Source organism: Streptosporangium sp. G12 (genome assembly GCF_052983175.1).
In genome coordinates this window covers 171,086-227,173 of the sequence record NZ_JBRIQO010000007.1, presented here as the reverse complement: position 1 = coordinate 227,173, position 56,088 = coordinate 171,086, and the positions used below count along the sequence as shown (strand labels likewise).

Below are 56,088 nucleotides of genomic sequence, written 5' to 3'. Positions count from 1 at the left end.
CGAAGAGCAGGAGCGCGGTGAACATCCCGGACACCGCGAAGCTCACGGCTCCGACGAGGGCGAGGCCGGTGGGGCCGAGCACCAGGAGCGCGTGCATGTTGTCGGCGTCGTAGTCGTCACCGCCGCGCCAGCGGAGGACCGCCAGCAGCAGCCCGCCCAGCAGCACGACCGCGACGATCACATGGACGGCCCCGAGCAGGTAGGCCGGGGGCAGGTTCCAGTGGCGACCGCCCAGCGGGAGGGCCTTGGTGAAGTCCTTCTCCTGCAGGACCGGGTCGACCGCCAGAATCACCGTGGCGATGACGGTGAAGGCGATCCCCAGGAGCCAGGAGGAGAACCTGGCCGTGCCCTTGCGAGCCATCAACTGAATGACCCCGACAGCCAGCCACAGGGGCGCCAGCATGGATCCGGTCAGTTGATAAATACGAAACGTGCCTGTCCCAAATCCGATCAGATAACCGGTGGCGATTACTCCGAGTGAGACGGAGAGAGACGCCGTCGTGATGCTCCAGGCGATCAGCCAGCCCTTGGGCTCACTGCGGAGGCGACTGACGAGAGCACCGGTGGCGATGGCTGCGAGCAATGCACCGGCGAAGGCGATGACAGCGACGAGGACTTCCATGGTGTCTCCAATGCTGCCGGACATTACCCCCCAACCGGTAGCCGAACCCTCGGCCGGCTCCCGGCGCCGGTCTGAAACAACCGACCCCACACCGTATCCGGCGATTACCCCCAGTCACGACGCTTCAAAGTGGATTGTGGAATTTCCACTTCATTTCTAGAGTGATCGAGCACGCCGTACCCCCTCCCCTCAGGGATACCGGATGCCTGAAACGTGGCCGCTCGCCGGGCACCTCCCCACGACAGCCGGGGTAGCCCAGCCCGTCCGCAGTAGTGACCTCACCGTGCGTGAGGATGCCTCCGAAGAACTCCGGAGGCTCGTTTTGCGCGCCAAAACCGGAGATTCGGATGCTTTTGGCACGCTCTACGATCGTTACCTCACCCTGGTGTACCGCTACGTCTACTTCCGGGTCGGCTCACACCCACTGGCCGAGGATCTCACGAGCGAGACCTTTCTCCGCGCGCTCCGCCGGATCACGGACTTCACGTGGCAAGGGCGTGATTTCGGGGCCTGGCTCGTGACCATCGCGAGGAACCTGATCACCGATCACTTCAAGTCCGGCAGGTACCGCCTTGAGGTCACGACCGCCGAGGTGATCGACACCCCGCTCGACGGCCCGCACATCCCGGAGAACGCCGTCGTCACCGCGATGATCAGCGATCGGGTGCTCACCGCCGTCCGCGGCCTCGGCCCCGAGCAGCAGGAGTGCGTGGTGCTGCGCTTCCTGCACGGCATGTCACTGGCGGAGACCGCGCTCATCATGGGCAAGAAGAGCGGCGCCATCAAGGCACTCCAGTTCCGCGCGATCCGCGCCCTGGCCCGCGCGCTGCCCTCGGACCTCAGCTGAGACCGGCCGGCGTCGGCTGTCCTCGGTCCTTCGCCTCCCGGCCGCGGCCGCCACGCCCGAAACAATGTTCCCATGCCGATGTGGCGCAGCGCGTAACCTGCCGTGCCAGGTCGTCGTTAGGCAAGTGACACCGATGGATCATGAGCTGGGGGCGGCAGGGAGCGTTCATGGGGAAGTGGCTGCCCGGATTCTCGCGGAGGTCGCAGGCGCGCATTCAGGACCGCGTGTCACGACTCGGCGCCCGCATGGCGGCCACCCCCGGACCCGAGTTCAACGCCAGGCTCCGCGAGCGGCTCACCCAGTCCCCTCCCGGAGAGGACGTCCCCGAGCAGCGGCCGGTGAGCCCCCGCCACTCCCGGCGAAGGTCCCGTACGGGGCTGTTCCCGCGGTTGCTGAGCATCGCCCTGGTGGCCTCGATGGCGGTATCCGGTATGTGGACCTACCGCTCGATGCCCGGTGACACCCTCTACCCGCTCAAGCGCGCCGCCGAGCGGACGCTGTTCCACCTGAGCAGCGACGACGCCGAGCGGGCCGACCGCTCCTTCGGCTACGCCGAGACCCGTGCCCGCGAGGTCAAGGAGCTCCTGGGCTCGGACGAGGGCGAGGGCGAGGGCGAACGCGAGGAGGTGATCGGGGAGACCCTCCAGGCCATGGAGGACACCACGCGCTCCGCGGTGACCTCCCTGCGGCAGATGCGGCGCCGCGACTCCGCGAGCGCCAAGGAGCTCAAGCGCTTCGTCCAGAAACAGCGCACCCAGATCGCCGGGATGATCCCCAAGATGGGCGCGGAGAACCAGCGCAAGGCCCACGTCTACCTCAACTACATCGAGGGCCTGGCCCCGCCCGAGTAGCCGTTCCGGTACGGGACCGGTCCCACCGTCGTGGACCGCCGCGCACGGGAACCGGGCCGCTCTCCCGTCCCGGACCACGACATCGGAACCCGGCCCCGCCGGACCCGCGCGACGTCGTACGTCGCCAAGACGTCATATCCGGCTCATACCGACGCTACCGATCTCACCCTCTGCCCCGGTTAAGCTGAGGTGCTATGAGGCGGCTACTACGACGGCGGGACGAAGCGGACGCGGCCAGACGGGCGACGGTCGGGGAGGTAGCGGCGGGCGAGGTCGCCGCCGCGGCCGCCGTGGCGATGCCGATGGCCGAGCCCGACCCGGTGGCCGCCGCCTTCTTCGACGTCGACAACACCATGATGCGCGGCGCCTCCATCTACCACTTCGCCCGTGGCCTCGCCTCCCGGGGCCTGTTCACCAGCAAGGATCTGTTCAGGTTCGCGATCGGCCAGGTGGTCTTCCGGATCCGCGGCGACGAGAACCCCGCGCACATCGACGAGGCCAGGGAGACCGCGCTGGCGTTCGTCGCGGGGAGCAAGGTCGAGGAGATCGTCCGGCTCGGTGAGGAGATCTACGACGAGGTGATGGCGGACCGCATCTGGGCGGGCACTCGCGCCATCGCGCAGGCACACCTCGACGCGGGCCAGAGGGTCTGGCTGGTCACCGCGACCCCGGTGGAACTGGCCCGGGTGATCGCCCAGCGCCTCGGCCTGACCGGCGCGCTCGGCACCGTCGCCGAGACCGAGAACGGCGTCTACACCGGCCGCCTGGTCGGCGACCTGCTCCACGGCCCCGCCAAGGCGGAGGCCGTCAAGGCCCTGGCCCGCAGGGAGGGGCTCGACCTGTCGCGCTGCTCCGCCTACAGCGACTCGGCCAACGACCTGCCCCTGCTCTCCCTCGTCGGCCACGCCACCGCGATCAACCCGGACGCCGAGCTGCGCGAGTTCGCCCGGCAGAACAGCTGGGACATCAAGGACTTCCGTACGGGGCGCAAGGCGACCATGATCGGCCTGCCCATCGCGGCGGGTGCCGGAGCCGTCGCGGGCGGCATCGCCGCCGCCGTCGCCCTGCGCCGCCACTACCGCTCCGGCCGCTGACCCTCCGCTCGCGTGCCGGCTCTTCTCTCGGTAGGGCCTCGAAGCTCAGGGAGAGGTGTCTCAGAAAAGGCGTCGGAGAAAGGGCGGGAAGGCGTGGCCGCGCCTGAGCCGGAGCTCGTCGAGCTGCTGCTGGACGACCTCCCTGACCTGGTCGGTGAGGTTGAAGACCAGCATGGGGTCGTCGGCGTCGGCGGGGTCGAGCTCGTCGGTGCGGATCGGCTCGCCGAAGCCGATCATCCATTTGGACGGGAGCGGGACCAGGCCGAGGGGCCCGAGCCAGGGGAACAGCGGCGTGACCGGCAGGTAGGGAAGGCCGAGCACCCTGGCCAGGATCCGCAGGTCACCGATCTTGGGGTAGATCTCCTCCGCGCCCACGATGGCGCAGGGAACGATCGGCACGCCCGCGCGGATGGCGGAGGCGACGAAGCCGCCCCGGCCGAAGCGCTGCAGCCGGTAGCGATCGGAGAACGGCTTGCCGACTCCCTTGAAACCCTCGGGAAAGACGCCGACGACCTCGCCCTTGCGGAGCAGCCGGTCGGCGTCCTCGCGGCAGGCGAGGGTGTGGCCGGTCTTGCGGGACAGGTGGCCGAGCACCGGGAGCCGGTAGACCAGGTCGGCCCCCAGAAGGCGGAGCGCGCGACGTCCGGGATGGTCGTCGTACAGGGCCACCTGCAGCATGAGCCCGTCGAGCGGGAGGGTGCCGGAGTGGTTGGCCACGATCAGGGCTCCGGAGTCGCCGGGCACGTTGTGCATGCCCACGGTCTCGGTGCGGAACCAGTGGCGGTACAGCGGGCGGATCAGCTCCAGCAGCACCCTGTCGGTGAGCTCCGCGTCGAACCCGAACTCGTCGACCTCGTAGTCGCCGGCCACCCGGCGGCGCAGGAAGGCGAGCAGCTCGGCCAGCCGGTGATCGTCGTCTTCCTCGCCGGCCGGCGGCCCGGAGAGAGGCCACCCGGCTTCGGGGACGGGCTCGCCGGACGCTTCCGAGAAGGGCTCATCGGACGGGGCTTCCGGGAAGGGGTCGCCGGGCGCTTCGGAGGAGGGTCCGGCGGACGGGCCGGGGAGGTGCTCGCGGGAGGCGCGGGCCCTGGTGATGGGAATCACCTCGGCGTCCTCGCTCCCGGCCACCGCGTCGCTCATCCCGTCACCGGCCGGGACACCATGTCCATCAGGGCGGCGGGCAGGCCTCCGGCCAGGTCACGCGCACGCAGGAAATCCTCGAAGGCGGCCGCCGTGGAGAACTTCGGTCTCCAGTCGAGCGCCGTGGACAGCGCGGTGGTGTCGACCACGCGTCCGTGACACATCAGGCGGAGTTGCTCGGGGGAGAACCCGACCAGTCCCGCGCTCCGGGCGAGGTCGCCCATGAAGCGGAAGACGGGAGAGGGGACGGGCATCGGGAGCAGGCCCGCCCTGCGCGCGCACTGCGACAGGAGCAGCACGCCGTCTCCGGCCACGTTGAACGTGCCGGGGTGGTCCTCCATCGCCATCCGCCGCAGCACCTCGACCGCGTCGTCCTCGTGGACGAACTGCAGCCGCGGGTCGAACCCGAGCACGGTCGGCAGGACGGGCTGGGTGAAGTAACGCGTCAGCGGCGAGTCGACGCCGGGTCCCATGAAGTTGGCGAACCTGAGCGTCGACACGGCCACGTCGCGGCGCCGCCTGGCGAAGCCCCGGACGTAGCCCTCCACCTCGGAGGCGTCCTTGGCGTAGCCACGGCTCGGCGGCTCTCCCGGCTCGGCGTCCTCGGTGAAGACCGCGGGGTCGTGCGGGGAGGAACCGTAGACGGCGGTGGTCGAGCGCACGACGACGCGGCGGACCGTCGCGGACCGCTGACAGGCACCGAGCAACTGCATGGTGCCGATGACGTTGTGCTCCTTCATGAGCGCGCGGCCGCCGCTCCTGGGAGGAGCGCTCACCAGACTCATGTGAACGACGGTGTCGATGTCGGCGGCCGCGATCACCTGGGCGATGTCGGGGCTGCGCAGGTCGACGCGGACGAACTCCGTCCGGCCGAGAGGTACGCCGCCATCACGTGAGAGCGAGGGCGGCGACACCGTATCCACTCCGATGACCCGGTCGATGTCCGGGTCATCCGCGAGAACGCTCGCCACTCGGGCGCCGATGTGGCGCGAGACCCCGGTGACAAGCACGGTGTGGGTCATCGGCGCCTCGCAGATCCGCGCTACTTCTTGTTACGCCGCTGGATGCGGGTCTTCTTGAGAAGCTTGCGGTGCTTCTTCTTCGCCATGCGCTTACGGCGCTTCTTGATCACAGAGCCCACGGGACCCCCAGGTAGCTGGTAGCCGAGATTGTCGAACCGGTGCGCGAGAGCACACCGGCACAACAGACTACCGGCGATCCACGGTAGATCGCCCCTAGGGGGACCCCGGGCGCATGAACTCACGACGTGGCGACCACGTCGCTACCCCGACGAGACAGGGACCGGCTCTCCAACGGTCATACCGGAAATCACACCCCGGCCAGACCGGAAGGAGCAGGACCGTGAGCGCCCGGCGCGTCTGGCTCACCTCACGACCGGATCGTTCCCCCCGGTCGCTCGGCTCGACGCGTCGAGCCCACCCTGCCTCAACCTGCCTCGATGTAGGCATCCCTCAGATAATCGTGAACCGCCTGCTCCGGCACCCGGAAGGATCGACCGACCCGGATGGCCGGCAGCTCGCCCGAATGCACGAGTCGGTACACAGTCATCTTGGACACCCTCATGACAGTGGCCACTTCTGCCACCGTCAGGAACTTCACCTCGCTGAGAGGTCTTTCGCCTGCACCCATCGGACGCCTCTTCCGCACGTGTATCCGGGTTATCCCCACTGGTGCCATTGCTCACGCACGTGTACTGCTGTCAGCGTAAGTCGGGACCCCTGTCACGCAAACCCCCTATTTTCTCAGCCCTCGGAGTCTCGCGTCAGCGAAACAGCTGAAATCGCTGGCCAGCAGCCGGACCGTGCCCCTCGCATTGATCTTGGAACGGACCAACTGTCTCCCATTAGAGTCGCCCACAATCACCAAAAAGTTGGCAAACGGTCGGCGAGGTGCGTGGAATGCAGGCGCGAAATGCCTGTATAGGGATGACCTAATTTGCGCATCCCCCGTCTCAGAGGGCCCGTACGACCCTTTCGACCAGGTGGTTCGTCAGCGGTTCGTAATACCTCGGTAGCACGTTGTCATCGAGCGGAACGGTGACCGCGATCTTGCCCTCGGCCTCTCCGACGAAGAGGGCGGGGTCGTTGCTGTCGGCGAATCCGACCGTGAGGATGCCCGCCTCGCCCGCCGCCCCGGCCCAGCCGTGGTCGGCGATCACCAGATCGGGACGGTCCGCGCCCAGTTCGGCGATCATGGCGCGCATCGGGGCGGGGTCGTGGGTGTGCACGAAGGCGCCCTTGTCGTCGAGCATCGCGACGTCGTCCAGATAGCGGATCTTGCGCCTGCGGCCGAACCCGCTGCCCCAGTACGACCAGCCCTCGGCCGGGGCCATCAGGGTCACGCCGCGCGCCCTGAGCATCCGGCCCAGGGCCATGTGGATGGTGAGCAGGCCGGTGGGGTGCCCGGTGGCGATCAGGATCCGAGGGTTCTCCCCCCGGAGCACCCCGGCGATCGTGTCGCCCATCTTCTCGACCGCCTCGATCGTGCGGTCGGGGTCGATGGTGTCCTGCCCCTCCCGATGACGGGGGTCGGCCACGACCCCGGCGGACTTGGCCATCAGCTCCAGCACGTCCCGGTAGGACCAGGCGCCCTCCATCGTCAACCCGAACATGTAGTGCGGGTCACGGTTGGACAGCGACCGGTAGTGGTCCAGGTTGTTCTCCCGGCTGGTCGCCACGTCACCGGCGATCCGGGTACGGACCAGGTGCTCACGAAGCTCAGCGCGCGTCATCGGTTCCTCAGTCCAGTTTGCCGACCGACCATGTGTGCGGACCGTGTGTCACGGGAGGGGATCGAGCCCGTGGAAGGGGAAGACGGCATTCCTTGTCGCCATGATGGCCCGGTCGATCGGGTCTGCTGGGTCATAACCAGCGGAGAAATCGCGAAATTCCGGGTCTCGGCCATCGGTCAGCGTGAGCGGCGCCGTCTGGTTGGTCCGTTCCTTGACGAACGTACGCCATGCCTCCGGAGTGGCGGTCGCGGGATCGAGCGGGTGGCCCGCCACCTCCGCGATCAGGTGGGTCCACGCCCGGGGCACCACCTGCACCAGCTCGTAGCCCCCGCCGCCGGTCACGACCCACCGCCCGCCCGCGGTCTCGTGGGCCAGCTCGTGCAGCGCCGCGTACGCGGCCCGCTGGCCGTCCAGGCTGAGCATGAGGTTGGCCAGCGGATCGAGGGCGTGACTGTCGCAGCCGTGCTGGGTGACCAGGACGTCGGGGGCGAACTCCCGCAGCAGCGGCGGGACCACCGCGTGGAAGGCCCTGAGCCAGCCGCTGTCGCCACATCCGGCGGGCAGGGCCACATTGACCGCGGTGCCCTCCGTGCCGCGCTCCTCGGGGAACCCCGTGCCGGGGAAGAGGGTGCGGGGGCTCTCGTGCAGGCTGACGGTGAGAACCCTGGGGTCGTTGTAGAAGAGCGCCTGTACGCCGTCGCCGTGGTGCACGTCCACGTCCACGTAGGCGACCCTGGACGCCCCCTGGGCCAGCAGCCACGCGATCGCCGCGCCCGGGTCGTTGTAGACGCAGAACCCGCTCGCCCCGGCGGCCATCGCGTGGTGCAGACCTCCGGCGACGTTGACCGCGTGCTCGGCCTCGCCGCTCCACACCGCGCGGGCGGCGGCCAGGCTGGCGCCGGTGATCAGCGCGGACGCCTCGTGCACCCCGGGGAAGGCGGGGTTGTCCGTGGTGCCGAGCCCGTAGGCGAGGTCGGGCCGCCCGGTGGCGGAGACCCGTTTGACGGCCTCGATGTAGTCGCGCTCGTGGACGAGCGCCAGCTCGTCGTCGGTGGCGGGCGCGCAGCCGCTCATCTCCACCTGGTCCAGCACGCCGAGCTCCCTGGCCAGCGCCATGGTCAGCTCGACCCGCACGGGCGCGAGCGGGTGCCCGGGGCCGAAGTCGTACGAGGTGAGCGCATCGTCCCAGACAACCCGCACGGACCGGCTCATGCGCACTCCCTGTCTGGTCGCGACGCCGCGCGTCACGGCCGATCTTCCTGCTCCCGGCTCGACGTTACCGCACGTGTACGGAACGGCGTTTACGCGGCCGTCTCGGAGAACGCACCCGTTTTCATTTGAGTGAAATATCCAGATTTATTGCTATCAACGAGCATGTTTGATGGGCTGCGCAGGAGATCCGGACACCCGCTGGAGGCCGGACATCCCGGCGACGGTCCTACCCCGCAGGGAGACCAGACGGATCAGACGATTCAGACGGAGGAGACCCGGCGCAGTCCCCTGACGGCGGGGACCAGCAGGAGGGCGGCGCACCCGGCGACCGCCACGATCGAGGACCCGGCCAGCAACTGCGGCGCCCCCACCACCCCGGCCACCGGACCGGCGAGCACCTGGCCGACCGGGACGAACAGGGTCGAGCCGGCGACCTCGTACGCGGTGACCCGGTTGAGCGCCTCCGCCGGGACCTGGGTCTGGATGCTCGTGGCCCACATGACCGACCAGAACGCCCACCCGGCGCCGCCGATCACGTGCGCGGCCATGAGGACCGCGGCCGGCGACGCCACGGCGATGGAGAGCGGCTCCAGGGCGAAGCCGAACAGGCCGATCGCGCCGGCCATCAGCGGCCGTCCCGGGCGGACCCGCATGGCGACCAGGCCGCCGACGATGGTGCCCGCGCCGGAGGCGGACATGACCAGGCCGTAGGCGGTCTCGCCGAGCCGCTCGCTGATCAGCACCGAGCCCAGCGGGATCATCGGGCCGAACAGGGTGACCCCGAAGACCGCCCAGACCAGGATCACCGACCACATCCAGGTCCTGGACCGGAACTCCTGCCACCCCTCGCGCAGGTTGCGCCACATCGAGCGCTCGGCGACCGGCCCCGCGACCACCGGCAGGCGCAGGAGGAGCAGGCACACCGCGCTGACGGTGAACCCCGCGGCGTCGATCGCGAAGACGACGCCGACCCCGGAGAGGCCGACGATGGCGCCGGCGACGCCGGGACCGGCCAGCAGCATGATCGACTCGGAGACGCGCAGGGTGGCGTTGGCCTTCTGCACGTCCCGCGCCACGCGCGGGACCGTGCTGGAGACGCCGGGCTGGTACATCGCGGCGGCGACGCCGTTGATCGCGGAGATGACGAGGATCTGCCAGAGGTCCGGCCTGCCGAGGACGAACAGCGCCGCGGCGGCCCCCTGGCTCACCACCCTGACCGTGTCGGCGCCGATCATCATGCGGCGCGGCGTGAACCTGTCGGCGAAGACCCCGCCGAACAGGATGAGCACCGCGAAGGGCGCCATCCACGCGGCCAGCGCCAGCCCCACCCCGGTGGAGCCGTAGCCGAGCCCGCCCACGCCCACCGCCGTCGCGAACGGGACCATCGCGGCCCCGAGCATGGAGACGGACCTGGCGGTGAAGAAGAGCAGGAAGCTCCGCGTCCAGACAGCGGGTTCGTCCTGTTCCCGCCTCCGCCCGTCAGCCGATATCGCCTGCTTCACGATCGCCTCATTCCCCGAAGTTCCGGGAAAATGATGCCGTATGTAGGAAAGTTTCCTAATAGAGGGGTGGCTCGGCCTCCGGCTCAGTTCCTGGCTCAGCTTCCGGCTCGACCCTCGCCCAGCTTCCGGCTCGACCCTCGCCCAGCTTCCGGCTCGGCCCTCGCTCAGCCTGCGGCTCAGCCCTCGGCGAGCTGGCGGCCCCGGTCCCTGGCGGCCTCGATGGCGGCCAGGAAGGCGGCGCGGACGCTGTGCCGCTCCAACTCGGCGATGGCCGCGATGGTGGTGCCGCCCGGCGAGGTGACCGCCTCGCGGAGGATCACCGGGTGCTCCCCCGAGTCACGGAGCATGATCGCCGCCCCGACGATCGACTGGGTGACCATGTCGAGGGCGGCGGCGCGGGGCATGCCGAGCAGGATGCCGGCGTCGACCATCGCCTCGACCAAATAGAAGAAGTAGGCGGGACCGCTGCCCGACAGGGCCGTGGCCGCGTCCTGCTGCGACTCGGGGATGCGCAGCACCTTGCCGACCGGGCTGAACAGGTCCTCGGCCCGCCTGAGATGCTCCTCGGAGGCGTGCGCGCCCGCGGAGATCACGCTCATCGCCTCGTCGACCAGCACCGGCGTGTTGGACATGACCCGGACCACGGGGATGTCGGCGCCGAGCCGCGACTCGACGAACGAGGTCGTGATGCCCGCCGCCGCCGAGACGACCAGGCGGTCGGCCGGGATGTGCCCCGCGATCTCTGCGAGCAGGAACCCCATGTCCTGCGGCTTGACCGCGAGGATGATCGTGTCGGCGTCCTTGGCCGCCTCGGCGTTGGAGGCCACCCGCACGCCGTACCGCTCCGCGAGGGCCTGGCGCCGCTCGGCGCGCCGCGCCGTCGCGATCACGTCGCCCGGCTTGAATCCGGCCCTGAGCAGCCCGGACAGCAGGGCCTCGCCCATCTTGCCGGTGCCAAGAATCGCGATCATGTGAGCACCTCGAAATCGTGGATCGGACCTTCCCGCAGCCTATCGGCCCCGCCATCGTGGGAATCATCCCTTGTGACGGTCGCCGGCGACGCACGACCGTGGACGTCCACCGCCGAGAAGGGAAGGGAGGTCCGGCAGCGCGATGTCGGAGTGTTCTGAACCTCTCCGGACCCCGATCCGTCTTAGGGGTATGCGTATGATCGCGACCTCTATCCTGGCCGGAAGCCTCCTGCTGGCGCCGGGCTGCGGCACCGACCCCAGCGCCACGGTCACCGCCGTCTCCCCCACGCGCCCGGTGAGTCAGGCCACCTCCATTCCCGGCGGCCCCTCCGCGCCGGCGAGCCACGGCGTGGCCCCCCGGGAGGAGCCCACGAGCGGTGCCCCCAAACCGACGAGGCCCGAGGGCCACACCGACAACCCCCGCAAGGTCAGGTGGCTGAAGGCCAAGCCGTCGAAGGACGGCCGGAGCCTGCGGATCACCTGGTGGTCCGGGGTGGAGCCGTGCAACGTGCTCGACCGGGTCACCGTGCGCGAGACCTCCAAGCGGGTGACCGTCACCCTCTGGGAGGGCCCGAGCAGCAAGGTCCAGAACGTCGCCTGCATCGAGATCGCCATCCAGAAGGTGACGACCGTCAAGCTCAAGAAGCCCCTCGGCGCCCGCAAGGTGGTGGACGGCGCCCGCTGACGCGGCGATCCGGCGCGGGAGGGACCGTGCCGGAGCACGCCCCCTCGTGAGCGGTGACCGGGACCGCCCGGTCACCGCCCGGGAACGATCACGCGTGTTCCCTCGTCAGATGGGGTGACGAACACCACCCTGTTTCCCCGGAAAACGGGAATGCCTCCGCGCGGCCGAAGGTTGAGCCCAATAGACTCAAGTCGTTTGACAAACGTCACACGAGGTTCCACTATGAGTCTCATCGACTCAACTTTGACTACAAGGACGTACTCATGGCACGTGCGGTAGGTATCGACCTGGGGACGACCAACTCCGTCGTCTCGATTCTTGAGGGCGGTGAGCCCACCGTCATCGCCAACGCTCAGGGTTCGCGGACCACGCCGTCCGTGGTCGCGTTCGCGAAGAACGGCGAGGTTCTCGTCGGAGAGGTCGCCAAGCGGCAGGCCGTCACCAACGTCGACCGGACGATTCGCTCGGTCAAGCGCGAGATGGGCACCAACTGGTCCGTCGAGATCGACGGCAAGAAGTCCAACCCGCAGCAGATCAGCGCCTTCGTGCTGCAGAAGCTGAAGCAGGACGCCGAAGCCTACCTGGGCGAGAAGATCACCGACGCGGTGATCACCGTTCCCGCCTACTTCAACGACGCCCAGCGCCAGGCCACCCAGGAAGCCGGCACCATCGCCGGCCTGAACGTGCTGCGCATCATCAACGAGCCCACCGCCGCCGCGCTGGCGTACGGCCTCGACAAGGAGAAGGACGAGACCATCCTCGTCTTCGACCTCGGCGGCGGCACCTTCGACGTGTCCCTGCTCGACGTCGGCCAGGAGGACGGCCACGGCTTCGTCGAGGTCAAGGCCACCAGCGGCGACAACCACCTCGGTGGCGACGACTGGGACCAGCGCGTCGTGGACGAGCTGGCCAACCGGTTCAAGAACGCGCACGGCGTCGACCTGACCAAGGACAAGATGGCGCTGCAGCGCCTGCGCGAGGCCGCGGAGAAGGCCAAGATCGAGCTCTCCAGCCAGTCGGAGACCTCCATCAACCTCCCCTACATCACCGCCTCGGCCGAGGGTCCCCTCCACCTGGAGGAGAAGCTCACCCGCGCCGAGTTCCAGCGGATCACCGCCGACCTCCTCGAGCGGTGCAAGGGCCCGTTCAACCAGGTCGTCAAGGACGCCGGGATCAAGGTCTCCGACATCGCCCACGTGGTGCTCGTCGGCGGCTCGACCCGCATGCCCGCCGTGGCCGAGCTCGTCAAGGAGCTGACCGGCGGCCAGGAGCCCAACAAGGGCGTCAACCCGGACGAGGTCGTGGCCATCGGCGCCGCCCTGCAGGCCGGCGTGCTCAAGGGCGAGGTCAAGGACGTCCTGCTGCTCGACGTGACCCCGCTGAGCCTGGGCATCGAGACCAAGGGCGGGATCTTCACCAAGATCATCGAGCGCAACACCACGATCCCGACCAAGCGCTCCGAGGTCTTCACCACGGCCGAGGACAACCAGCCGTCGGTGCAGATCCAGGTCTACCAGGGCGAGCGCGAGATCGCCGCGTACAACAAGAAGCTGGCCACCTTCGAGCTGACCGGCATCGCCCCGGCGCCGCGCGGCATCCCGCAGATCGAGGTCACCTTCGACATCGACGCCAACGGCATCGTCAACGTCTCCGCCAAGGACCTCGGCACCGGCAAGGAGCAGACGATGACGATCACCGGCGGCTCCGCGCTGCCGAAGGACGACATCGAGCGCATGATGCGCGAGGCCGAGTCCTACGCCGAGGAGGACAAGAAGCGCCGCGAAGAGGCCGAGACGCGCAACAACGCCGACTCGCTCGTCTACCAGACCGAGAAGTTCCTCGGCGAGAACGCCGAGAAGGTCCCGGACGACATCAAGAACGAGGTCAACGAGGCCGTCTCCGAGCTCAAGAAGGCTCTGGAGGGCACCGACTCGTCCGTGATCCGCGCCTCCGCGGAGAAGCTCGCCACGGTCAGCCAGAAGATGGGTTCCGCCATCTACGCCCAGGCGCAGGGGTCGGAGACCCCGGCCGGCGCTCCCGACGCGGACGCCGCCGACGGCGGGCAGAAGGCCGACGACGACGTGGTCGAGGCCGAGATCGTGGACGACGAGCCGAAGCGCGACAACGGCGCCAAGTGACGGTCGGAAAGCCGAGGGGAGCACCAGCGTGAGCACGCGCGAGAACGGTTCCGAGGAGGAGCCGGTGATCCGCGACAACCGGAAGATAGACCCGGAGACGGGGCAGGTACGCGAGGCGAGCCCGGCCGAGACCACGGGCCAGAACGACAGGGAGCAGGCGGCCGACCAGCCGTCCTCCCTGGCGTCCGACCTGGCCTCGATCGAGCTGGCCACCCAGCTCGCCGAGCGCACCGCGGACCTGCAGCGCCTTCAGGCCGAGTATTCCAACTATCGCAAGCGGATCGAGCGGGACCGCGTGGCGGTCAAGGAGCAGGCGGTGGCCGGCGTGCTGGCCGAGCTGCTGCCGGTCCTCGACGACATCGGCCGGGCCCGTGACCACGGGGAGCTGACCGGCGGCTTCGCCAAGGTGAGCGAATCGCTGGAGGCGGCCACCGGGAAGCTGGGGCTGAGCACCTTCGGCACCAAGGGCGAGCCGTTCGACCCGATGGTGCACGAGGCCCTGATGCACAGCTACTCCCCCGACGTCACCGAGCCGACCTGCGTGGAGATCCTGCAGCCCGGTTACCGGATCGGCGAGCGAGTGCTCCGCCCCGCGCGCGTCGCGGTCGCGGAGCCAGAAGATCCAGCCGCGGACGACAACTGACACCCCCACATCTGATCTCTGAGAAGGAACGTAGATGAGCACCAAGGACTACCTGGAGAAGGACTACTACGCCGTCCTTGGTGTGCCCAAGACCGCTACGGCCGATGAGATCAAGAAGGCGTACCGGAAGCTGGCCAGGCAGTATCACCCGGACGCCAACCCCGGAAGCTCGACGACCTCCGAGAGCACCGCCAAGTTCAAGGAGGTCTCGGAGGCGTACGACATCCTTTCCGACACCAAGCGCCGCAGGGAGTACGACGAGGCGCGGACGCTGTTCGGATCGGGCGTCGGCGGCTTCCCGGGGGCGGGGGGCGCTCCGCGCGGGGGCGGTTTCCCGTTCGACCTGGGAGACCTGTTCGGGGGGACCGGCCAGCAACAGCAGCAGGGCGGCGCCGGAGAGCGCATCGGCGACATCTTCGGCGGGCTCTTCAACCGGGGCGGCGCGAGCCGCCCCGGGGGGACGGCGAGCAGGGCGCGGCGCGGCCAGGACATCGAGTCCGAGGTCACGCTCTCCTTCTCCGAGGCGGTGGAGGGCACCACGGTGTCGCTCCGCCTGACCAGTTCCTCCGCGTGCACCGGATGCGGAGGCACCGGCGCCAAGGCCGGGACCACCCCGCGGGTCTGCCCGACCTGCGAGGGCACCGGGGCGGCCAGCCGCAACCTCGGCAACTTCGCCTTCTCCGAGCCGTGCCGCGACTGCAAGGGCCGCGGCCTGCTGGTCGACGACCCGTGCCCGGTGTGCGACGGGAGCGGGCGGGGCAAGAGCACCCGTACGATCCAGGCCCGCATCCCCGCGGGGGTCGGCGACAACCAGCGCATCAAGATCAAGGCCAAGGGCGCGCCCGGCGAGAACGGCGGTCCCGCCGGTGACCTCTACGTCCAGATCCACGTCAAGCCGCACCCCGTGTTCGGCAGGACGGGCGAGAACCTGACGGTCACCGTCCCGGTGACCTTCACCGAGGCCGCGCTGGGCGCCGAGATCAAGGTGCCGATCCTGAAGGGGCTGCCGGTCACGCTGCGCATCCCCGAGGGCACCCCGAACGGCCGCACCTTCCGGGTGCGCGGCAGGGGCGTGGCCCGCAAGGACGGCACCAAGGGCGACCTGCTCGCCACGATCGAGGTCCTGGTGCCACAGCAACTGGAGGACAAGGCAAGGGGCGCCCTCGAGGAGTTCCGCGACGCCACCTCGGGTGGTGACCCGCGGGCGGACCTGATCGAACAGGCCAGAAGCGAGTAGCCATGGAAGCCAACTACTTCGATCTGTCGGACGACACACCCGTCTATGTGATCTCGGTGGCCGCCCAGCTGTCAGGTCTGCACCCGCAGACCCTGCGCCAGTACGACCGTCTCGGCCTGGTCAGTCCGGGCCGTACGGCGGGACGCGGACGCCTGTACTCCACCCGCGACATCGTGATGCTCCGCGAGGTGCAGCGGCTCTCCCAGGAGGAGGGCATCAACCTCGCGGGCATCAAGCGAATCCTGACCCTCGAGACGGAGGCCCTGCGCCTGCGCGACGAGAACCACCGCCTGCGCGCGGAGATGAACATGATCCGCGCGCTCATCCAGTACCAGCTGCCCCCCGCCTGAGACTCCGTCCCACGCCTTCAAGGACGCGTCCGTGACCGGGCCCGTGAGAACGCGCCGCGTCACGGTCGCCCCGTGAGGACCCGCCGGGCCGGCGTCGCCATCGGACACAGCACTTTCGAGTGAGGCCTGACAAGCATGGACTACAAGCTCACCCAGAAGAGCCAGGCGGCGGTCTCCTCCGCCATCAGGCGGGCGGCCGCCGAGGGTAACCCCGAGGTCGCCCCGGCCCATCTGTTCACCGCGCTGCTCAGCCAGACCGGCGGCACCGCCGTACCCCTGCTCGAGGCGGTGGGCGCCGACTGGAAGCGGCTGCGCGTCGAGGCGGAGAAGCAGCTCGCGGCCCTGCCGAAGGCGCAGGGCTCCACCGTCAGCGCCCCGTCGAGCTCCCGGCAGCTCCTCACCGCGATGAACACCGCGGCCCAGCGGGCCCGCGGGCTCGAGGACGACTACGTCTCCACCGAGCACCTGCTGGTCGGTCTCGCCACCGACGGCGGTCCCGTCGCCGAGCTGCTCAAGGCGAACGGCGCGAGCCCGAACGCGCTGCTCGACGCCTTCGAGAAGGTACGCGGCCACGCCAGGGTGACCAGCGAGACGCCGGAGGACACCTACCAGGCGCTGGAGAAGTACGGGATCGACCTGACCGAGCGGGCCAGGGCGGGCAAGCTCGACCCGGTGATCGGCCGCGACTCGGAGATCCGGCGCGTCATCCAGGTGCTCAGCCGCCGTACCAAGAACAACCCGGTGCTCATCGGCGAGCCCGGCGTCGGCAAGACCGCGGTGGTGGAGGGGCTGGCCCAGCGGATCGTCGCGGGCGACGTGCCCTCCAGCCTGCGCGACAAGCGCCTGATCGCGCTCGACCTCAGCGCGATGGTCGCCGGCGCCAAGTACCGCGGCGAGTTCGAGGAGCGCCTCAAGGCGGTGCTCGGGGAGATCAAGGAGAGTGACGGCCAGGTCGTCACCTTCATCGACGAGCTGCACACCATGGTCGGCGCGGGTGCCGCCGAGGGCGCGATGGACGCGGGCAACATGCTCAAGCCCATGCTGGCCCGCGGCGAGCTGCGGATGATCGGCGCGACCACGCTGGACGAGTACCGCGAGCGCATCGAGAAGGACCCCGCGCTGGAGCGGCGGTTCCAGCAGGTCTACGTGGGCGAGCCCACCGTCGAGGACACCATCGCCATCCTGCGCGGCCTCAAGGGCCGCTACGAGGCGCACCACCAGGTCCAGATCTCCGACGGCGCGCTCGTGGCCGCCGCCGCGCTCTCCGACCGCTACATCACCTCCCGCTTCCTGCCCGACAAGGCGATCGACCTCGTCGACGAGGCGGCCTCCCGGCTCCGCATGGAGATCGACTCCCGCCCGGTGGAGATCGACCAGCTCCAGCGGAACGTCGACCGGATGAAGATGGAGGAGCTGGCGCTCGCCAAGGAGACCGACGAGGGCAGCCTGCAGCGGCTGGAGCGGCTCCGTAAGGAGCTCGCCGACCGCCAGGAGGACCTCAACGCCCTGGTCGGCCGCTGGGAGCGGGAGAAGGCAGGGCTCAACCGGGTCGGCGACCTGAAGAAGCAGATCGACGAGATGCGCGGCGCCGCCGAGCGCGCGCAGCGCGACGGCGACTTCGAGGCCGCCTCGCGGCTGATGTACGCCGAGGTGCCCAAGCTGGAGGCCGAGCTCGCCGAGGCCAGCAAGGCCGCCCAGCCCGAGGACCCCATGGTCAAGGAGGAGGTCGGCTCCGACGACATCGCCCAGGTGATCTCCTCGTGGACCGGCATCCCCGCGGGCCGGCTGCTCGAGGGCGAGACCAGCAAGCTGCTCCGCATGGAGGAGGAGCTCGGCAGGCGGCTGATCGGCCAGCGGCAGGCGGTCGAGGCGGTCTCCGACGCCGTACGGCGGGCTCGGGCGGGCATCTCCGACCCGGACCGGCCGACCGGCAGCTTCCTCTTCCTCGGCCCGACGGGCGTCGGCAAGACGGAGCTGGCCAAGGCGCTGGCGGACTTCCTGTTCGACGACGAGCGGGCGATGGTCCGCATCGACATGAGCGAGTACGGCGAGAAGCACAGCGTCGCGCGCCTGGTGGGCGCCCCTCCCGGCTACATCGGCTACGAGGAGGGCGGCCAGCTCACCGAGGCCGTGCGGCGCAGGCCCTACGGCGTGGTGCTGCTGGACGAGGTCGAGAAGGCCCACCCGGAGGTCTTCGACATCCTGCTCCAGGTGCTCGACGACGGGCGGCTCACCGACGGGCAGGGCCGGACGGTCGACTTCCGCAACGTGATCCTGATCCTCACCTCCAACATCGGCTCGCAGTTCCTGGTGGACCCGGGCATGGCGAAGGAGGCCCAGCGGACCGCCGTGATGGCCGCGGTCAGGAACGCGTTCAAGCCGGAGTTCCTGAACCGGCTCGACGACGTCATCCAGTTCGACGCGCTCGGCACCGAGGAGCTGTCCAGGATCGTGGACCTGCAGGTGGTCCACCTGGCCAGGCGTCTGACGGACCGGCGGCTCACGCTGACCGTGACCCCGGCGGCGCGCGACTGGCTGGCGCTGACGGGCTACGACCCGCTGTACGGCGCGCGTCCGCTCCGCCGCCTCGTCCAGTCCGCGATCGGCGACAAGCTGGCCAAGGAGGTGCTCTCCGGCGAGGTCCAGGACGGCGACGAGGTGCTGGTCGACCTCGACGAGGCGAGCGACTCCCTGGCCATCGGCCCGGTAAGGACCTGACGGCGACCGGGCCGGGCCCGGTAACGGCCCGATGGCGGGCGGGCGGGGCCCGGTAAGGCCCGGTAATGGCTTGACCACCATTGAGCTAAGCCCGCACCTGGGCGAGACCCCCCTGTTACGTTCGGTTTTCGTCGGATTACCGAACGCAACAGGGGGATGCGCATGTCGAACTCATCACGGAACATCCGAGGGATCCTCGCGATGGCGGTGCTCACGGTCGGCGCCGGCCTGACGATGGTCTCTCCGGCGTCGGCGGAGGTCGCGCCCTGCCCGGAGCAGGGCACGGCGACCGTGCAGGGGGCTCCCGGACCGGTGGAGCCCGCGTGCGAGGAGACCGGCGCCACCGGTACCGCCACGACCCCCGAGGGGGCACAGGCCGCGACCGGTACCGTGGCGCCGCCGGCCACGACCGGCACCGTGGCACCGCCGGCCGCTGACACCGGCGAGATGCCGATGACCGCGGACACCACCGAGACAGCGGGCGGCGCGGAGGCGCCGACGACAGAGACGCCGGCAACGACGACCGACGCTCAGGCGCCGACCACGGAGACGCCGGCAACGACGACCGACGCTCAGGCGCCGACCACGGAGACGCCGGCAACGACGACCGACGCTCAGGCGCCGACCACGGAGACGCCGGCAACGACGACCGACGCTCAGGCGCCGACCACGGAGACGCCGGCAACGACGACCGACGCTCAGGCGCCGACCACGGAGACGCCGGCAACGACGACCGACGCTCAGGCGCCGACCACGGAGACGCCGGCAACGACGACCGACGCTCAGGCGCCGGTGGCCGTCGACGGTGCCGGGGCACCGGTGACCGCGAACATCGGTGAGACGTCCGTGACCGCGGACCGGCTCGCCCGCGTCACCGGCCTGCCCCAGCTCTCCCAGCCCTCCGCCGTGGTCAGCTTCGCCGACGCCGGGGGCGTCGCCGCGGCCACCGGCTCCCACGCGCTGCCCTTCGGGCAGTCGAGCCTTCCCGGCCACGAGTGGACGACCTCGTGGGTGAGCGTCATGGCCGAGGCGCCGGACCTGCCCGGCATGCCGAGCGCTCCCAGCGCTCCCAACGACGGCATCAGCTGGCTGCGGGCCCCGGCGCCCCCGGCCCCGGGTGAGCTCGCCGAGGCGGCGGTCGCGCCGGTCGAGGAGCCCGCGCCCCCGCTGCCCGTTCCCGCCCCGGCGGACGCCGCCACCGAGAACCTGCCGCCGGCCGACCTGCCCAACGTCGACCTGCCCAACGTCGACCTGCCCGCGGCGGAGATGCCCGCGGCGGAAATGCCTGCCGCGGACATGCCCACCGCGAACCTGCCCACGCAGGAGTCGCCGGCCGCCGCACGCCCGGAGACCCCCGCACTGCCGGATGCCCCCGCCGTCGGCGGCACCACGACGGAAGGCACCACGGGCGCTACCGCTGCGGAGGGCGCCACGAGCGGTACCGCGGCGGTTCCCGCCCTTCCCGCGCTGGAGGGGACGCTCCCCGACCTCGACGTGGAGTGATCCTCCGTACGGAGTGAACCTCGACGTGGAGTAAGTGGAGCGGGACGCGCAGGAAGCGGTGGATCGGCCACCGGTCCGCGGACCGGCACGGATCCACCGTGGAACCATCGCAGGGGAGGGCCGTGCCTCACGGGGCACGGCCCTCCCCTTCCGCGTGTGCGGGCCGGCGAGGGCGCCGTCAGTGCGAGGCGTCCAGGAGGGCGTCGAGCTCGTCCTCGGGAAACCCGAGGTCGACGCGGATCCGATAGCGGGTTCTGAGCAGGGCGATGTGCTCGCCGCTGCCCTCCACCGCCCGGTGCGCCCCCTCGGTGGCCCACTCATGGGCCTCCGCCAGGTCGCCGTAGGCGACGAGGGTCTCGGCGACCGTGAGGGCGGTGGCCGCGGTGACGTCACCCGCGGCGCGGATCGCCGCGATCACCTCCCTCGCCTCGTCCGGCCGTTCGAGCTCGAAGAGGGTGTCGGCGATCCCGGCCCGGGGGTCGACGCTCACCTCACCGCCGTCGTCCACCGCCCGCTGGAAGCAGTCGAAGGCCCGGGCGGGCTGCCCGGCCTGCCGCCACTCCTCGGCGGCGAGCACGAGGATCGCCGCCCGTGATATGTCGCCGGACGCGTACGCCTCGACCAGGGCTTCGAGTCGCCGGGCCAGGTCTTCGTGATCGTCGGCCAGAAGTGCCTGCTCAAGCAATCGATCAAGTTGCTCACGTGTCACATGCGCCACATCGCGAGAGTACCGAGCGACGCTCGACCGCGTACGGCCAACGGCAGGTATTGGCCACCTTACCTTGGGCAAACGTACGGCTACGCTACGCGTTTTTCCCCAGCAAAACGGGCATATGAGCGACGAGTCCTGCTAGAGGAGCGTGTCACGGGGAGGAGCCGCGATGGGCATGTCCAAGCAGACATCGTTCACGCTGATGCTCCTCCTGGCCTTCTCGGTGGTCGTTCCCGGGTCCGCCGGATACCTGTCGGTCAAGATGGAGGCGATCGGGCAGGCCCACCGGGAGTTGCTCACCCTGGAGAACCGGATCCGTGCCGAGAGGCTCGCCGCCCGGATCAGGAAGATGGAACGAGCCCCCCGGGACCGGCCTCTCCAGCCGATCATCTCGTCCGGCCGCGAGCCCTGTGACCCTTCCGCGAGGCCCCGCGACGAGCCGGGAACGCGGTCGTCCGGACCCACGGCGGTCGTGCCCGTGCCGGTGGCGGGCACGGAACGGTCACACGAGGGGCGACTGCGCGCGCGGAGACATGTCGAGAGACACCTCGTCCAGGGACAGGAAGCCCGGGAACGGGACGCGCGGGGACAGCGCGCCCGAGGACCGGACACGCGGCGGCCGGACACGGGAGGGCCGGGAGCGTGGTGGCAGGACGTGCGGGAGCCCCGGGCGCAGAGGCTGACGGCGCAGGGGCGCCCCGGGGCGGGGACGACCGGTGAGGCCGTCCCCGTGGAGCGGTGGTCCCAGCTCGAACGCAGGGGCAGGCCGTATCGGGAAGGGGAGGCGCGGGAGGAGCACGTGTTCACCGTGCCGGACGCGGTCGGCGCCGAGAGCGTCCCGGAGGGCACCGGCGCGTCCCCCGGCGAGGATCTCCCGGCCGGAGCTCCTCGGACCGGGACGCGGGCGAACTGACGGCCCGGACCCTCCACCCGGGTGCGCCGGCGACTCTCGACCAGGACACGGGCGAACCGACGGCTCAGGCCCCCGAGGGCTCGCTCCGCCCGGGTGCGCCGGCGACTCTCAGACGGAGACGCGGGCGAACTGACGGTTCAGATAGCCGCGGATCAGGCGCTTGGCCTCGGCCACGATCTCCGGGGCACCGTTCGGATCTCGCCGGAAGGCCAGCTTGAGCACGGCGTCCCCCGCCTCCACCGCGACGAGGACGGCCAGGTCGAACTCCTCGCTGTCGGCCAGCCCGTACTCCTGCAGGAGAAGGCCGCGCAGCCGCCCGGCGATCACCGTGTTGTTCTCGGACCCGGAGTCGAGCAGGTTGAGGTCGACGACGTCGCCGAAGTGCAGGGATCGGAAACCCGGCACGGTCCTGTGCATCTCCACGTACTCGTCGATGATCGCGTCGACCGCGTCCCACCAGCCCGCGTAGTCCTCGGACAGGAAGCGCCTGCCGATCCGGGAGACGAACCCCTCCACGTGGCGCCGGGTCACCGCCTGGGTGAGGGCCCGTTTGTCGGGGAAGAACTGGTAGACCGAACCGATCGCGACCCCCGCGCGCTCGGCGATCCTCGTGGTGGAGAGCGCGTCGTAGCCGATCTCGTCCAGCAGGTCGGCACACGCGTCGAGCATCCGCTCGACGCGTCGCGCGCTTCGTCGTTGGGTGGGTTGACGCCGTAGTGGAGCCTCACCCGGCTCCTCGCAGGAGATGGTGGACACCACCCCATCTTGCCCCTCTGACAGACCGGGGTCAGTGCTTATTCGTCAATCGCGAGATTTCTCCGCCCGCGGTGAGCCGGACGAGCCCGGCCAGGCGGCGGGTGAGCGCCGGGGAGATCCGCGAGAGCGCGTAGCCGATCCTGCCTTCCGCGTTCACCGTGACGACGGGCAGATCGCGGTGGACGGCGCGCAGGATGTGCGCGGCCACCCGCTCGGGCGGGTACCCGCGCGCGGCCAGCGCCCTCCCCGCCGGTTCGCCGGCGACCTCGGCGAGATCGCCGACGTAGGTGGCGTTCCGCGCGATCGCGGTGGAGACGAACCCGGGGCAGATCGTGGAGACCCCGATCCCCTGCCCGGCGAGCTCGGCGCGCAGGCAGTCGCCGAGCATCTTCACGGCCGCCTTCGACGTCGAGTACGCGGGCAGCAGCCTGCTGGGGAGGAAGGCGGCGAGCGAGGCCACGTTCACGATGTGACCGCCCTGTCCGCGCTCGGCCATCTGGGCGGCGAACAGGCGGCAGCCGTGGATGACACCCCACAGGTTCACGTCCAGGGTCCGCCGCCAGTCGTCGACCGAGTGGTCCAGGAACGGGCCCGCCACCGCGATCCCCGCGTTGTTGACCACGATGTCGGGCACGCCGTAGCGGTCCCTGACCAGCCGGGCGAACTCCTCCATCCCCGCGGTGTCCGCGACGTCCACCCGGTGGGCGTGCGCCGTGCCCCCGCTCCCGGCGGTGCCCTCGGCGGCGCGGCGCGCGGCGGCGAGGTCGATGCTCTCGGCGGTGCGGCGCGCGGCGGCGAGGTCGATGTCCGCGCAGATCACCTCGGCGCCGTGCGCGGCGAAGGCGCGGGCGGTGGCCCGCCCGATCCCGCCGCCCGCGCCGGTGACCACCACCAGCCGGCCGTCGTAGGGCCCGCGCTCGCCGGGACGGTCCCTGCGCAGTTCCCTGGAGGGCGGCGCCCCCTCGACGTGCTCGGCGAACTCGGCGATCATGCGGGCGAGCACGCCGGGACGGCTGCGCTGCACCCAGTGGCCGGTGGGGACGCGGCGGTGCCACAGCCTGGGCGTCCAGCGGTGCGCCGAGGCGAGCAGCGCGGAGGAGACGAAAGGATCCCGCGTGGCCTCGACGAGCTGGACGGGTATCCGCGGCGCGGGCGCGGCGGGTGACGCGCCGCGGCCGGTCAGCATGTTGGCCCGGTAGAGGCCGAGACCGTTCAGGCCGTCCCTGACGAGCGTCTCCGCCGGGTGCCCCGGGCGTCCCGGCGCCCGCACCGACCGGTTCACCACGCGCGGCAGCACGGCGCGCAGCACGAGCTCGGGGACGACCGGGACCTGGAAGGCTCCGATGTACCAGGACCGCAGGAGCTGCCCGGCGACCTCGCGCGGCCTGCCGTGCCGCACGAAGCGCGCGGCCTGGTCCAGGTGCGGGCCGCCGACGGAGGTGAAGGAGAGGATCCGCCGCTCGATGTCCGGCCTGCCGATCAGCTGCCAGCCCTGGATGGACCCCCAGTCGTGCCCCACGAGGTGCACCCCCGGCTTGCCCACCGCGTCGAGGACCGCGGTCAGGTCGGCGGCCAGGTGGTCGTAGCCGTAGCCCTCGGTGGTGCGCGGGGCGCCGGAGAGCCCGGCGCCGCGGACGTCGTAGCGGACCACGTGGAAGCGGTCCTCCAGCAGCGTGGCCACCTCGTCCCAGACCCGGTGGGTGTCGGGGTAGCCGTGCACGAGCAGGATGGTCGGGGCCGCGGGGTCCCCCTGCTCGAACAATGCCAGCCGGACGTCACCGGACTCCACCCACCGCATCGCGGCCTCCTGTCGCACGAGGTGTCCGGAACGTTTCCCGTGACCCTGCGAGCTAGCCGGACTGGCCGGGCCTGGCGGCCAGACCGGTGCAGCCGCGCAGCGCCTTCCAGCCCGCGACGGCCTGCTGCCGCCCGGTCCCGGTGAGCGGGACCGGCACTCCGCCCTGGATGGTGGCCGGGGTCCACTGGTCCTTGAGCACCTTGCGGCCGTTGATCGTCAGGGTGAGCACGCCGGTCCTGCCGGTGTCCGGACCCCAGTTGTAGAAGACGAAGTTGCCCAGGCCGTAGCTGACGTAGCTGTTCTTCAGGTATCCGGCGCCGAGCAGGATGTGCGCGTGACCGCCGACGACGACGTCCGCCCCGGCCGCGACCAGCTTGGGCGCCAGGCCGCGCTGCGCCTCGTTGGGGCATTTCTGCAGCTCGGTGCCCCAGTGCAGGTGGACGATCACGGTGTCGGAGTTCTTGCGCGCTTTGCGCACCTCCTGGATCAGCCGCGCCTCGTCCTTGGCCGAGGCGAGACCGCCCTGGTCTCCGGAGGCCGTCCACGCCTGGACGAACTCCGCGTCCAGCACCTGGGTCGCGCCGATGATGGCGACGCGGTTGCCGTTCACGGTCGTCCGCCACGGCTTGTACGCCTCGGCCTCGTTCCTGCCCACGCCCACGACGGGGAACCTGGACCGTTTGATGGCGGCGAGGGAGTCCTTCAGCCCGCTCTGCATGTAGTCCATGCCGTGGTTGTTCGCCAGCGAGGCGACGTCCACCCCGGACGCCTTCAGCGCGGTGAGCGCCGCCGCCGGGGCGCGGAAGGTGTACTGCTTGCCGGGGGCGGGGGTGCCGCCGGTGGTGATCGCGGTCTCGAGGTTCACCATCGCCAGGTCGGAGCGCTTGAGCACCTTGGCGATCGGGCCGAGCGCGGTCTTCGGATCGGCGTTCAGCCGGGTCCGCAACACGCCCTCGAAGTGCACGTCCCCGCCGAAGGAGATGGTGTACGGCCTGCGCTCGGGCGTGGGGGCCTCGGCCGGTTCGGTGGGCTTCTCCACGACGTCGGGGGACGATTCGGGGGCGGCCGACTCGGCTGCGGAGCAGGCCGCGAGGAGCACGGCGGAGGCGGTGATCGCGGCGGCCAGGGCGAGGCGTCGAGCTGTGTACGTGTCCATCGGTATCCGAGGATGCCATCTCATCCACCGCCTGTGTCACAACTCGCCCTACGAGATTCGTTTCCCCAAAACTAGACTGAGTCGTTAATTTGAATCATTCAGGTTTAGGCCGTACGGTGTGGTCATGGAGGACGGGGACCGGCTCAGGCAGGCGGGCCTGCGGGTGACCGCCGCCCGGCTGCCGTTCCAAGACACTCGATGAAGAGAACCCCCGGAGGACCCTCTCTATGAGCACCAGGCCCATCGCCACCACCGACGCGGGAATCCCCGCGCCGAGCGACGAGCACTCGCAGTCGGTGGGCCCGAACGGGCCCCTGCTGCTGCAGGACCACTACCTGATCCAGAAGATGGCCCACTTCAACCGGGAGCGCGTCCCGGAGCGGGTGGTCCACGCCAAGGGCGGCGGCGCGCACGGCGTCCTCCAGATCACCGAGGACGTCAGCCAGTTCACCAAGGCGGGCCTGTTCGCCAAGGGCAGGGAGACCCCGCTCTTCATCCGCTTCTCCTCGGTCGCCGGTGAGCTCGGCAGCCCCGACACCCAGCGTGACCCGCGCGGCTTCGCGCTGAAGTTCTACACCGAAGAGGGCAACTACGACCTCGTCGGCAACAACACGCCGATCTTCTTCATCCGCGACCCGCAGAAGTTCTCCGACTTCATCCACAGTCAGAAGCGCCGCGCCGACACCAACCTGCGCGACCACAACATGCAGTGGGACTTCTGGACGCTCTCGCCGGAGAGCGCCCACCAGGTGACGTTCCTGATGACCGACCGCGGCACGCCCGCGTCCTGGCGCCACATGCACGGCTTCGGCTCGCACACCTTCCTGTGGTACAACGCCGCCGGCGAGAAGTTCTGGGTCAAGTACCACTTCAAGACCGACCAGGGCGTCAGGAACTTCACCGACGCCGAGGCCGGAGCGGTCATCGCGCAGGACGCCGACTTCCACATCCGCGACCTGCACACCGCGATCGCGAACGGCGACCACCCGTCCTGGACGGTGAACGTCCAGGTCATGCCGTTCGAGGCCGCCGCCGACTACCGGTTCAACCCGTTCGACCTGACCAAGGTGTGGCCGCACTCCGACTACCCCGAGATCACGATCGGCAGGTTCGTCCTGAACCGCAACCCGGCGAACTACTTCGCCGAGGTCGAGCAGTCGAGCTTCGAGCCGTCCAACCTGGTGCCGGGCATCGGCCCGTCCCCGGACAAGATGCTCCAGGGCCGCCTGTTCTCCTACCCGGACGCCCACCGCTACCGCATCGGCGTCAACTACCAGCAGCTGCCGATCAACGCGCCGAAGGCTCCCGTCCACAGCTACAACAAGGACGGCCAGATGCGCTTCGGCAACACGGGCGACCCCGTCTACGCCCCCAACAGCGTCGGCGGCCCCGCGGCCGACCCGGCGCGGTACGAGGGCGAGCACTACCAGGTGACCGGTGAGATCATCCGCTCCGCCTACACCCTGCACCGCGAGGACGACGACTTCGTCCAGCCCCGCGCCCTGTGGGAGAACGTCCTGTCCGACACCGACCGCTCCCACCTGGTGAGCAACGTCGTCGGCCACGCCTCCGCCCCGGAGGTCACCGCCGAGATGAAGAGGCGCGTCGCCGAGTACTGGACGAACGTGCACAAGGACCTCGGCCAGAGCGTCGCCCGGGGCCTCGGCGTCACCGCCGAGTAGTCACGGCCTCTCCTTGTACGGTTCGCGTCTCCCGGAGACGCGGGCCGTACGGCTGTCCTACGGCCTTCCGCACCTGTCCCCGGAAACACGAAAGGGGGCTGTCCCGCCGTTGGGCAAGCCCCCGGTCCTGGAAGAACGGTCACTCAGAGATCGAAGTCTCCGCCCTTCACCGCCGCGACGAACGCGATCCACCCGGGCCCGCCGAAGACCAGCACCGGTCCGCCCCTGTCCTTGCTGTCCCTGACCGCGAACCCCCGGCCGGGCAGGTGAGCCACCTCGACACAGTTACCGTTGAGCCCGCTCCGCCGACTTTTCTTCCAGATCACTCCAGACACGTCAATATCAGACACAACTCACCCCTTCTCCCATGAGGGACCATAAGGCACCTTAAGGATGAAGGCGTGACGAAGAAGTTGCAAGGCATTAAGCGCGTCTAGATAGGACACCGTATCCTGCAAGGTCTCCCGGTGTGCGATGATTCTCCCCTGCTCGACCGGCGGGCCGTCAATCCATCCGGCGGGCAGAAGCGATGAAAAACGCGATAACCACAGCGGGGCGGCTCTTGTTCTCTTGGGTGAGTGCCAGGGCCGCTTCCTGCTACATGTCGAACTCTCCGTCCTTCACCCCCCCGACGAAAGAGTTCCAGGCGCCGGGAGCGAAAGTGAGAATGGGACCGGACAGGTCCTTGCTGTCACGGACCCCCACACGCCCCCCGGCCAGCCTGGCCACTTCGACACAGTTGCCACTGGCGGCGCTCAGGGCGCTCTTCTTCCAGATCACATCATTGTGATTATTCGCGTTTATCATTTTTCCCGAAAACTTTCCAAAAATTCCCGGAAACGACGGAATGGCGGTGGGTGACAACCTGCCGCTACCTGTTCCAGTACTTGATTGTTTTTTTGATCAGCTCCTGTGACGCCACCTCGTCAAGGGCACGTTCCAGCAGGTGTCCGAAGGCACGCTCATACGCGTAGACCGTTTCCGCGTCCTCGACGAACTGCCCACCGGGGAGAGATTCCTCGTAGACGACATCGGGAAAGTCGGAAAACGCCAAATGCAGAAACGCGCCGGTGGACACCGGTGGCGGAACGTCCTGGGGAAGGATCCTCATCTCCACGTGCTCCAGCTCCGAGACCTTGATCAGATGCACGAGCTGGTCCCGCATGACGCGGGCGTCGCCGTACTGGTTCTTCAGCACGGATTCGTGGAACACGCTCACATGGACCAGCGGGTCGGGCACGTGCAGCAGCGTGCGCTGACGCGTCATCCGTATCTCGACCCGGTCCTGAATCCAACTCGGCGGAAGCCCGCTGGCGATCTGACTCGCACGGTGAACGCCCCGGACGTAATCCTCCGTCTGGAGAAGGCCGGGCACGATCTGGGGTTCCCAGTTTCGTGCCATGGTGGCCTCCGCCTCCGTCCCGATCAGTGTGATGTATTCCTCGGGAACGGAATTGCGATATCTCTCCCACCACCCTTTCTGGGCGGCGTCGCGCTGCAGCGCGACCAGGATCCCCCTGAGAGGCTCGTCGACCCCGTAAAGCCTGACGAGTGCCTCGACGTCGGCCTCCTTGGCCAACGTCCTGGCGGTCTCGATGCGGCTCACCTTGGCCGTCGACCACTCCAGGCGGCTGGACACCTCGTCGCCGGTCATGTCCAGGCTTTCGCGAAGCCTGCGTAACTCCAGACCCAGCCGACGCCGGCGGAGCGCTGGACTGCCACGCTGCGGCATCACGACCTCCTCACCATGACGGGCGGGCGGGTGTCACGGCCTCACAGGAACCTCGACGAATGATAGTGCAAATTACACTGATGGTTGCAGTGCATCTGTGGAAGTTTATTACTTTTTTCCTTACGGCAAGTCTTGCAGCCAAATCTATGCTGAGCGACTATCAGAACAGGAAGGTTCTCGAAAGATCGGGGGAGCCACCGGTGATCATCCGGAAGGCGTCTTCGAGGGCCTTCGTGAGTCGCGCGACGTGGGACGGGCGCGCGATTCTGCGGCAACGGCGCCGTCTCTGACGAAACGGAGTTGACGCGGGGAGGTCGGCAGGGGGGGCACGGAAATCAACGGCCGGCGACGGCCCAAAGTCGCACGCACCAAAGAGGGTGCCCTGATCGGGCACAAAAAACACCGGGCCGGCGGCCACCGACCCGGTTGGCACAAGAACTCCGCGTCAAAGCCACGAAGGGAGTCTCCTATGTCCTTCCACCGTACCAACAGAACCCACGGAATCAAGACCTTCATCCTTGATGTGATCTATGTGACCGACCGAGAGCTCTACATGGATCAGGATGAATGGGCCTACCGGCTCGGCTGGACCGTGACCAGGACCGGTTTCGGGACCAGGCACTACCGCGAGCCCCGGTTCGACCTTCTCAAGGCCGAGCGGACCGCCGCTCCCGCACTCGCCCTGGCGCCCGTCCGCGACGAGGGGGTGGGCGGTGACGTCGCGGCGTGACCCCCGCCACGACCGCTACGGCGGCTACGGCGGCTACGGCGGCAGGTCTCCCGGCCGGGCGGGTCTCCTCGTCCGGCTGTGGCGCTGGCGGACGGAGATCATCCTGTTCACCGCCGCCGTGTCCCTCCTGGTCACCGTGATCCTCTCGCTCTGGGAGGGCGACTGGTGGCCGTTTCTCGTTCTGGCGGGCACCGCCGGTGTCCTCCTCGCCTCCGGCTTCTGGAGGAGCTGGGTGACGGCACACGCGTGGTGCCTGGTCTCCCGGCACCGCATCCGGCGGGCGTGCGCGGAGACCGGGATACACACCCGGTCGGGCCGGCTGCCACTGGTCCTGTGGATCACCCCCTCCGCCGCGGGGGAGAAGGCGCTCGTCCTCGCCAGGGCCGGAACCTGCGCCGAGGACTTCGACGCCTTCTCCGCCGAGATCGCGGCGGCATGCTACGCCCGCGACGCCGTGGTCTGCCGGCACGGCAGGTGGGCGAACCTGCTGACCGTCGAGATCGTCCGCGGGGACGGGGCCGCCGGTCCCCCGGTGGGTCTCGACCGGTTCTACGGGCGGGCGAACTGGGTGAGCCTGCGGGCCGGCCGGTCCGCGCGGGAGGAGCCCGACCCTAGCCCGGCGGGGAAGCCCGCCACCCCGCTCCCCCCGCCCGGCGAGCTGCCCGGTGAGCTGCCCGGCGGGTTTCCCGACCGGCGACGACAGGCCGCGTGAATCCAGAGGATCGCACAACGGGAAGCCCCGGAGTCTCAGGCACTCCGGGGCTTCCCCCATGGTCCGGAATCGACGTTCCAGGGCTTCCCCGCGGCCCGGAGTTCGCGCTCCGGGGCTTCCCCGCGGCCCGGACGGCGGCCATGATGAGTCCACTCGCCGAACTCAGGAGTGCCGATGAGAACAGCGCACCGGACCTGCCCCCTCTGCGAGGCCGTCTGCGGTCTCCGGCTCACCCTCGACGACGCCGGGCACGTCACCTCGGTCAAGGGCGACCGGGACGACCCCTTCTCCAAGGGGTTCATCTGCCCCAAGGGCGCGACCCTGGGCCACCTCGACGAGGACCCGGACCGGCTGGGCGTCCCGATGATCCGGACGGGCGACGAGTGGCGCGAGGCGTCCTGGGAAGAGGCGTTCCGCACGGTCGCGAAGGGTCTCGCGGGCGTGATCGACGCTCACGGCCGCCAGTCGCTCGCCGTCTACCTCGGCAACCCGAACGCCCACTCCATGGCCGGCGCCCTGTACGGCGCGCCGCTGATCCGCGCCCTCGGCACCCGCAACGTCTTCTCCGCGAGCACCGCCGACCAGATGCCCAAGCACGTCTCCTGCGGCCTGATGCTCGGTGACCCGCTGGCCATCGCGGTGCCCGACCTGGATCGCACCGACTACCTGCTGATGCTCGGCGCCAATCCGCTGGAGTCCAACGGCTCGCTCTGCACCGCCCCCGACTTCCCCGGCCGCCTCAAGGCGCTGCGCGGGCGCGGCGGCAGGCTCGTGGTCGTCGACCCGCGCCGCACCCGCACCGCCGCCCTCGCCGACGAGCACCTGTTCGTACGCCCCGGCACGGACGCCTACCTGCTGTTCGGCATCGTCCACACCCTTCTCACCGAGAACCTCACCTCGATCGGCGCCGACATCGGCGGCGTCGGGGTCAACGGGTTGGACGAGGTCAGGCGGCTGGCGGAGGACTTCGCCCCCGAGGTGGTCGCCCCGATGTGCGGGGTGCCCGCCGGGGAGATCGCACGGCTGGCGCGCGAGCTGGCCGCGGCCCCGACGGCCGCCGTCTACGCCCGCATCGGCACCTGCACCGCGGAGTTCGGCACCGTCGCGCAGTGGCTGGTCGACGTCGTCAACGTCCTGACCGGCAACTTCGACCGTCCCGGCGGGGTCATGTTCGCCAAACCCGCCGTGGAGAACGGCCGCCGGAGAAAGCCGTACGCCACGGGACGCTGGCACAGCCGCGTCCGGGGGCTGCCGGAGGCGAACGGCGAGATCCCGGTGGCCACCCTCGCCGACGAGATCGAGACGCCGGGTGAGGGACAGGTCAGGGGACTGGTCACGGTGGCCGGCAACCCGGTGCTGTCGGCGCCGGGCGGGCCCCGGCTGGACCGGGCCTTCCGCGACCTGGAGTTCATGGTCTGCGTGGACCCGTACCTGAACGAGACGACCCGGCACGCGAACGTCATCCTGCCGCCGCCGCGCGTGATGCAGTCGCCGCACTACGACCTGTCGCTGCTGGCCTTCGCGGTCCGCAACTACGCGAGATTCTCCCCGCCCGTCCTGCCGCTGGAGCCGGGACGCCCCTCGGAGGCCGAGATCATGGCGCGGCTGGCGATGATCGCCTCGGGACAGGGCGCGGACGCCGATCCGGCCGCGCTCGACGAGCTGATCCTCGACCAGATGCTCCGCAGGGCCGTCGAGACGCCCGGCTCCCCGGTGGAGGGCGCGGACCCGGCCGAGCTGCGCGCCTCCCTGGACGGCGGCAGCGGAGCCGAGCGGCGGCTGGACGCCATGCTCAGGCTCGGCCCGTACGGGCTCTCCCTGGCCACCCTGCTGGCGAACCCGCACGGCATCGACCTGGGCCCGCTGGAGCCTCGGCTGGCGGAGATCGTCCGTACGGCCTCGGGGCGGGTGGAGCTGGCCCCGCCGCAACTGGTCGAGGACGCCGTGCGGCTGCGCGGGCGGCTCGCCGTCCCGCCCGCGGAGATCGTGCTGATCGGGCGGCGCCACCTGCGTTCCAACAACAGCTGGCTGCACAACGTGGAACCGCTGGTCGGCGGGACCAACCGGTGCACCCTGCAGATCAATCCGGACGACGTGAGCAGGCTCGGGCTGGGTGAGCACGCCGTGGTGCGCTCGGCCGCGGGCGAGCTGGTCGTGCCGCTGGAGCCGACCGACACGATCATGCCGGGGGTGGTGAGCCTGCCTCACGGGTGGGGGCACACGGGCACCTCGCAACCGGTGGCCGCCAAGCACGCGGGGGTGAACGCGAACACGCTGACGGACGATTCCGTCGTGGACGCGCCCTCGGGAAACGCCGTGTTCAACGGGGTTCCCGTCACCCTCGGCCGGGCGTGATCCCATGATCGCTCGGAAAAGCGGGATCGACGCGCATTAGGCTTGCGCGCGTGACCACCCCTCCAGCACCGGACCGTCTGCACGCTCAGCTCACCTTCGCCATGGAGATCGACAAGCTCAGACGCATCGTCCGCCGCAACACCCTCATGGACGGGTCGCGGCGGGAGAACGACGCCGAGCACTCCTGGTACGTGGGCATGCTGGCGATGGTCTTGGCCGAGCACGCACCACCGGGCACCGATCTCGACAGGGTCGTCGCGATGCTGCTCGTCCACGACATCGTCGAGATCGACGCGGGAGACACGTTCATCTACGACGCCTCGGCCGTCGAGGCCCAGCCGGCCATCGAGCGCAAGGCCGCCGACCGGATCTTCGGACTGCTCCCCTGCGACCAGGCCGAGCGGTTGCGCGAGCTCTGGGACGAGTTCGAGGAACGCAGGACGCCGGAGGCCAGGTTCGCCAAGGCCCTCGACCGGATCGCGCCCATAATGGCGAACCACCACAACGAGGGCGGCACCTGGTCGCTGTACAAGGTGACGGCCGAGCAGGTGCTGGAAAAGGTGAAGATCATTGAGGAGGGGTCGGCGACACTGGGCGCCTACGCCACCGAAATCATCGCCCTCTCCGTCAGCCGAGGACATTTGGCGCGTGCATAACGCCGTTCTCGGGTAGGTCCCTATGGGTTGAGAAGGGGGCGATGGTGAAGGAAACCGTCAAAACAGGGCGCCGGACCTTCAGACGTCTGGTGCCCGGGGTCGAGCTCACCGATCGTATCGAGCGCTCACCCAGGGCCGACAGGCCGATCCGCATACTCGCGAAGGCCGTACGTCAGCGGATCGGTCCCGGGCCGCTACGCGACCTGCTGCACGGGGTGCCGATCGGCAAACCACTCCATCCGCCGCTCGCCAACCTCAGCCTGGGGCTCTGGGCGGCGACGGCGGTGCTGGACGTGACCCGCTACGACCCGCGGGCGTCGCGGGTGCTGGTCGCCGGAGGGCTCGCCACCGCGATGCCCGCGGTGGCGGCGGGTGTCACCGACTGGTCCGCGCTCCACCGCGAGCAGCAGCGGGTGGGGTTCGTGCACGCGATCGCCAACCTGACCGCCCTCGGGCTCTACGCCGGTTCGCTGGTGTTCCGGCTGGCCGGGCGTGACCGGACCGGGCGGATCCTGTCGTTCGCCGGGCTGGGCGCCGCGAGCGTGGGCGGCTACCTCGGCGGCCACCTGGCCTACCGGCAGGCGGCCGGGGCCAACCACGCCGAGTCCGTCGCCCATCTGGTCCCGCTGGGCTGGCACGACCTGTGCGAGATCGGCGACCTGCCCGACGGGCGCCCGGTGACGCGGCGTCTCGGCTACATCGACCTGTTCGTGCTGCGCGTCGGCGCCGGTGTCACGGTGCTCGCCGACCAGTGCGCCCATCTGGCGGGCCCGCTCCACCAGGGACGCCTGATCTCGGAGGAGGGGACCGCCTGCGTGGTCTGCCCGTGGCACGGGAGCACCTTCAGGCTCTCCGACGGGGCCGTCGTGCACGGCCCGGCCACCGCTCCCCAGCCGTCCTTCGAGACCCGGGTCCGCCGCGACGGCGTGCTCCAGGTCCGTCCCGCGCAGATGTGACCGGATCCCGCGGGGGATCTCCGGTGCGGGGTGAGCCGCGTCCGTCCGGACCCGGGCGGGGCACGGCCTCTACGCCCCCGCACCCAGGCGTGACGGGTGTCCCGTCCGGGCGCGACGCAGACCCTGCGCCCCGCCCAGGCGTGACGGGTGTCCCACCCGGGCGTGACGAGAACCGGCCCGCCGCCGGCCCGGCCTATGTCGGCTTGCCGTCGGCGGGGTGTTCGACCAGGGCGAGAATACGGCTGGACATGAAGCGGGCGGTGCGCACGGCCGTTCCGCTCCGGGTGACCTCGCTCACCTCGACGACGCCGCCTCGGGCGTTGGCCACCTCAACCCGGCGCCCCGCTCTGGTGGCGCTGACCTCGTAGGTACGGGAACTGTCTCCTGCGTCGATGACAACCTCGACTTTGTCACCTTTCATACCTATATAGGTACCCGGTAAGGGGCAGGTTCACCCGTACACCAGTTTGACTATCGCCACTACTCCGATGCAGACGATGAACCAGCGCAGCACCGGGGCGGGCAGCCTCCTGCCGACCTTCGCACCGAGGAAACCACCGATCGCGGCGCCCAGCGCCACCATCAGGGCCGCCAGCCAGTCGACCTCCGCGATCACGACGAACAGCAGCGCGGCGGCCGCGTTGACCAGCAGCGCGAGCACGTTCTTGGCCGCGTTGACCCGCTGCAGGCCGTCGTCGAGGAAAGTGCCCATCAGCCCGATGAGCAGCACGCCCTGGGCCGCGCCGAAGTAACCGCCGTAGACGCCGCTCGCGAGGATGCCGCCCCAGAGCCAGGGGCCCCCGTGCGGGCGGGCATGCTCCCGCCGGGCGCTCAGCCATCTGTTGAGCCTCGGCTGGATCACCACCAGCACGCACGCCACGCCGATCAGGATGGGCACGACGATGTCGAACGTCTTCGCGGGGAGGTAGAGGAGGAGCACCCCGCCGGCCACCGCGCCGGTCACCGCGGGGATCGCCAGCCTGACCAGCCGCCGGCGCTGCCCCCTCAGCTCCACCCGGTAGCCGAGGGCGCCGGTCAGCGACCCGGGGACCAGGCCGATGGTGTTGGAGACGTTGGCGACGACCGGCGGCATGCCCAGCGCGACCATCGTCGGGAACGTGATCAGAGACCCGGAACCGACGACGGCGTTGATGCCCCCGGCCCCGATGCCGGCCACGAAGATCGCGACCGCCTCCCACGGTGTCATGCACTTCCCCTCACTGGTAAGGCTCGCGCCCATGTACAGGTGCACGGCACTCACCGGATGGTAAGAGGAGATCGACGACATCAGGTGGCAGGGGTGTCCTCGACAGGCGTGTCCCTCACCGGAAATCCCTCCCTGACCGGGGATTTCTTCGTCTCCGGAAACCTGTCCACGTTGTGGGACCCGCCCTTCACCGGATACCTGTCCCTGTCCGAGAGCTCCTCCTTGACCGGAGACCTCTGCGTGTCCGGGGACTCGTCCTCCGCCGGGAGAAGGTCCGCCAGGCTTTCGAGGACCCGCCTCAGGTCCGGCGAGACGGTCCACGGCTCGCCGGCGTCCCCCTTGGCGATCTCGCGGAGTGCCCGCAGGTACGCGTGGACGAGAGGCTCCGAGCCGGGACCGCCCCCGTGGACGGCGCGTAGGAGCATGCCGATCGCGTCGGCCTCCCCCCGGGCCCGCGTCGCCCTCGCCTCGGCGTCGGCCCGCGCTTTGAGCACCGTGGCCTCCGCCTCGCCGCGCGCCCTCAGTACGGCGGCCTGCCGCTGGCCCTCGGCGGCGAGGACGGCCGCCTGTTTCTGCCCCTCGGCCGCGAGCACCGCGGCCCGCCTGTCGCGGTCGGCGCGGGCCTGCCTCTCCATGGACTCCTGGACGGAGACGGGCGGGTCGATCGCCGTGAGCTCGACCCGAACGACACGGAGGCCCCACGCGCCCGTGACGGCGTCGAGCGCCTCGCGCAGCTCGGCTCCGATCTCCTCGCGGGAGGCCAGCGCGCGGTCCACGCTCATCCCGCCGACCACGTCGCGCAGGGTGGTCACGGTGAGCTGCTCGACGGCGGTCAGGAAGTTGGCGATCTCGTAGGTCGCCGCGCGGGCGTCCACCACCTGGAAGGAGACGGCCGTGTCGACGGAGACGACGAGGTTGTCTGAGGTGACGACCGCCTGCGGCGGGAAGGCGACGACCTGCTCGCGAAGGTCGACCGTGTCCTTGATCCGGTCGATGAACGGCACCACGAGGTTCAGCCCGGGAGCGAGCGTCCTGTGGTAGCGCCCGAACCGCTCCACGACGCCCGCCGTGGCCTGCGGCACGACGCGAACCGTCCGATAGGCGGCGAACGCCGCCACGGCCACGACGACGAGTGCGGCGACAAGCGATTCCATGAGCCATCCCGGGCGGTCGAGTGACGTGGAACTCTTGACCCGGCAGGATATTTGCTTTTCCCTTCACCGGCCTTTGAACGGCCGAAACAGTCTTGGAACTGTCTCGGGACCGTCTCGAAACCGGTGCGCCCTCAGAGCTGGTGCGCCCGCGCGTACCAGCGGCCGTCGCGCCCCCGATCCAGGGTGAGCGGGACGCTGAAGGTGCGCGACAGGTTCTCCGCGGTCATCACCTGGTCGATCGGCCCCTGGGCCACCACGGAACCGTGCCGCAGCAGCAGCGCGTGGGTGAACCCGCTGGGCACCTCCTCCACGTGGTGGGTGACCAGCACCATGGTCGGCGCGGTCGGGTCGTGCGCGAACGTCGCCAGGCGGCGGACCAGGTCCTCGCGCCCGCCCAGATCCAGGCCCGCGGCGGGCTCGTCCAGCAGCAGCAGCTCCGGGTTCGGCATGAGCGCGCGGGCGATCTGGACCCGCTTGCGCTCCCCCTCGGACAGCGTGTTGAACCGGCGCCGGATCAGGTGGGCGCAGCCGAGCTGGTCGATCAGCTCGACGGCGCGCGTGACGTCGTGGGAGTCGTACTCCTCCGTCCAGCGGCCGAGGATGGCGTACGAGGCCGTGAGCACCAGGTCGATGACCTTCTCCTCCGGCGGCACCTTCTCCGCCAGCGCGGCGCTCGCGAGCCCGATGCGGGGCCGAAGTTCGAAGACGTCACTCTGGCCGAGCCGCTCACCCAGGATCTCGACGATGCCCTCGGTGGGGAACAGCATCGCCCCGACCACCTGTAGCAACGTCGTCTTTCCCGCGCCGTTGGGACCGATGACGACCCACCGCTCGTCCTCGTGAACGGTCCAGTCGATCTCCCGCAGCAGGGCCGCCCCATCCCTGCGGACGGTGACGTCCTGTAGCCGAAGCACCTGACCGCCCATCCCCTATGCCTCCTTGTGAATCGCTGGAACAAAACCTATTGCAGGACAAGCGCATATCGTGGATCGGTGCACCCTGATTCACCGATCTCGGCCACCCTGGTCTGCTGGGGCAATGCCTGGCTCGCCGGACAGGTCGGCCTCGACGAGGCCGCCGACCGCGTGGAGCGGCAGGCAGGCCCCCAACTCGTCGCCGGTGAGACCGGCGACCTCCCCCTTCGCGGGTTCCTCGCCGACCTGCGGATCGAGGGCATGAAGTCGCTGCGACTGGCCCTCCCCATCGCGGGCGACCCACTCGGGCTCACCGGACCGCCCCCCTTCAATTCCGCGGCCATCGAGGCCGGGCAGGCGGCGACAGCCGTGCTTCCCGGCAGATGCCTCGGCCTGGTCCCGGTAAACGACCGCCGCGGGTCATCGTACGCCGGGGTTCGCTGGACCGTGCTGGAGGCCCGTACCGCGGCCCCCGACCTGCCCTCCCTCGCCGAGGCCGAGCACGAGCTGACCCGCGCCATGCGCGTGGCCACCGACGCCCTGCTCGGCGTGGAGGGCCCGGCCCAGGGCCACCGGCGGCTGGAGATGGTGGACGACGGCCTGGCTCCCGGCTACCCCGCCAGAGCGCACCGGGTCGCCGCCCTGGCCGCCCGCCTCGCCGCGGTGCTCCGGGTCGCCGACGACCGCGGGCTCACCTCGGGCCAGATCGCCGTACGCGGTGAGGCCCTGCGCGAGCTCGACCGCGCGGTGCGCCGGGCCCGGGTGGTCGCCCACCACGCCATCACCGAGCTGGTCTGACGGCATTGACGGTTCGGGGGCGGGTCATCGGGCGGAGGTCAGCCTCCAGAGCTTGACGGCACGGTCCTTGCCCGCCGAGACGACCAGAGTACGGTCGCCGACGGGCATGACGCCCACCGAGTAGACCCCGCCCTTGTGGGCCTTGACCGGCTTGCCGAGGGGCTTGCCCTCGGCCGGGTCCCAGAGCCGGACGGTCCCGTCCGTACTGCCCGACACCAGCACGGTGTGGCCGTCGACCTTGCCGAACGCCAGGGAGTAGACGTTGCCGCCGTGGCCCCCGAGCGGCTTGCCGACGGTCTTGGACGACGTGGGGTCCCAGATCCTGATCTTCTTGTCCTTGCCGCCCGAGGCGATCACGGTGCGGTCGCCCAGCTTGCCGAAGGCCACCGAGAAGACCTGCCCGCCGTGCCCCTTGTAGACCTTGCCGTACCGCTTCCTGGTGACGAGGTCCCAGATGCCCAGCGTCTCGTCGGCGCTGGCGGACACGACGACGGACCGTTTGCCGATCTTGCCGAAGGCGAGCCAGTTGACGTCGTCGCGGTGCGCGGAGATGGTCTTGAGCAGCCTGCGGCTCTTCAGGTTCCAGAAGTAGAGCGTGCCGTCGCCGTCCCCGGTGACGGCCAGCGGCGAACCGTTCACGGTGCCGGCCGCGACGGCGAAGACCGCGATGGGGTGGTGGCCCAGGGCTGTGCTCTTGCGGGACTTCAGGCTCCACAGGCGGACGGAGTGGTCGTAGCCGCCGGTCACCGCGTACGGCCTGCCGCCGAAGGTGACGGTGGCGACCGCGTAGACCTCGCCCCGGTGGCCGCGGAGCCGGTGGAGCCGCTTGTGCTTGGCCGGGTCCCAGAGCCCGAGCGAACCGTCCTGGCTGCCCGAGACCACCGTGGGCCTCTTCCCGATCTTGACGCCGGCGAGGGACTGGACGGCCTTGGTGTGCCCCTTGAGCGTCTTGCCGTCCTGGCCGTCGAAGGTCACCACCGTGGTCCGCGGGGTGGGCGGCCGGGACGGCCCGGAGGTGGGGGCGGTCGTGAGGCTCGCCGTGGGCGCGGGGGTCAGGACGTCCGTGACGGCGGTGGGAGCCTGCGTGGCCCGCGCGGGGGGAGCCTGGGAGGCGGTCGCCGGGGACGGCGTGGAGGGAACCGGGGGTGGCTTCCGCGTACCGTCACCGGCCAGGGCGCCTCGTGTGGCCGGCGGGGCGTCGGGGGTCGCGGCATCGCCCCGCAGGTTCGGTACCGCGACCAGCGCGGCGGCGGCCAGGGTCAGGGCCCCCGAGAGCACCGCGGTCACCAGGACGGCGCGCCTGCGCCGCGCGCCGCGCTCGCCGGGTGCCACGGGGGTCGCGTCGGCGAAGAGGTCCGGACGCTGCGGTGGCGGCGGGGGGTAGACCCCCTCGGGCGGTGCGGGAGAGGGAGCGGGCCGCCGGCCCACGGGCGTCAGGTTGCCGGGGTAGCGCGCGGGCCCGGCGGGGGAGGCGAAGGGGTTGACCATGGGCGGGGGGCCGCCCGGCGCACCCGGACGCCTCCGGGAGGCACCGGGGGCCGGGGGCCCGCCGTGCGGAGCGCCACCGGGACGGTCGCCGGGAGGGCCCGCCCGGCCGCCCGGGGTACGGCCGGGGGCGGCACCGGGCCTCCCGCTCCTCGGGTCCTCCCCCGACGGCCGCACCCACAGTGTCTCGGGGGCGGGTGGCCGCTCCTCGGCGGACGACCGCTCGTCGGCGGGCGGACGTTCCTCGGCGGATGACCGCCCATCCGCGGGTGTCCGCCCATCCGCGATCGGCCGCTCCCCGGCGGACGACCGCTCATTCGCGACCGGCCGCTCGCCGGCGGACGGCGGGGACACGGGCGGTACGGCGAAGGCCTCGTCGGACTGGGTCTCCAGGAGCGCGAACAGCACCTCCGAGGCGCTGGGCCTCTCCGCGGCGTGCTTGCTGAGGCAGGAGGCGACGATCGGCCGCAGGGTGTCGGGGAGCGCGGACAGGTCCGGGCTCTCGTTCATCACCCTGTAGATGACCGCGGGCACGCTGTCCTGGCCGAACGCGGGCCGCCCGGTCGCGGCGAAGGTCATCGTCAGCGCCCAGCTGAACATGTCGGACGAGGGCTCGACGCGTTGCCCCGAGACCTGTTCCGGCGACATGTAGGCGGGGGTGCCGACCACGCCGCTCGTCACGGTCATCGCCGAGTCCAGGGCCCTGGCGATACCGAAGTCGATCACGCGGGGTCCGTCGGGGCCGAGCAGCACGTTGCTGGGCTTGAAGTCGCGGTGCACGATGCCCGCCCGGTGGATGGCGGCCAGCGCGGTCACGGTGCCGACCGCGAGCCGGTGGAGCACGTTGCCGCGCCGGGGTCCCCCGGACTGCACGACCCGCTGCAGGGACACGCCCTCGACCAGCTCGCTCACGATGTAGGGGCGGTCGCCGTCCACGTGGGCGCCCAGCACCTGGGCCGTGCAGAACGGCGCCACCCGGCGGGCGGCGGAGACCTCGCGGAGGAAGCGGTCGCCGTCCATGCCGGTGTCGCTCAACCGGGGGTGGAGCAGCTTGATCGCGACCATCGCCCCGTCGGGTCCCCGGCCCGCGTAGACCACGCCCTGCGCCCCCTCGCCGAGGCGGCCGAGCAGCCGGTAGTCGCCCAGTGACTCGGGGTCCTCCCTGCGCAGCGGGTTCGTGTCCGGCACGTGAGCCTCCCCGTCGTCCAGCCATGAGTCGCTGGCGTCCCCCGAGTAACCAAAGATACGCAAACAACTAATGTTCAGGTAGATCATTCACTATTCCGGCGCATCCCGCTTACGCCATAATTCATGAAACAAATGGTGACTGCGCTCACCCCGAGCTCGTGCGGAGACGCCCATGCGCCGAAGCTTCGGCACGCTTCTAGGTCTCAGCCTCATCGCTCCGCTCGCGATCGTCCCCGCCGCCTCGGCCGCCACCGTGAACGCGCCGTCCCTGGCTCCCTCAGCGGTCCTGCCCGCGGCCCCCGCGGGCGTTCTGGCCCCGTCCGGGGTGCGGCAGGACCGGCCCTGGTCGGCGTTCAAGGTCTCGGTGAAGGCACCGAAACGGGTCAGGAACGGCCGCGAGTTCATGTACGAGGTCAAGGTCACCAACCGGGGGCCGAGCAAGGCCGACTACTTCTACGTCGGCGGGACCGTCCTGCCGAAAGGCATCAACGACACCGTTTACTACAAGGGCCCCAAGGGCACGGACTGCGATTTCTACGACGACGGCTTCTGGTGCGTGACGCCGTGGATTCTCGAGAAGGGCGAGTCAGAGACGGTACGCATCTGGGTCAAGCCGAAGAAGCGGACCAAGGGCACCGCGGTCGCCAGGCTCGGCGCCGACACCTGGAACGTCCCGACCGGAGGCGAGGACCTCAACCGCTCGGAATGGAAGCGGCTGGCCTTCCCCCACTGGTACTACCTCAAGACGGTCAAAACCAAGATCGTCCACCCCACGCCGCCCAAACCCAAGGGCGGAGGGGGAGGTTACAACCCGCCACCTCCACCACCTCCGCCGCCCCCGCCCCCGCCGCCGCCGGACCGGCGCGAGGAGAAGAAGGACACCTGACGCCGCAGAGGTCTCTCGCCCGTACCGGGAACCGCCGGACCGGACACCGTCCGGTCCGGCGCCGTCAGGCCGGGCGCCGTCAGGCCAGGCCGTTCCGTACCGCGTAGAGGGCGGCCTGGGTCCTGTCCTGCACGCCCAGCTTCATCAGCACGTTGGAGACGTGGGTCTTCACCGTCTTCTCCGCCACCGCGAGCTGCCTGGCGATCTCCCGGTTGGAGCGGCCCGACGCGATCAGCGCGAGCACCTCGCGCTCCCGGTCGGTCAGCGCCGCCACATGCCTGCCCTCTCGGTCGCCCTCACGACCGCCCGCGCGCCCGTCCTCCCGCGCGGACGGGACGGGTCCGGGACCCGACAGCATCGCCTCGGCGGCCTCGGGAGCGAGCAGCACCTGGCCACCGTGCACCGCCCGGATCGCGTGCACGAGCGCGGCCGGTTCGACGTCCTTGTAGAGGAAACCCGCCGCGCCCGCCCGCATCGCCGGGGCCACGTCGCCCCTGTCGCTGACCGAGGTCAGCACGAGCACCCTCGGCGACAGTCCTCGTTCCTCCAGCAGGAGCAGCGCGCCGAGCCCGTCGAGAACCGGCATCTTCAGGTCGAGCAGCAGCACGTCAGGGGCGAGAGACCCGACCAGGGCGACCGCCTCGGCGCCGTCGGCGGCCTCGCCGACCACGTCGAGGTCCTCCTGCAGGGCCAGGAAGGTACGAAGGCCCTGCCGGACGACCGGGTGGTCGTCGGCGATCAGGACGCGGATCATCCGGGCACCTCCGTCCGGACCGCGGACGGCGGACCGCACGGACACCCCTTCGGCCCACGGGTCATGCGATCACCTCTCCTCGCACCACGGATCACCCGGGCACCTCCATCCGGACGAGCGTGCCCCGCCCGGGCTCCGACCTCACCCGCACGCTCCCGCCGACGGATTCCGCCCTGTCGCCCATCGAGGCGATGCCCAGCCCCCGGCCCGCCGCGGCGGTCACGTCGAACCCGGCCCCGTCGTCACTCACCTCCAGGAACACGCGCCCGCCCTCACAGCCCAGCCGGACCTCGACGGTACGCGCCGCCGAGTGCCTGGAGGCGTTGTGCAGCGCCTCCTGGGCCACCCGGAGGACGGCCACCTCGATCACCGGTTCGAGCTCGCACACCGGGGACTCCTCGAACGAGAACGCGGCCGGGTGGAGCCGGTCGAGCAGGCGGACGTGCTTGCGGAGCGTCTCGGCCAGGCCGTGCCGGTCGAGCTCGGCCGGGCGGAGCTCCACGATCACCGCGCGCAGCTCGGCCAGCGCCTCCCCAGCCAGCCGCTCCACCCGGTCGAGCTCCCGCAGCGCCCGTACGGGATCGTCGACGACCAGCGACGCCGCGGCCTGCGCGGTGAGGCGCAGCGAGAACAGCTTCTGGGTCACCGCGTCGTGCAGTTCCCTGGCCATCCGGGTGCGCTCCTCGACCAGCGTGAGCTCCCGGCCCCGCTCGTACAGGCGGGCGTTGGTGAGGGCGATCGCGGCGTGCGCGGCGAACATGGTGAGCAGCCGCTGGTCGGCCTCGGTGAAGCCGCCGGGGGTCCGCTTGTTGGACAGGAAGATGATGCCGAGTACCTCGTCCCCGTCGAGGATCGGCACCCCGAGGAAGTCCTTGAGCACCGGATGGGCGCGCGGCCAGTACTCGAACCTGGGGTCCCTGCGGATGTCGGGCAGCCGGACCGGCGCGCCCTCGCGCAGCATGGCGCCGAGCATGCCGTGCTGGCGGGGCATCGGCCCGATCGCGTCCCACTGCTCGTCGGAGATGCCCTCGGCGACGAACTCGGCGAACGCCCCCTGGTCGTCGGGCACGCCCAGCGCGGCGTAGCGGGCGTCCAGCAACCGCCGCGCCGACCGCACGATGACCTGGAGCACCTCCCGGACCGACAGGTGTCTGGTCACCGCGAGGACGGCCGAGCTCACCGCGTGCAGCACGGCGTCCCGGTCCTCGCTCTCCTCGCTCTCGGGGCTCACGAACCGACTCTAGGCGGCGGCGGGCGCCCGCCGCGTACGCCATCGGTCCTAGGCCCATCAGCCCACCCCGGGCCCGGTCCGGCGGCCGATGTGCGGCGGGCGGGCGGCTCCTAGCGTCGAGGCATGACGAAGACCGCACTCATCACCGGCGCCTCCCGCGGCCTCGGCCTGGAACTGGCCCGCTCCCTCGCCGCCGACGGCTGGCGGCTCATCCTCACCGCGCGGGGCGAGGACGCGCTGCGAGCCGCCGCGGACGAGCTCGGCGCCCTCGCCCTGGCCGGGGACGTCGCCGACCCCGCTCATCGCGACCGGCTGGCGCTCGCCGTACGGGAACACGGCGGGCTGGACCTGCTGGTCAACAACGCGTCGGGACTGGGCGCGGTCCCGCTGCCACCGCTGGCCGGATACCCGGCCGACACGCTCGAGGAGCTGTTCCGGGTCAACGTGCTGGCCCCGCTGGCGCTGATCCAGGCGAACCTGCGCGGGCTCAGGGAACGGCGCGGCGCGATCGTGAACATCTCCTCCGACGCGGCGGTGGAGGCGTACGAGGGCTGGGGCGGGTACGGCGCGACCAAGGCGGCCCTGGAGCAGCTCTCCCACGTGCTGGCCGTCGAGGAGCCGGACGTCGCGGTCTGGTGGGTCGATCCGGGCGAGATGTCCACCGCCATGCTCGCCGACGCCGTCGGTGCCGGGGAGGCGGCGGAGGCCCCGGGCCCGGAGACCGTCGTCCCCACCCTGCGACGGCTGATCGCCGACCGCCCGGACAGCGGCCGGGTGAGGCACGGATGAGCGGGCGAGAGGACCGTACGGGGGGCTGGGGCACCGGCGGACGGGGCGGGGTGGCGAGCCTGCCCGCGGCGGACGCCATGGCCGCGGACTTCGTGCTCCCGCGCGAGCTGGAGGCGCACGAGCCGCCGGAGGCCCGGGGGCTGGCCCGCGACGGGGTGCGCCTGCTGGTCTCGGACCGGGGCACCGGAGAGGTCGGCCACCACGCGTTCGCCGATCTTCCCGGCCTGCTCGGCCCCGGCGACCTGCTGGTGGTCAACAACTCCGGCACGCTCCCCGCCGCCGTCCGGCTGGACCGGCTCGCGGTGCACTTCTCCACCGAACGCGAGGACGGGACCTGGCTGGTCGAGCTCCGCCGCCTCCGGGAGCGGGGTCCTTCGGCGGGCGCGGGCGCCGGGGCTCTCGGGGGCCTCGGGGACACGGAGACGGCCGGTGAGCCCTACCGCGGCGGCGCGGACGGGGAGTGGCTGCCGCTGCCCGGCGGGGCGACGCTGCGGCTGCTGGGGCGCGAGACGCCGCGTCTGTGGCGGGCGAGCCTGGACCGCGAGGTCACGGACTACCTCCGCCGGTACGGCGTGCCGATCCGCTACTCCTACGTGGACAGGGACTGGCCGCTGGCCGACTACCAGACCGTGTTCGGGGTCCGGCCCGGCAGCGCGGAGATGCCCAGCGCGGGGCGGCCGTTCACCACCGGGCTGGTGACCTCCCTGGTGTCGCGCGGGGTCGGGATCGCACCGATCACCCTGCACACGGGGGTGGCGTCCCCGGAGAAGGACGAGCCGCCCTACCCGGAGCGGTTCGAGGTGCCCGAGGCCACCGCGCGGCAGGTGGAGCTCGCGCGCGAGTCCGGCGGCCGGGTGATCGCGGTCGGCACGACCGTGGTCCGGGCGCTGGAGACGGCCGCGCTGGCCACCGGCCGGGTCCGGGCCGCGGACGGCTGGACCTCGCACATCGTGACTCCCGAGGTCGGGGTGAGGGCGGTGAGCGGCCTGCTCACCGGGCTGCACGAGCCGCGCTCCAGCCACCTGCTGATGCTGTCGGCGATCGCCGGCCGCGAGCTGCTCTCGCGGTCGTACGCGGAGGCGCTCGGAGAGGGCTATCTCTGGCACGAATTCGGCGACGTCCACCTGATCACCGGGTAGCCGGCCAGTCAGTCACAAGGGTTTTCCAAGTCGGGCCCCGCATGCTGGGCCGGTAATCACCGGGGATCACCGAATTCCGACTGGAGTAAAGAAATGCGCCGGCACCTGACCGCCTTCGCCGCCATCGCCCTGGCGGGAGGCATGCTGCTCACCCCCGGGACCGCGAACGCCGCGGCTTTCCCGACCACCGCGCCACAGGGGGTCGTGGACCAGCCGCTCGCGCCGCTGAAGACGACCGTCTCCTACCCGCGCAGGGCCTGGGCGGGCGACTCGTACGTCTACACGCTCAGGGTCAAGAACGTCGGCGAGTGGTACACCGACATCGCCTACGTCGGCGGCCGCCTTCCCTCGCAGGTCTCCAAGGTCCGTATCGTCGGCAAGCCCTCCGGCTCGTACTGCGAGGTCTCGGGGCGAGAGGTGGGCTGCCTGTTCGACACCCTGAACCCCGGCAGGACGGCCACCCTCAAGGTCAGGGTCTGGCTGAGGGACGGCGCCCGGGGCACCGCGACCGCCGATTTCGGTTCGGCCTCGATCGACGTTCCCGCGGGCGGGCTGGGCACCCTCGACATTCACGGCATCGACGTCGGCACCGACGTCAAGTACGTGCGGGTGAAGACCCGGGTTCTCCGCTAGCCACGTTTTTCACCCGGCACCTTCTGACCAGGGGCGATTACCGAAAGCAGTGGATATTACAACGCCGGGAAACGCCTTGGTGAGCGGCGATGTGGCACGCGCCGGACGGGCGGGCCGGGGGCCCGTGTCGTCCGGTACGGCGCCGCACCCAACTGTTCCGTTCAAATCACGTAGCAGAATATAATTTCTCTTTACATCTCCATATGTGATAAAACGCTGCGGACTTTATGGGACGTTCCAGGCGTCCCCTTGACTCTTCAGCTGGGAGACGTTTGATGCGCCACCCGATCTCCAAGATCGTTGCTATTGCTCTGGTCACCCCGCTGGCCGGCGGCATGCTCCTCGCCGCCCCCTCCTCGGCCGCTTCGGCGCAGGCACCGGCGGCGGCCGTCAAGGCGGAGCCGTACTCCACCTTCGCGGTCACCGTCTCCGCGCCGAAGAAGGTCAAGGCGGGCGGGAAGATCACCTACAAGATCAAGGCCGTCAACAAGGGCCCGCACCAGGCCGACTACTTCTTCACGGGCGGCCTACTGCCCAAGGGCTCGAAGGTCGTCTCGATCTCCGCCCCCAAGGGCACCTCGTGTGACAACTACGATGACGGGCTCTGGTGCTGGAGCCCCGACATCGTCGAGGTCGACGACTACGAGGCCATCGCGATCACCGTGAAGCTCGGCAAGAAGTCGGGACGGACCGCGCAGGCCATCCTCGGCGTCGACGCCTATGACGTCCCGACCGGTGCCGAGAACCTCTCCAGGGACGAACTGGAGCGCATGGGCATCAAGAGCTGGTACTTCGTGAAGAAGGTCAAGACCAGCATCGTGCGCTGATCCCACTTTTCGAGGGGCCCCGTCCTGCCACAGGCCGGGGCCCGCTCCCTTTCACGCTCCGGGACCACGGGGTGCGGGCAACCTCATATGCACGCCACCCCGTACCGGGCAGGATCTCCCCATGGTTCCCACGGCGAGTTTCCGGCGGTGCGCGATTCATGGCTGAACTGAGAGTGGTCCTGGCCGAGGACCACTACCTGGTGCGCGAGGGCACCCGCAGGCTCCTGGAGACCTCCGGTGAGATCGAGGTGGTGGCCGCCGTGGGCACCGCGGACGAGCTGCTCGACGCCGCCGGGCGACTGCGCCCCGACGTGGTGGTCACCGACATCCGGATGCCGGGCTCGGCCGATCTCGTCCGCCCGGGGATGGAGGGCATCGACGCGGCGCACCGCATCCGCGCCACCTCACGGGACATCGGGGTCGTGGTGCTCTCCCAGTTCTCCGACGCGATGTTCGCCCTGGACCTGTTCAGGGACGGCACCGAGGGCCGTGCGTACCTGCTCAAGGACCGGGTCGGTGACATCGACGAGCTGCTCGGCGCGATCAGGTCGGTGGCCGGGGGCGGCTCGGTGATCGACCCCAAGGTGGTGGAGGGCCTGCTGGCCAAGCGCGGGGTGCGCGGCGGCCCCCCGCCCGCGGAGCTGACGCCCAGGGAGCTGGACGTGCTCAGGGAGATGGCGCACGGCCTGTCCAACGGAGGCATCGCCCGCGCCCTGCACCTGTCGGTCTCGGCCATCGAGAAGCACGTCAACTCGATCTTCATGAAGCTCGCCCTGGAGAACAGCCCCGACACCCATCGCCGGGTGGCGGCCGTCATCACCTACCTGGGCTCGGCCTGAGCCCTGTCTCCCTGTCTCCTTGTCCCCGATTCCGGGGACCGGTCCCCCGGCGCCGCTGGCACGGTCCACGTTCGAACGCCGTCCGAGGCGGCGTACCGGCCCTTCAGAAAGGGCCCCGGCCGGGAAGGGGCCCGGCCGACGAGGTTTCCGGGCGTCGGTGGCCACCGGCGCCCGCCTCCCCGTCAGGCGGCGACGGGGAGACCGTGCGCGGCACCGGCGACCAGCACCGAGGCGACGGACGACTCGGCCGCCCAGGCCAGCTCCCTGCGGTCACGTCCCCACACCGCGGGCAGCATCGTCACCTCCACCGTCAGCCTCCGGACGGCCACCACGCGGCGGATCGAGGCCCAGAGGGGGTCGTCGCCGACATAGGCGGGCCCGGTGGCCAGGGCGTCCTCCCCTTCCAGATACCTGATCGCCACCGGCCTGACCGGGGCCCCGGCGTCCAGGGCCGCCTGGAACACCGCGGGCCTGAAGGAGCCCATCCCGCGTCCGCACCAGGTCGTCCCCTCGGGGAAGGCCGCCACCGGGTGACCGTCGGCGAGCGCGGCGGCCACCCCGTCGACGGCCTCGGGCAGCGCGGAGAGCCGGTCCCTGTCGATGAACAGCGCGCCCGCCCCGGCCGCCAGCAGACCGATCACCGGCCACACCCGTATCTCGTGCTTGGCGAGCAGGCGGCTCGGCAGGACCGCCGCCATGACGAGCGGGTCCAGCCACGACACGTGGTTGGCCACGATCAGCGGAGCGGCCCCGGACGGCCCGCCGGCGACCGGACGGGGCCGGGAGACGGAGCCGGCCATGAACGTGAAACCCCGGCGCACCTCGACCCGTACGCCGACGGCCCGCAGTACCAGCCGGGACCAGGCGCTCGTCAGCCGGATCCTGCCCGTCGTGCCGAGCCCGCGGGCCGCGAGCGCCAGCACCGTCCCCGCCAGGACGACCAGTGCGATCGCCGCCAGTCGCAGCGCCCTGCGCGGCCCGGCGGCCCTCGATCCCGGCGGGAGGAGACATCCGGCGGGCCCGCACGGCGCCGTCGGCATCCACGGGTTCACGAGGTGGCTCCCAGGAAGTGGCGCAGGTAGCGGGGGTCCGCCTCGGCCATCGAGAGCAGTACGAAGAAGTCGGCCGTACCGAAGTCGAGGTCGTGGGCGGGCGGGCCGCAGACCCAGGCGCCCAGCCGCATGTACCCGCGCAGCAGCGGCGGCAGCGCCCGTCCCGGCCTCGTGGCGGACGCGGAGGCGTCCTCGCGCCGCGAGGGGGCGGAGATCGGCTCCTCCCGCTGCGACGGCACGGCTGAGACCGGGTCCTCCCACTGCGACGGCACGGCGGAGATCGGATCCGCCCGCCAGGGGCGGTGCGGCGTGACGCGGTAGCCGGGCGGGGAGAGCGGCACCCGCTCCATGATCTCGGCGGCGTCGGCCACCGGCACCGAGCAGCACCCGGCCAGCCAGCCGTACCCTCCGGCCACCATGTAGCGGGCGATTCCCGCCCACATCAGCCCGAGCACCGCGCCACCCCGGTGGCCCGGGTGCACGCAGGCCCGGCCTGCCTCCACCATGTTCCCCCGGATGCCCGCCAGCGCGCCCAGGTCGAACTCGGAGTCGGAGTAGAGGCGGTCGGCCCGGCGGGGGCCGAGCAGCCGGTAGGTGCCGACGACCTCACCCGTGTCGTCACACCTCACCAGGAGGTGGTCGCAGTAGGCGTCGAGCGGATCGACGTCCAGGCCGGTGATGGGACTGTCCAGCCTGGCCCCCATCTCCTCGGCGAAGACCCGGTGACGCAGGCGCTGGGCCTCGCGCATCTCGACGGCGGTGGCGGCCAGCCCGACGCTGTAGCGGGCGAGGCGCGGCTCCATGGGAAGGGTCGTCATGAGTTCATGAAGACAGTCGCAGGTGACACGGGACCGGAGTGCCCCACGAACTCCAGGCGTCCGGATGATGAACCACATTCACGGCCCGATCCGGAGCCAAGTACCGTAGGAACCGATGAACCAGCGCACGCTCCTGATCACGTTGAACGGCCCCGACCGACCGGGCGTGACCTCACGCCTCTTCTCGGTCCTGGCCGGTTTCCCCGTCATCGTCGCCGACGTGGAGCAGGTCGTCATCCGCGGCCGGCTCACCCTCGGCGTCCTCGTCTCCTACGCGGGCGACACGCCGACCGGCACCGGCGGCACCCTCGGTGCCCTCTGGACCGCCGTCGAGCGGACCGCGGAGGATCTCGGGCTGCAGGTGGAGCTGTCCACCGGCTCCGACCCGAAGGAGAAGCGGCGCAGGGGGCGACTCAACGTCACCGTGCTCGGCGCGCCGCTGCAGCCCGCCGCCATGGCGGGCATCGCGGGGCGGATCGCCGCGGCCGGTGCCAACATCGACCGGATCGAGCGCCTGTCCAGTTACCCGGTGACCTGCATCGAGCTGTCCCTCTCCGGCGCCGACCCCGACACCCTCAGGGCGGAGCTGGCCATCGAGGCGCACACCCAGCAGGTCGACGTGGCCGTGCAGCGGACCGGCCTGCACCGCAGGGCCAAGCGGCTGATCGTGATGGACGTCGACTCGACGCTCATCCAGGCCGAGGTGATCGAGCTGCTGGCGGCGCACGCCGGCTGCCTGGAGGAGGTCGCCAGGGTCACCGAGGAGGCGATGCGCGGCGAACTCGACTTCGCCGAGTCGCTGCGCCGCCGGGTCGCGCTGCTCGAGGGCCTCTCGGAGGAGGTCTTCGAGAAGGTACGCAGGGAGCTCGTGCTGACTCCCGGCGCCCGGACGCTGGTACGGACGCTCAAACGGCTCGACTACCGGTTCGCGATCGTCAGCGGCGGGTTCACGCAGCTCACCGACGCCCTCGTGGAGGACCTCGGGATCGACTACTCCGCGGCCAACACCCTGGAGGTCGTCGACGGCGCGCTGACCGGGCGGGTGGTCGGCGAGATCGTCGACCGGCCGGGCAAGGCGCGGGCGCTGGAGCGCTTCGCCCGCGAGGCGGGGATCCCGATCAGCCAGACGGTGGCCATCGGCGACGGCGCCAACGACCTGGACATGATCGCGGCGGCCGGCCTGGGCATCGCGTTCAACGCCAAGCCGGTGGTCCGCCGCGCCGCCGACACCGCGGTCAACGTGCCCTACCTCGACTCGATCCTCTACCTGCTCGGCATTCCCCGCGCCGAGGTGGAGGACGCCGACGCCGAGGACGGTGTCACCGCCGCCGACCGCTGACCGTACCGGGCTCGCGGACGGTCGCGGACGGTCGCGGCCACCTGCGCCTCGGCCCGCTCGGCCGATGAGCCACCTGCCCCCCGGAGCGGTGAACCGCTCGCGCCCCGGAGCGGCGGGCTACCGGCTTCTCGGGGTGGTGAGAGCGGCCAGTCGTACGGCTTCGGCGCCGAGACCGCGCAGGGCGGGCTGCGCGGCGGCGGCGTGCCTGACGCGCCGGCGCAGGCCGGTCATCCTGTCGGCCGCGTCCTCGTGCGGATCGGCATCGGCCAGTTCGGCGAGCTCGTCCAGGCGGCGGGCGGCCAGCGCGTCCACGTGCGCGCCGAACTCGTCGAGCACGGCGTCGAGATCGTCGGGCGGCACCCCGGCCTCCTCCGTCCTGACCGCCTCGGCGACCTTCTCCAGCCGGTCGGCGACGAGATCGAGGACCGTCACCGTGGGTCCCGCCCCCTCCTCGGGCGGCGGCACCGCCAGCAGCGCGAACGCGTTGTCCCGCAGCCGTCCGGCCGCCGTCAGCGACTCCCTGAGCCGCCGTGGCGCGCTGCCGCCCGGTTCCTTGTCCAGCAGGTCCAGGGAGTCGGTGAGCCGCCCTGCGGCGTCGGCCGCGGCGAAGCCCCGGATGTCCACCTGGGCGGCGTCCCGGTCGATCAGCGACCGCACCAGGACGGCGTGGCTGTCGAGCATCTCCGCGATCCCGGCGGTCAGCCGGGCCCGGTGTCCCCTGGGCCACAGCAGCCGGGCGAAGAGCAGCGCCAGCGCGCCGCCCGCGACCGTGAGTCCCACCCTGGCCACCGCCGCGCCCCAGTCGAGCGGCAGGGAGAAGTCGGACAGCATCAGCGAGAGCGGCGTGGAGAAGATCGCCCAGTATCCGTAACCGGACCCGCGCAGCGCGAAGCCCAGCGCCGCGCAGACGGAGATGAAAAGCGTCAGGTGCAGGTGCCCCGGCGCGACCGCCAGCACCACCGCGGCGGCCACCGCGCCCACGGCCGTGCCCAGCACCCTCAGCAGCACCCGCTCCACCGTGTCGCGGTAGGCGGGGCGGAGGCTGACCGCCACGGTCGCCACGAACCACTTCGCGTAGTGCTCGTGGACCAGCGCCATCAGCGTCATGGCCGTGACCACCGCCAGCCCGACCCGGACCGGGTGTCGGCCGGCCGACACCGCCGGCCTGCGGGGCCGTACGAACCTCGGCAGGCGGGGGCCCGTCTCGACGCTCTCGGCGGCCTGCCGCGCCACCGAGCGCACCGCCATCGCGATCCGGTCCACACCCTGGCGGATCTGCCCCAGCAGCACGGCCGCGGGCAGCGGGGCGCCGCCCGCGCGGGCGGCCACGCGGATCTCGTCCACCCGGTCGGCGAACCGCCCGATGGCGGCCAGCGCCTCCGGGACCTCCGACGGACCGCCGAGCAGCACCGCCTCCCGCAGCGCGCGGGCCAGCGCCTCGACCGCCTCGTCCAGCTCCCGGACCCACTCCGTCCCGATGCCCGCCTCCACGGCCGCCGCGCGCAGTACGCGCAGCGCGATCGTCTGCTGGAAGACGCGGTTCAGCGTGGCCGGGAGCCGATCCGGCGACCGGTCGTCCTCCACGGAGATCCGGTAGAGGGAGAGCGCCCTGTCCAGGTCCTTCAGCGCGGTGACGGCCCGGTGGCGCAGCGGCTCCCAGCTCTCGTCCGCGAGCGGCGCCCTTCCCCCTGCCGCCAGAAGGTCGGCCAGCGCCGTACCGGCCTCCTCCACGGCCCTGTGGAGCGGCCGGAGACGCCGTACCGGCCAGACCGCCACGACCAGCAGCACGGCCAGCAGGCCGCCGGCGGCCGTGGTCCCCATGTGGAGCGGCACGCTCACGCCGGGGAGCGCGAAGTACGCCAGGGTCACGGAGAGCACGGCGGGGATGCCCAGCGCCGGCCAGTAGACGCCCGCCGCCGCGACCAGGCCGACCACCACGACGGCGACCGGCCAGGGACCGGGCTGGACGAGCGCTCCGAGACCGTCACCGAGCGTGACCGTGGTCGTGCTGACGATCAGCCTGCGGACACGATCACCGTACGGCTGTCCCGGGGTGTCGCCGAAGAGCGTGAGATAGCCGCCCAGGGCCACCGAGGCGCCCTCCCGGAGGTGACCGAGGAGGACACCGGACATCAGGGGGAGGCAGATGACCAGCGCGCACAGCAGGCCGTAGCCCCAGGCCGGACGACCGGAGAGCCGGAAGTCGGCGCGCAGCGCGCCGGTGAGCCCTCGCATGCCACCCCCGATCGCGCCCCTCGCGGCTCCCCTCCCGGAACCGCGCCGGGTCTCGGTGCTTCCCGATGGCCTCGGCCCGGTGTTTCCGGGGGTTCCGTCTCAGTGCTTCCTGGGGGTCCAGCGGGCGATCCCGCGGCCGGTGTCGAGCCCGGCCCACTCGCCGTCGACCTCGATGACGGCGAACGCGCCGGGCGGGAACCCGGCGTCGCCGTCGGCGGCGGTGAGCTGCGTGACCAGCTCGTGGACCCCGGGGTTGTGACCGACCAGGACCAGCGTGCCGACCTCCGGGTCGCTCCGCCGGATCAGCGTGAGCAGCTCGTCGGGGTAGGCCTCGTATATGGCCGGTTCGATCAGGATGTCCGCGCCGGGGAGCGCCAGGTCGGCGGTCTGCCTGGTCCGTACCGACGGCGAGCAGAGCACCAGGTCGGGGGTGAGGTCCATGCCGGCGAGGGCCGCGCCGACCTTGAGGGCGTCGCGCTCGCCGACCTCGGTGAGAGGACGCTCGCGATCGGCGAGGCCGGAGGTGTGAACCGCCTTGGCGTGGCGCAGGACGACGAGCGTGCGCGCCGTCATCGCGACGCCCACATGGCCAGACCCACGATCACCGCGAACACCGCGACCATCGCCAGCAGGATGAGGACGAGTGTCTTGCCTCCGGAGGGCTGCTGTTCCATACCGGCCAGTTTCCCACCGGGGTGGCCCGCACACGCCGAAGGGGTGCACGCGGCCCGTGCACCCCTCCGTCAAACATTGTCGTCAAACATTGCTCAGCTGGAGACCTGCTCCGGCTCCCGGTCGGAGTTGTTCTCCTCCGTCGGGGCGATGCCCGCCGAACGACGCTTGGAGATGACGACCGCGGCGACGACGATGCCCACCGCCAGCACCGTGATGCCGATGCGCAGCGCGGTGTTGTCGGCGTAGGTCACCACGGCCGGGGCGATCAGCAGCGCCACGAGGTTCATCACCTTGAGGAGCGGGTTGATCGCCGGTCCTGCGGTGTCCTTGAACGGGTCGCCGACGGTGTCACCGATGATGGTGGCCTCGTGGGCCGGCGAGCCCTTGCCACCGTGGTGACCGTCCTCGACCAGCTTCTTGGCGTTGTCCCAGGCACCACCGGAGTTGGCCAGGAACACCGCCATGAGCGTGCCGCACGCGATGGCACCGGCCAGGAACGCGCCGAGCGGGGCGTACCCGAGGGCGAAACCGACGGCGATCGGGGTCAGCACGGCCAGCAGGCCGGGCGTGGCCAGCTCCCGCAGCGAGTCGCGGGTGCAGATGTCGACGACCCTGCCGTAGTCGGGCAGCTCCGTCCCCGCCATGATCCCCGGCTTGGTGCGGAACTGCTCGCGCACCTCGAAGACCACCCGCCCGGCCGCGCGGCCGACCGCCATGATCGCCAGGCCGGAGAACATGAACACCACCGCGGCGCCGATGATCAGGCCGACCAGCACGTTCGGGGAGTCGACGCTCAGGGTGAACGAGCTGAACGAGCCCAGCGCCGTCTTCACGCTCTCGGTCGCGCCGGCCAGCTGGGTCTCGACCGCCGTGCGGAACGCGCCGAACAGCGCGGTGGCGGCGAGCACGGCCGTGGCGATCGCGATGCCCTTGGTGATGGCCTTGGTGGTGTTGCCGACGGCGTCCAGCGAGGTGAGCACCTGGGCGCCCTCGCCCTCGACGTCACCGGACATCTCGGCGATGCCCTGGGCGTTGTCGGAGACCGGGCCGAAGGTGTCCATCGACACGATCACGCCGACCGTGGTCAGCAGGCCGGTGCCTGCCAGCGCCACGGCGAACAGGGCGATGGTGACGTTGCCGAAGCCCAGCAGGAAGGCTCCGTAGACGGCGGCTCCGATGATCAGCGCGGAGTAGACCGCCGACTCCAGGCCGACGCTGATGCCGGACAGGATGACCGTGGCGGGACCCGTACGGGAGCTCTCGCCGATGTCCCGCACCGGACGGCGGTTCGTCTCGGTGAAGTAGCCGGTGAGGATCTGAATGGCACTCGCCAGCACCAGGCCGATGAGCACCGCCCCGATCGCGATCAGGCGCGGGTCCGAGGTGACCGCGGCGATCTCCGGGCTCACGTTGGTCAGCCCGGAGAAGCTGGCCGGCAGGTAGAGGTAGGCCGCGACGGCGACGAGGATCGCCGAGATGGCCGCCGAAATGAAGAAACCCCGGTTGATCGCGGCCATCGCGTTGCGGTCGCCGGCGCGCGGGGCGGTGACGAAGATGCCGATGATCGCCGTGATCACACCGATCATGGGCACGATCAGCGGGAACACCAGCCCCTCGACGCCGAAGGCCACCCGGCCCAGGATCAGGCTGGCGACCAGCATGACCGCGTAGGACTCGAACAGGTCGGCGGCCATGCCCGCGC

The 56,088-nt window shown here is 70.9% G+C and carries 52 protein-coding genes and 1 pseudogene (2 of these 53 only partly in view); 25 read left to right on the top strand and 28 right to left on the bottom strand.

Annotated elements, in window-relative coordinates; all coding sequences use genetic code 11:
• On the bottom strand, positions 1-361 hold the 5' portion of the coding sequence (locus tag ACVCAG_RS13370; protein WP_447189888.1) for an antibiotic biosynthesis monooxygenase. 1,235 nt of this gene lie to the left of the window's left edge; the window shows 361 of its 1,596 coding nt (coding positions 1-361); the start codon lies at positions 359-361; the stop codon falls past the left edge of the window.
• A 463-nt stretch (positions 362-824) separates the two neighbouring features.
• Between ACVCAG_RS13370 and ACVCAG_RS13365 the strand changes: the two genes are divergently transcribed.
• From ACVCAG_RS13365 to ACVCAG_RS13355, 3 genes are all read left to right on the top strand, one after another.
• Positions 825-1,469 (top strand): sigma-70 family RNA polymerase sigma factor, encoded by a 645-nt coding sequence (locus ACVCAG_RS13365; RefSeq protein ID WP_362690109.1) that lies wholly within the window; start codon positions 825-827, stop codon positions 1,467-1,469.
• A 167-nt stretch (positions 1,470-1,636) separates the two neighbouring features.
• Positions 1,637-2,320 (top strand): DUF5667 domain-containing protein, encoded by a 684-nt coding sequence (locus tag ACVCAG_RS13360; RefSeq protein WP_440083880.1) that lies wholly within the window; start codon positions 1,637-1,639, stop codon positions 2,318-2,320.
• Positions 2,321-2,514: 194 nt separating this feature from the next.
• Positions 2,515-3,414: an HAD-IB family hydrolase gene (locus tag ACVCAG_RS13355; protein WP_440083879.1), complete on the top strand. Its 900-nt coding sequence runs from the start codon at positions 2,515-2,517 to the stop codon at positions 3,412-3,414.
• Between the two features lie 60 nt (positions 3,415-3,474).
• On the opposite strand, the gene ACVCAG_RS13350 is transcribed toward ACVCAG_RS13355, so the two are convergent.
• The 8 genes from ACVCAG_RS13350 to proC all read right to left on the bottom strand — a co-directional run bounded on the left by ACVCAG_RS13350 (position 3,475) and on the right by proC (position 10,991).
• A complete protein-coding gene (locus ACVCAG_RS13350) occupies positions 3,475-4,554 on the bottom strand; it encodes a 1-acyl-sn-glycerol-3-phosphate acyltransferase (RefSeq protein WP_440083878.1) in 1,080 nt (359 codons plus the stop codon).
• Positions 4,551-5,576: an NAD-dependent epimerase/dehydratase family protein gene (locus tag ACVCAG_RS13345; RefSeq protein WP_447189887.1), complete on the bottom strand. Its 1,026-nt coding sequence runs from the start codon at positions 5,574-5,576 to the stop codon at positions 4,551-4,553. The genes ACVCAG_RS13350 and ACVCAG_RS13345 overlap by 4 nt, the downstream gene beginning before the upstream one ends.
• Positions 5,577-5,596: 20 nt before the next feature.
• Positions 5,597-5,695, bottom strand: a complete 99-nt coding sequence (locus ACVCAG_RS13340; RefSeq protein WP_018654693.1) for a 30S ribosomal protein bS22 — start codon at positions 5,693-5,695, stop codon at positions 5,597-5,599.
• Between the two features lie 305 nt (positions 5,696-6,000).
• Positions 6,001-6,204 carry a helix-turn-helix domain-containing protein gene (locus ACVCAG_RS13335; RefSeq protein WP_012887307.1) on the bottom strand — a complete coding sequence of 68 codons (204 nt, stop codon included), beginning with the start codon at positions 6,202-6,204 and terminating at the stop codon, positions 6,001-6,003.
• Positions 6,205-6,526: 322 nt separating this feature from the next.
• Positions 6,527-7,306 (bottom strand): phosphatase, encoded by a 780-nt coding sequence (locus tag ACVCAG_RS13330; RefSeq protein WP_362834643.1) that lies wholly within the window; start codon positions 7,304-7,306, stop codon positions 6,527-6,529.
• 48 nt (positions 7,307-7,354) lie between these two features.
• Complete coding sequence (locus tag ACVCAG_RS13325) at positions 7,355-8,518, bottom strand: acetoin utilization protein AcuC (RefSeq protein ID WP_440083876.1); 1,164 nt, start codon at positions 8,516-8,518, stop codon at positions 7,355-7,357.
• A gap of 260 nt (positions 8,519-8,778) precedes the next feature.
• Positions 8,779-10,020: an MFS transporter gene (locus ACVCAG_RS13320; RefSeq protein WP_440083875.1), complete on the bottom strand. Its 1,242-nt coding sequence runs from the start codon at positions 10,018-10,020 to the stop codon at positions 8,779-8,781.
• 176 nt (positions 10,021-10,196) lie between these two features.
• Positions 10,197-10,991 (bottom strand): pyrroline-5-carboxylate reductase, encoded by a 795-nt coding sequence (proC, locus tag ACVCAG_RS13315; RefSeq protein ID WP_440083874.1) that lies wholly within the window; start codon positions 10,989-10,991, stop codon positions 10,197-10,199.
• Between the two features lie 196 nt (positions 10,992-11,187).
• Here proC and ACVCAG_RS13310 point away from each other — a divergent pair, with 196 nt between their 5' ends.
• From ACVCAG_RS13310 to ACVCAG_RS13280, 7 genes and pseudogenes are all read left to right on the top strand, one after another.
• Entirely contained in the window at positions 11,188-11,676 is a 489-nt protein-coding gene (locus ACVCAG_RS13310; RefSeq protein WP_440083873.1) for a hypothetical protein, read from the top strand.
• Between the two features lie 263 nt (positions 11,677-11,939).
• A complete protein-coding gene (dnaK, locus tag ACVCAG_RS13305) occupies positions 11,940-13,814 on the top strand; it encodes a molecular chaperone DnaK (protein ID WP_440083872.1) in 1,875 nt (624 codons plus the stop codon).
• Between the two features lie 28 nt (positions 13,815-13,842).
• The gene (gene grpE, locus ACVCAG_RS13300; protein WP_440083871.1) at positions 13,843-14,457 is read left to right on the top strand and encodes a nucleotide exchange factor GrpE; all 615 of its coding nucleotides are present in this window, start codon (positions 13,843-13,845) and stop codon (positions 14,455-14,457) included.
• Positions 14,458-14,491: 34 nt separating this feature from the next.
• Positions 14,492-15,694 (top strand): molecular chaperone DnaJ, encoded by a 1,203-nt coding sequence (dnaJ, locus tag ACVCAG_RS13295; protein WP_440083870.1) that lies wholly within the window; start codon positions 14,492-14,494, stop codon positions 15,692-15,694.
• Between the two features lie 2 nt (positions 15,695-15,696).
• Positions 15,697-15,949: pseudogene (locus ACVCAG_RS13290) on the top strand (heat shock protein transcriptional repressor HspR); the annotation flags it as partial.
• 230 nt (positions 15,950-16,179) lie between these two features.
• Positions 16,180-18,762: an ATP-dependent chaperone ClpB gene (gene clpB / locus ACVCAG_RS13285; protein WP_440083869.1), complete on the top strand. Its 2,583-nt coding sequence runs from the start codon at positions 16,180-16,182 to the stop codon at positions 18,760-18,762.
• Between the two features lie 201 nt (positions 18,763-18,963).
• On the top strand, positions 18,964-20,265 hold the full coding sequence (locus ACVCAG_RS13280) for a hypothetical protein (protein ID WP_447189886.1): 1,302 nt from the start codon (positions 18,964-18,966) through the stop codon (positions 20,263-20,265).
• Positions 20,266-20,443: 178 nt separating this feature from the next.
• Here ACVCAG_RS13280 and ACVCAG_RS13275 read toward each other — a convergent pair whose 3' ends face one another.
• Positions 20,444-20,950, bottom strand: a complete 507-nt coding sequence (locus ACVCAG_RS13275) for a hypothetical protein (RefSeq protein WP_440083867.1) — start codon at positions 20,948-20,950, stop codon at positions 20,444-20,446.
• Positions 20,951-21,152: 202 nt separating this feature from the next.
• Here ACVCAG_RS13275 and ACVCAG_RS13270 point away from each other — a divergent pair, with 202 nt between their 5' ends.
• Positions 21,153-21,890: a hypothetical protein gene (locus ACVCAG_RS13270; RefSeq protein WP_440083866.1), complete on the top strand. Its 738-nt coding sequence runs from the start codon at positions 21,153-21,155 to the stop codon at positions 21,888-21,890.
• Positions 21,891-21,998: 108 nt separating this feature from the next.
• Here ACVCAG_RS13270 and ACVCAG_RS13265 read toward each other — a convergent pair whose 3' ends face one another.
• The 3 genes from ACVCAG_RS13265 to ACVCAG_RS13255 all read right to left on the bottom strand — a co-directional run bounded on the left by ACVCAG_RS13265 (position 21,999) and on the right by ACVCAG_RS13255 (position 25,600).
• Complete coding sequence (locus ACVCAG_RS13265) at positions 21,999-22,559, bottom strand: TetR family transcriptional regulator (RefSeq protein ID WP_440083990.1); 561 nt, start codon at positions 22,557-22,559, stop codon at positions 21,999-22,001.
• A 118-nt stretch (positions 22,560-22,677) separates the two neighbouring features.
• A complete protein-coding gene (locus ACVCAG_RS13260; RefSeq protein WP_440083865.1) occupies positions 22,678-24,444 on the bottom strand; it encodes an SDR family oxidoreductase in 1,767 nt (588 codons plus the stop codon).
• A gap of 52 nt (positions 24,445-24,496) precedes the next feature.
• Complete coding sequence (locus tag ACVCAG_RS13255) at positions 24,497-25,600, bottom strand: CapA family protein (RefSeq protein ID WP_440083864.1); 1,104 nt, start codon at positions 25,598-25,600, stop codon at positions 24,497-24,499.
• Positions 25,601-25,827: 227 nt separating this feature from the next.
• Between ACVCAG_RS13255 and ACVCAG_RS13250 the strand changes: the two genes are divergently transcribed.
• Complete coding sequence (locus ACVCAG_RS13250; protein WP_440083863.1) at positions 25,828-27,282, top strand: catalase; 1,455 nt, start codon at positions 25,828-25,830, stop codon at positions 27,280-27,282.
• A gap of 143 nt (positions 27,283-27,425) precedes the next feature.
• On the opposite strand, the gene ACVCAG_RS13245 is transcribed toward ACVCAG_RS13250, so the two are convergent.
• The 3 genes from ACVCAG_RS13245 to ACVCAG_RS13235 all read right to left on the bottom strand — a co-directional run bounded on the left by ACVCAG_RS13245 (position 27,426) and on the right by ACVCAG_RS13235 (position 29,014).
• On the bottom strand, positions 27,426-27,608 hold the full coding sequence (locus tag ACVCAG_RS13245; protein WP_440083989.1) for a DUF397 domain-containing protein: 183 nt from the start codon (positions 27,606-27,608) through the stop codon (positions 27,426-27,428).
• Between the two features lie 271 nt (positions 27,609-27,879).
• A complete protein-coding gene (locus ACVCAG_RS13240) occupies positions 27,880-28,089 on the bottom strand; it encodes a DUF397 domain-containing protein (protein WP_440083988.1) in 210 nt (69 codons plus the stop codon).
• Between the two features lie 64 nt (positions 28,090-28,153).
• Positions 28,154-29,014: a Scr1 family TA system antitoxin-like transcriptional regulator gene (locus ACVCAG_RS13235; RefSeq protein WP_440083862.1), complete on the bottom strand. Its 861-nt coding sequence runs from the start codon at positions 29,012-29,014 to the stop codon at positions 28,154-28,156.
• Between the two features lie 469 nt (positions 29,015-29,483).
• Here ACVCAG_RS13235 and ACVCAG_RS13230 point away from each other — a divergent pair, with 469 nt between their 5' ends.
• From ACVCAG_RS13230 to ACVCAG_RS13210, 5 genes are all read left to right on the top strand, one after another.
• Positions 29,484-29,744, top strand: coding sequence for a hypothetical protein (locus ACVCAG_RS13230; protein ID WP_440083861.1), 261 nt, complete (start codon positions 29,484-29,486; stop codon positions 29,742-29,744).
• Positions 29,728-30,456 (top strand): hypothetical protein, encoded by a 729-nt coding sequence (locus ACVCAG_RS13225; RefSeq protein WP_440083860.1) that lies wholly within the window; start codon positions 29,728-29,730, stop codon positions 30,454-30,456. Before ACVCAG_RS13230 ends, ACVCAG_RS13225 begins: the two co-directional genes overlap by 17 nt.
• Before the next feature lie 174 nt (positions 30,457-30,630).
• Positions 30,631-32,811 (top strand): molybdopterin-dependent oxidoreductase, encoded by a 2,181-nt coding sequence (locus ACVCAG_RS13220; protein WP_440083859.1) that lies wholly within the window; start codon positions 30,631-30,633, stop codon positions 32,809-32,811.
• A 101-nt stretch (positions 32,812-32,912) separates the two neighbouring features.
• A complete protein-coding gene (locus ACVCAG_RS13215; protein WP_440083987.1) occupies positions 32,913-33,467 on the top strand; it encodes an HD domain-containing protein in 555 nt (184 codons plus the stop codon).
• Positions 33,468-33,508: 41 nt separating this feature from the next.
• Positions 33,509-34,423: a Rieske 2Fe-2S domain-containing protein gene (locus ACVCAG_RS13210; protein ID WP_440083858.1), complete on the top strand. Its 915-nt coding sequence runs from the start codon at positions 33,509-33,511 to the stop codon at positions 34,421-34,423.
• A gap of 193 nt (positions 34,424-34,616) precedes the next feature.
• On the opposite strand, the gene ACVCAG_RS13205 is transcribed toward ACVCAG_RS13210, so the two are convergent.
• From ACVCAG_RS13205 to ACVCAG_RS13190, 4 genes are all read right to left on the bottom strand, one after another.
• Positions 34,617-34,844, bottom strand: coding sequence for a hypothetical protein (locus ACVCAG_RS13205; RefSeq protein WP_440083857.1), 228 nt, complete (start codon positions 34,842-34,844; stop codon positions 34,617-34,619).
• 30 nt (positions 34,845-34,874) lie between these two features.
• Complete coding sequence (locus tag ACVCAG_RS13200) at positions 34,875-35,630, bottom strand: TSUP family transporter (RefSeq protein ID WP_440083856.1); 756 nt, start codon at positions 35,628-35,630, stop codon at positions 34,875-34,877.
• Between the two features lie 80 nt (positions 35,631-35,710).
• A complete protein-coding gene (locus tag ACVCAG_RS13195; protein ID WP_440083855.1) occupies positions 35,711-36,784 on the bottom strand; it encodes an SPFH domain-containing protein in 1,074 nt (357 codons plus the stop codon).
• Positions 36,785-36,915: 131 nt separating this feature from the next.
• Positions 36,916-37,710, bottom strand: a complete 795-nt coding sequence (locus ACVCAG_RS13190) for an ATP-binding cassette domain-containing protein (RefSeq protein WP_440067878.1) — start codon at positions 37,708-37,710, stop codon at positions 36,916-36,918.
• A 66-nt stretch (positions 37,711-37,776) separates the two neighbouring features.
• Between ACVCAG_RS13190 and ACVCAG_RS13185 the strand changes: the two genes are divergently transcribed.
• Positions 37,777-38,496 carry a hypothetical protein gene (locus tag ACVCAG_RS13185; RefSeq protein ID WP_440083854.1) on the top strand — a complete coding sequence of 240 codons (720 nt, stop codon included), beginning with the start codon at positions 37,777-37,779 and terminating at the stop codon, positions 38,494-38,496.
• A gap of 24 nt (positions 38,497-38,520) precedes the next feature.
• Here the strand turns inward: ACVCAG_RS13185 and ACVCAG_RS13180 are convergent, their stop codons facing one another.
• Complete coding sequence (locus ACVCAG_RS13180) at positions 38,521-41,232, bottom strand: protein kinase domain-containing protein (protein WP_440083853.1); 2,712 nt, start codon at positions 41,230-41,232, stop codon at positions 38,521-38,523.
• 109 nt (positions 41,233-41,341) lie between these two features.
• On the opposite strand from ACVCAG_RS13180, the gene ACVCAG_RS13175 reads away from it, so the two are divergent.
• Complete coding sequence (locus tag ACVCAG_RS13175) at positions 41,342-42,055, top strand: hypothetical protein (RefSeq protein WP_440083852.1); 714 nt, start codon at positions 41,342-41,344, stop codon at positions 42,053-42,055.
• Positions 42,056-42,134: 79 nt separating this feature from the next.
• On the opposite strand, the gene ACVCAG_RS13170 is transcribed toward ACVCAG_RS13175, so the two are convergent.
• The gene (locus ACVCAG_RS13170) at positions 42,135-42,809 is read right to left on the bottom strand and encodes a response regulator (RefSeq protein ID WP_440083851.1); all 675 of its coding nucleotides are present in this window, start codon (positions 42,807-42,809) and stop codon (positions 42,135-42,137) included.
• A gap of 91 nt (positions 42,810-42,900) precedes the next feature.
• A complete protein-coding gene (locus ACVCAG_RS13165) occupies positions 42,901-44,040 on the bottom strand; it encodes a GAF domain-containing protein (protein WP_440083850.1) in 1,140 nt (379 codons plus the stop codon).
• Positions 44,041-44,163: 123 nt separating this feature from the next.
• Here ACVCAG_RS13165 and ACVCAG_RS13160 point away from each other — a divergent pair, with 123 nt between their 5' ends.
• From ACVCAG_RS13160 to ACVCAG_RS13140, 5 genes are all read left to right on the top strand, one after another.
• Positions 44,164-44,829, top strand: a complete 666-nt coding sequence (locus tag ACVCAG_RS13160; protein ID WP_440083849.1) for an SDR family NAD(P)-dependent oxidoreductase — start codon at positions 44,164-44,166, stop codon at positions 44,827-44,829.
• Entirely contained in the window at positions 44,826-45,968 is a 1,143-nt protein-coding gene (locus ACVCAG_RS13155; RefSeq protein ID WP_440083848.1) for an S-adenosylmethionine:tRNA ribosyltransferase-isomerase, read from the top strand. The genes ACVCAG_RS13160 and ACVCAG_RS13155 overlap by 4 nt, the downstream gene beginning before the upstream one ends.
• 93 nt (positions 45,969-46,061) lie before the next feature.
• Entirely contained in the window at positions 46,062-46,601 is a 540-nt protein-coding gene (locus tag ACVCAG_RS13150) for a hypothetical protein (RefSeq protein WP_440083847.1), read from the top strand.
• 275 nt (positions 46,602-46,876) lie between these two features.
• Positions 46,877-47,428, top strand: a complete 552-nt coding sequence (locus ACVCAG_RS13145; RefSeq protein ID WP_440083846.1) for a hypothetical protein — start codon at positions 46,877-46,879, stop codon at positions 47,426-47,428.
• 158 nt (positions 47,429-47,586) lie between these two features.
• Positions 47,587-48,267 carry a response regulator transcription factor gene (locus ACVCAG_RS13140; protein ID WP_362689997.1) on the top strand — a complete coding sequence of 227 codons (681 nt, stop codon included), beginning with the start codon at positions 47,587-47,589 and terminating at the stop codon, positions 48,265-48,267.
• Between the two features lie 182 nt (positions 48,268-48,449).
• Here the strand turns inward: ACVCAG_RS13140 and ACVCAG_RS13135 are convergent, their stop codons facing one another.
• Positions 48,450-49,319: a 1-acyl-sn-glycerol-3-phosphate acyltransferase gene (locus ACVCAG_RS13135; RefSeq protein WP_440083845.1), complete on the bottom strand. Its 870-nt coding sequence runs from the start codon at positions 49,317-49,319 to the stop codon at positions 48,450-48,452.
• A complete protein-coding gene (locus ACVCAG_RS13130) occupies positions 49,316-50,137 on the bottom strand; it encodes a GNAT family N-acyltransferase (protein ID WP_440083844.1) in 822 nt (273 codons plus the stop codon). Before ACVCAG_RS13130 ends, ACVCAG_RS13135 begins: the two co-directional genes overlap by 4 nt.
• 115 nt (positions 50,138-50,252) lie before the next feature.
• Here ACVCAG_RS13130 and serB point away from each other — a divergent pair, with 115 nt between their 5' ends.
• Positions 50,253-51,476, top strand: a complete 1,224-nt coding sequence (serB, locus tag ACVCAG_RS13125; protein WP_440083843.1) for a phosphoserine phosphatase SerB — start codon at positions 50,253-50,255, stop codon at positions 51,474-51,476.
• 117 nt (positions 51,477-51,593) lie between these two features.
• Here the strand turns inward: serB and ACVCAG_RS13120 are convergent, their stop codons facing one another.
• The 3 genes from ACVCAG_RS13120 to ACVCAG_RS13110 all read right to left on the bottom strand — a co-directional run.
• Positions 51,594-53,711: an FUSC family protein gene (locus ACVCAG_RS13120; protein ID WP_447189885.1), complete on the bottom strand. Its 2,118-nt coding sequence runs from the start codon at positions 53,709-53,711 to the stop codon at positions 51,594-51,596.
• Positions 53,712-53,810: 99 nt separating this feature from the next.
• Complete coding sequence (locus tag ACVCAG_RS13115) at positions 53,811-54,284, bottom strand: SixA phosphatase family protein (protein WP_447189884.1); 474 nt, start codon at positions 54,282-54,284, stop codon at positions 53,811-53,813.
• Positions 54,285-54,478: 194 nt separating this feature from the next.
• Positions 54,479-56,088, bottom strand: partial view of a sodium-translocating pyrophosphatase gene (locus ACVCAG_RS13110; protein WP_440083839.1) — the 3' portion only. Its footprint extends 721 nt past the window's final position; only the last 1,610 of its 2,331 coding nucleotides appear in the window; its start codon lies off the right edge, out of view — the gene reads right to left on this strand; it ends in the stop codon at positions 54,479-54,481.

Bases quoted from the DNA above. Each gene is read 5' to 3' on its own strand.
- ACVCAG_RS13220 (WP_440083859.1), top strand. From the start codon at position 30,631: ATGAGAACAGCGCACCGGACCTGCCCCCTCTGCGAGGCCGTCTGCGGT.
- ACVCAG_RS13150 (WP_440083847.1), top strand. From the start codon at position 46,062: ATGCGCCGGCACCTGACCGCCTTCGCCGCCATCGCCCTGGCGGGAGGC.
- ACVCAG_RS13210 (WP_440083858.1), top strand. From the start codon at position 33,509: ATGGTGAAGGAAACCGTCAAAACAGGGCGCCGGACCTTCAGACGTCTG.
- ACVCAG_RS13190 (WP_440067878.1), bottom strand. From the start codon at position 37,710: ATGGGCGGTCAGGTGCTTCGGCTACAGGACGTCACCGTCCGCAGGGAT.
- ACVCAG_RS13130 (WP_440083844.1), bottom strand. From the start codon at position 50,137: ATGACGACCCTTCCCATGGAGCCGCGCCTCGCCCGCTACAGCGTCGGG.
- ACVCAG_RS13250 (WP_440083863.1), top strand. From the start codon at position 25,828: ATGAGCACCAGGCCCATCGCCACCACCGACGCGGGAATCCCCGCGCCG.
- ACVCAG_RS13155 (WP_440083848.1), top strand. From the start codon at position 44,826: ATGAGCGGGCGAGAGGACCGTACGGGGGGCTGGGGCACCGGCGGACGG.
- ACVCAG_RS13200 (WP_440083856.1), bottom strand. From the start codon at position 35,630: ATGACACCGTGGGAGGCGGTCGCGATCTTCGTGGCCGGCATCGGGGCC.
- ACVCAG_RS13160 (WP_440083849.1), top strand. From the start codon at position 44,164: ATGACGAAGACCGCACTCATCACCGGCGCCTCCCGCGGCCTCGGCCTG.
- ACVCAG_RS13310 (WP_440083873.1), top strand. From the start codon at position 11,188: ATGATCGCGACCTCTATCCTGGCCGGAAGCCTCCTGCTGGCGCCGGGC.
- proC (WP_440083874.1), bottom strand. From the start codon at position 10,991: ATGATCGCGATTCTTGGCACCGGCAAGATGGGCGAGGCCCTGCTGTCC.
- ACVCAG_RS13345 (WP_447189887.1), bottom strand. From the start codon at position 5,576: ATGACCCACACCGTGCTTGTCACCGGGGTCTCGCGCCACATCGGCGCC.
- ACVCAG_RS13215 (WP_440083987.1), top strand. From the start codon at position 32,913: ATGGAGATCGACAAGCTCAGACGCATCGTCCGCCGCAACACCCTCATG.
- clpB (WP_440083869.1), top strand. From the start codon at position 16,180: ATGGACTACAAGCTCACCCAGAAGAGCCAGGCGGCGGTCTCCTCCGCC.
- ACVCAG_RS13335 (WP_012887307.1), bottom strand. From the start codon at position 6,204: ATGGGTGCAGGCGAAAGACCTCTCAGCGAGGTGAAGTTCCTGACGGTG.
- ACVCAG_RS13355 (WP_440083879.1), top strand. From the start codon at position 2,515: ATGAGGCGGCTACTACGACGGCGGGACGAAGCGGACGCGGCCAGACGG.
- dnaJ (WP_440083870.1), top strand. From the start codon at position 14,492: ATGAGCACCAAGGACTACCTGGAGAAGGACTACTACGCCGTCCTTGGT.
- ACVCAG_RS13240 (WP_440083988.1), bottom strand. From the start codon at position 28,089: ATGATAAACGCGAATAATCACAATGATGTGATCTGGAAGAAGAGCGCC.
- ACVCAG_RS13235 (WP_440083862.1), bottom strand. From the start codon at position 29,014: ATGCCGCAGCGTGGCAGTCCAGCGCTCCGCCGGCGTCGGCTGGGTCTG.
- ACVCAG_RS13330 (WP_362834643.1), bottom strand. From the start codon at position 7,306: ATGACGCGCGCTGAGCTTCGTGAGCACCTGGTCCGTACCCGGATCGCC.
- ACVCAG_RS13145 (WP_440083846.1), top strand. From the start codon at position 46,877: ATGCGCCACCCGATCTCCAAGATCGTTGCTATTGCTCTGGTCACCCCG.
- ACVCAG_RS13120 (WP_447189885.1), bottom strand. From the start codon at position 53,711: ATGCGAGGGCTCACCGGCGCGCTGCGCGCCGACTTCCGGCTCTCCGGT.
- ACVCAG_RS13115 (WP_447189884.1), bottom strand. From the start codon at position 54,284: ATGACGGCGCGCACGCTCGTCGTCCTGCGCCACGCCAAGGCGGTTCAC.
- ACVCAG_RS13175 (WP_440083852.1), top strand. From the start codon at position 41,342: ATGCGCCGAAGCTTCGGCACGCTTCTAGGTCTCAGCCTCATCGCTCCG.
- ACVCAG_RS13255 (WP_440083864.1), bottom strand. From the start codon at position 25,600: ATGGACACGTACACAGCTCGACGCCTCGCCCTGGCCGCCGCGATCACC.
- ACVCAG_RS13270 (WP_440083866.1), top strand. From the start codon at position 21,153: ATGTCCAAGCAGACATCGTTCACGCTGATGCTCCTCCTGGCCTTCTCG.
- ACVCAG_RS13265 (WP_440083990.1), bottom strand. From the start codon at position 22,559: ATGCTCGACGCGTGTGCCGACCTGCTGGACGAGATCGGCTACGACGCG.
- ACVCAG_RS13360 (WP_440083880.1), top strand. From the start codon at position 1,637: ATGGGGAAGTGGCTGCCCGGATTCTCGCGGAGGTCGCAGGCGCGCATT.
- dnaK (WP_440083872.1), top strand. From the start codon at position 11,940: ATGGCACGTGCGGTAGGTATCGACCTGGGGACGACCAACTCCGTCGTC.
- ACVCAG_RS13350 (WP_440083878.1), bottom strand. From the start codon at position 4,554: ATGAGCGACGCGGTGGCCGGGAGCGAGGACGCCGAGGTGATTCCCATC.
- ACVCAG_RS13325 (WP_440083876.1), bottom strand. From the start codon at position 8,518: ATGAGCCGGTCCGTGCGGGTTGTCTGGGACGATGCGCTCACCTCGTAC.
- ACVCAG_RS13170 (WP_440083851.1), bottom strand. From the start codon at position 42,809: ATGATCCGCGTCCTGATCGCCGACGACCACCCGGTCGTCCGGCAGGGC.
- ACVCAG_RS13140 (WP_362689997.1), top strand. From the start codon at position 47,587: ATGGCTGAACTGAGAGTGGTCCTGGCCGAGGACCACTACCTGGTGCGC.
- ACVCAG_RS13195 (WP_440083855.1), bottom strand. From the start codon at position 36,784: ATGGAATCGCTTGTCGCCGCACTCGTCGTCGTGGCCGTGGCGGCGTTC.
- serB (WP_440083843.1), top strand. From the start codon at position 50,253: ATGAACCAGCGCACGCTCCTGATCACGTTGAACGGCCCCGACCGACCG.
- ACVCAG_RS13205 (WP_440083857.1), bottom strand. From the start codon at position 34,844: ATGAAAGGTGACAAAGTCGAGGTTGTCATCGACGCAGGAGACAGTTCC.
- ACVCAG_RS13230 (WP_440083861.1), top strand. From the start codon at position 29,484: ATGTCCTTCCACCGTACCAACAGAACCCACGGAATCAAGACCTTCATC.
- ACVCAG_RS13260 (WP_440083865.1), bottom strand. From the start codon at position 24,444: ATGCGGTGGGTGGAGTCCGGTGACGTCCGGCTGGCATTGTTCGAGCAG.
- ACVCAG_RS13280 (WP_447189886.1), top strand. From the start codon at position 18,964: ATGGCGGTGCTCACGGTCGGCGCCGGCCTGACGATGGTCTCTCCGGCG.
- ACVCAG_RS13365 (WP_362690109.1), top strand. From the start codon at position 825: ATGCCTGAAACGTGGCCGCTCGCCGGGCACCTCCCCACGACAGCCGGG.